This window comes from Enterococcus quebecensis, assembly GCF_001730365.1.
In the GTDB taxonomy this organism is placed as follows: Bacteria; Bacillota; Bacilli; order Lactobacillales; family Enterococcaceae; genus Enterococcus_L; species Enterococcus_L quebecensis.
On record NZ_MIKB01000015.1, the window covers coordinates 1 to 57,671 of the forward strand.

General features: G+C 35.5%; 60 protein-coding genes and 1 pseudogene (1 of these 61 running past the window's edge). 11 read left to right on the forward strand and 50 right to left on the reverse strand.

The window, feature by feature from the left end:
- On the reverse strand, positions 1 to 181 hold a 181-nt coding region (locus tag BCR23_RS09655), incomplete at its 3' end, for a KDGP aldolase (protein WP_141706686.1).
- Positions 182 to 771: 590 nt separating this feature from the next.
- On the opposite strand from BCR23_RS09655, the gene BCR23_RS09660 reads away from it, so the two are divergent.
- A complete protein-coding gene (locus BCR23_RS09660) occupies positions 772 to 1,272 on the forward strand; it encodes a GNAT family N-acetyltransferase (protein ID WP_069635294.1) in 501 nt (166 codons plus the stop codon).
- A gap of 96 nt (positions 1,273 to 1,368) precedes the next feature.
- Here BCR23_RS09660 and BCR23_RS09665 read toward each other — a convergent pair whose 3' ends face one another.
- The 14 genes from BCR23_RS09665 to BCR23_RS09730 form a co-directional block, all read right to left on the reverse strand.
- Positions 1,369 to 1,569, reverse strand: coding sequence for a heavy-metal-associated domain-containing protein (locus BCR23_RS09665; RefSeq protein WP_069635295.1), 201 nt, complete (start codon positions 1,567 to 1,569; stop codon positions 1,369 to 1,371).
- Between the two features lie 38 nt (positions 1,570 to 1,607).
- Positions 1,608 to 2,054 carry a CopY/TcrY family copper transport repressor gene (locus BCR23_RS09670; protein ID WP_069635296.1) on the reverse strand — a complete coding sequence of 149 codons (447 nt, stop codon included), beginning with the start codon at positions 2,052 to 2,054 and terminating at the stop codon, positions 1,608 to 1,610.
- A 188-nt stretch (positions 2,055 to 2,242) separates the two neighbouring features.
- A complete protein-coding gene (locus BCR23_RS09675) occupies positions 2,243 to 2,776 on the reverse strand; it encodes a dihydrofolate reductase family protein (RefSeq protein ID WP_069635297.1) in 534 nt (177 codons plus the stop codon).
- 163 nt (positions 2,777 to 2,939) lie between these two features.
- Positions 2,940 to 3,632, reverse strand: a complete 693-nt coding sequence (locus BCR23_RS09680) for a uroporphyrinogen-III synthase (protein ID WP_069635298.1) — start codon at positions 3,630 to 3,632, stop codon at positions 2,940 to 2,942.
- Positions 3,629 to 4,537 (reverse strand): hydroxymethylbilane synthase, encoded by a 909-nt coding sequence (hemC, locus tag BCR23_RS09685; RefSeq protein ID WP_069635299.1) that lies wholly within the window; start codon positions 4,535 to 4,537, stop codon positions 3,629 to 3,631. Before hemC ends, BCR23_RS09680 begins: the two co-directional genes overlap by 4 nt.
- Before the next feature lie 47 nt (positions 4,538 to 4,584).
- A complete protein-coding gene (locus BCR23_RS09690) occupies positions 4,585 to 5,370 on the reverse strand; it encodes a formate/nitrite transporter family protein (RefSeq protein WP_069635300.1) in 786 nt (261 codons plus the stop codon).
- Positions 5,371 to 5,504: 134 nt separating this feature from the next.
- Positions 5,505 to 6,485: a uroporphyrinogen-III C-methyltransferase gene (gene cobA / locus BCR23_RS09695; protein ID WP_069635301.1), complete on the reverse strand. Its 981-nt coding sequence runs from the start codon at positions 6,483 to 6,485 to the stop codon at positions 5,505 to 5,507.
- 2 nt (positions 6,486 to 6,487) lie between these two features.
- Complete coding sequence (nirD, locus tag BCR23_RS09700) at positions 6,488 to 6,793, reverse strand: nitrite reductase small subunit NirD (RefSeq protein ID WP_069635302.1); 306 nt, start codon at positions 6,791 to 6,793, stop codon at positions 6,488 to 6,490.
- Between the two features lie 2 nt (positions 6,794 to 6,795).
- A complete protein-coding gene (gene nirB / locus BCR23_RS09705) occupies positions 6,796 to 9,198 on the reverse strand; it encodes a nitrite reductase large subunit NirB (RefSeq protein ID WP_069635303.1) in 2,403 nt (800 codons plus the stop codon).
- A gap of 120 nt (positions 9,199 to 9,318) precedes the next feature.
- Positions 9,319 to 9,765 (reverse strand): precorrin-2 dehydrogenase/sirohydrochlorin ferrochelatase family protein, encoded by a 447-nt coding sequence (locus BCR23_RS09710; RefSeq protein ID WP_069635304.1) that lies wholly within the window; start codon positions 9,763 to 9,765, stop codon positions 9,319 to 9,321.
- The gene (locus BCR23_RS09715; RefSeq protein WP_069635305.1) at positions 9,753 to 10,490 is read right to left on the reverse strand and encodes a sirohydrochlorin chelatase; all 738 of its coding nucleotides are present in this window, start codon (positions 10,488 to 10,490) and stop codon (positions 9,753 to 9,755) included. Before BCR23_RS09715 ends, BCR23_RS09710 begins: the two co-directional genes overlap by 13 nt.
- Before the next feature lie 10 nt (positions 10,491 to 10,500).
- Entirely contained in the window at positions 10,501 to 11,148 is a 648-nt protein-coding gene (locus BCR23_RS09720) for a response regulator transcription factor (protein WP_069635306.1), read from the reverse strand.
- Positions 11,145 to 12,161 (reverse strand): sensor histidine kinase, encoded by a 1,017-nt coding sequence (locus tag BCR23_RS09725; protein ID WP_069635307.1) that lies wholly within the window; start codon positions 12,159 to 12,161, stop codon positions 11,145 to 11,147. Before BCR23_RS09725 ends, BCR23_RS09720 begins: the two co-directional genes overlap by 4 nt.
- 8 nt (positions 12,162 to 12,169) lie before the next feature.
- On the reverse strand, positions 12,170 to 12,598 hold the full coding sequence (locus BCR23_RS09730) for a GAF domain-containing protein (RefSeq protein ID WP_069635308.1): 429 nt from the start codon (positions 12,596 to 12,598) through the stop codon (positions 12,170 to 12,172).
- A gap of 100 nt (positions 12,599 to 12,698) precedes the next feature.
- On the opposite strand from BCR23_RS09730, the gene BCR23_RS09735 reads away from it, so the two are divergent.
- The 5 genes from BCR23_RS09735 (at position 12,699) to BCR23_RS09755 (ending at position 18,597) form a co-directional block, all read left to right on the forward strand.
- Positions 12,699 to 14,213 carry an amino acid permease gene (locus BCR23_RS09735; protein ID WP_069635309.1) on the forward strand — a complete coding sequence of 505 codons (1,515 nt, stop codon included), beginning with the start codon at positions 12,699 to 12,701 and terminating at the stop codon, positions 14,211 to 14,213.
- Positions 14,214 to 14,330: 117 nt separating this feature from the next.
- Entirely contained in the window at positions 14,331 to 15,092 is a 762-nt protein-coding gene (locus BCR23_RS09740) for a MurR/RpiR family transcriptional regulator (RefSeq protein WP_069635310.1), read from the forward strand.
- Positions 15,093 to 15,228: 136 nt separating this feature from the next.
- A complete protein-coding gene (locus BCR23_RS09745) occupies positions 15,229 to 15,420 on the forward strand; it encodes a hypothetical protein (protein ID WP_069635311.1) in 192 nt (63 codons plus the stop codon).
- 256 nt (positions 15,421 to 15,676) lie between these two features.
- A complete protein-coding gene (locus BCR23_RS09750) occupies positions 15,677 to 17,008 on the forward strand; it encodes a PTS sugar transporter subunit IIC (protein ID WP_069635312.1) in 1,332 nt (443 codons plus the stop codon).
- A 158-nt stretch (positions 17,009 to 17,166) separates the two neighbouring features.
- Positions 17,167 to 18,597 carry a 6-phospho-beta-glucosidase gene (locus tag BCR23_RS09755; RefSeq protein ID WP_069635313.1) on the forward strand — a complete coding sequence of 477 codons (1,431 nt, stop codon included), beginning with the start codon at positions 17,167 to 17,169 and terminating at the stop codon, positions 18,595 to 18,597.
- A gap of 122 nt (positions 18,598 to 18,719) precedes the next feature.
- Here the strand turns inward: BCR23_RS09755 and BCR23_RS09760 are convergent, their stop codons facing one another.
- The 3 genes from BCR23_RS09760 to BCR23_RS09770 form a co-directional block, all read right to left on the reverse strand.
- Positions 18,720 to 20,213, reverse strand: coding sequence for a C47 family peptidase (locus tag BCR23_RS09760; protein ID WP_141706731.1), 1,494 nt, complete (start codon positions 20,211 to 20,213; stop codon positions 18,720 to 18,722).
- A 48-nt stretch (positions 20,214 to 20,261) separates the two neighbouring features.
- On the reverse strand, positions 20,262 to 20,846 hold the full coding sequence (locus BCR23_RS09765; protein WP_240482547.1) for a hypothetical protein: 585 nt from the start codon (positions 20,844 to 20,846) through the stop codon (positions 20,262 to 20,264).
- Between the two features lie 672 nt (positions 20,847 to 21,518).
- Complete coding sequence (locus BCR23_RS09770; protein WP_069635316.1) at positions 21,519 to 22,220, reverse strand: hypothetical protein; 702 nt, start codon at positions 22,218 to 22,220, stop codon at positions 21,519 to 21,521.
- Between the two features lie 1,086 nt (positions 22,221 to 23,306).
- Between BCR23_RS09770 and BCR23_RS09775 the strand changes: the two genes are divergently transcribed.
- Positions 23,307 to 23,543 carry a hypothetical protein gene (locus tag BCR23_RS09775; protein WP_069635317.1) on the forward strand — a complete coding sequence of 79 codons (237 nt, stop codon included), beginning with the start codon at positions 23,307 to 23,309 and terminating at the stop codon, positions 23,541 to 23,543.
- Between the two features lie 145 nt (positions 23,544 to 23,688).
- On the opposite strand, the gene BCR23_RS09780 is transcribed toward BCR23_RS09775, so the two are convergent.
- The 8 genes from BCR23_RS09780 to BCR23_RS09815 all read right to left on the reverse strand — a co-directional run bounded on the left by BCR23_RS09780 (position 23,689) and on the right by BCR23_RS09815 (position 30,480).
- Positions 23,689 to 23,973 (reverse strand): type II toxin-antitoxin system PemK/MazF family toxin, encoded by a 285-nt coding sequence (locus tag BCR23_RS09780; protein WP_167352168.1) that lies wholly within the window; start codon positions 23,971 to 23,973, stop codon positions 23,689 to 23,691.
- Positions 23,936 to 24,241 carry an AbrB/MazE/SpoVT family DNA-binding domain-containing protein gene (locus BCR23_RS09785; RefSeq protein ID WP_069635318.1) on the reverse strand — a complete coding sequence of 102 codons (306 nt, stop codon included), beginning with the start codon at positions 24,239 to 24,241 and terminating at the stop codon, positions 23,936 to 23,938. The genes BCR23_RS09780 and BCR23_RS09785 overlap by 38 nt, the downstream gene beginning before the upstream one ends.
- Positions 24,242 to 24,304: 63 nt before the next feature.
- Entirely contained in the window at positions 24,305 to 24,838 is a 534-nt protein-coding gene (locus tag BCR23_RS09790) for a DNA-3-methyladenine glycosylase I (protein WP_069635319.1), read from the reverse strand.
- 120 nt (positions 24,839 to 24,958) lie between these two features.
- Positions 24,959 to 25,882, reverse strand: a complete 924-nt coding sequence (locus BCR23_RS09795; protein ID WP_083241936.1) for a transketolase family protein — start codon at positions 25,880 to 25,882, stop codon at positions 24,959 to 24,961.
- Positions 25,882 to 26,712, reverse strand: a complete 831-nt coding sequence (locus BCR23_RS09800) for a transketolase (protein ID WP_069635321.1) — start codon at positions 26,710 to 26,712, stop codon at positions 25,882 to 25,884. Before BCR23_RS09800 ends, BCR23_RS09795 begins: the two co-directional genes overlap by 1 nt.
- Entirely contained in the window at positions 26,712 to 28,079 is a 1,368-nt protein-coding gene (locus BCR23_RS09805; RefSeq protein ID WP_069635322.1) for a PTS ascorbate transporter subunit IIC, read from the reverse strand. The genes BCR23_RS09800 and BCR23_RS09805 overlap by 1 nt, the downstream gene beginning before the upstream one ends.
- Positions 28,080 to 28,150: 71 nt before the next feature.
- Positions 28,151 to 28,432, reverse strand: a complete 282-nt coding sequence (locus BCR23_RS09810; RefSeq protein ID WP_069635323.1) for a PTS sugar transporter subunit IIB — start codon at positions 28,430 to 28,432, stop codon at positions 28,151 to 28,153.
- Entirely contained in the window at positions 28,429 to 30,480 is a 2,052-nt protein-coding gene (locus BCR23_RS09815; RefSeq protein ID WP_069635324.1) for a BglG family transcription antiterminator, read from the reverse strand. Before BCR23_RS09815 ends, BCR23_RS09810 begins: the two co-directional genes overlap by 4 nt.
- A 554-nt stretch (positions 30,481 to 31,034) precedes the next feature.
- On the opposite strand from BCR23_RS09815, the gene BCR23_RS09820 reads away from it, so the two are divergent.
- The 3 genes from BCR23_RS09820 to BCR23_RS09830 all read left to right on the forward strand — a co-directional run bounded on the left by BCR23_RS09820 (position 31,035) and on the right by BCR23_RS09830 (position 33,352).
- A complete protein-coding gene (locus BCR23_RS09820; protein ID WP_069635325.1) occupies positions 31,035 to 31,664 on the forward strand; it encodes a CPBP family intramembrane glutamic endopeptidase in 630 nt (209 codons plus the stop codon).
- A gap of 273 nt (positions 31,665 to 31,937) precedes the next feature.
- Positions 31,938 to 32,537, forward strand: a complete 600-nt coding sequence (locus BCR23_RS09825; protein WP_069635326.1) for a LemA family protein — start codon at positions 31,938 to 31,940, stop codon at positions 32,535 to 32,537.
- Positions 32,538 to 32,542: 5 nt separating this feature from the next.
- Complete coding sequence (locus tag BCR23_RS09830; RefSeq protein WP_069635327.1) at positions 32,543 to 33,352, forward strand: TPM domain-containing protein; 810 nt, start codon at positions 32,543 to 32,545, stop codon at positions 33,350 to 33,352.
- A 51-nt stretch (positions 33,353 to 33,403) separates the two neighbouring features.
- On the opposite strand, the gene BCR23_RS09835 is transcribed toward BCR23_RS09830, so the two are convergent.
- From BCR23_RS09835 to BCR23_RS09910, 15 genes and pseudogenes are all read right to left on the reverse strand, one after another.
- Positions 33,404 to 34,162 carry an ABC transporter permease gene (locus BCR23_RS09835; protein WP_069635328.1) on the reverse strand — a complete coding sequence of 253 codons (759 nt, stop codon included), beginning with the start codon at positions 34,160 to 34,162 and terminating at the stop codon, positions 33,404 to 33,406.
- Positions 34,159 to 34,743 carry an ABC transporter ATP-binding protein gene (locus tag BCR23_RS09840; RefSeq protein WP_083241952.1) on the reverse strand — a complete coding sequence of 195 codons (585 nt, stop codon included), beginning with the start codon at positions 34,741 to 34,743 and terminating at the stop codon, positions 34,159 to 34,161. The genes BCR23_RS09835 and BCR23_RS09840 overlap by 4 nt, the downstream gene beginning before the upstream one ends.
- Before the next feature lie 245 nt (positions 34,744 to 34,988).
- On the reverse strand, positions 34,989 to 35,645 hold the full coding sequence (locus tag BCR23_RS09845) for a hypothetical protein (protein WP_069635330.1): 657 nt from the start codon (positions 35,643 to 35,645) through the stop codon (positions 34,989 to 34,991).
- Between the two features lie 68 nt (positions 35,646 to 35,713).
- Positions 35,714 to 36,133 (reverse strand): hypothetical protein, encoded by a 420-nt coding sequence (locus tag BCR23_RS09850; RefSeq protein WP_069635331.1) that lies wholly within the window; start codon positions 36,131 to 36,133, stop codon positions 35,714 to 35,716.
- A gap of 55 nt (positions 36,134 to 36,188) precedes the next feature.
- On the reverse strand, positions 36,189 to 36,608 hold the full coding sequence (locus BCR23_RS09855) for a PH domain-containing protein (RefSeq protein ID WP_069635332.1): 420 nt from the start codon (positions 36,606 to 36,608) through the stop codon (positions 36,189 to 36,191).
- A 369-nt stretch (positions 36,609 to 36,977) separates the two neighbouring features.
- Entirely contained in the window at positions 36,978 to 37,229 is a 252-nt protein-coding gene (locus BCR23_RS09860; RefSeq protein ID WP_069635333.1) for a hypothetical protein, read from the reverse strand.
- Positions 37,230 to 38,028: 799 nt separating this feature from the next.
- Positions 38,029 to 38,622, reverse strand: coding sequence for a hypothetical protein (locus BCR23_RS09865; RefSeq protein ID WP_069635334.1), 594 nt, complete (start codon positions 38,620 to 38,622; stop codon positions 38,029 to 38,031).
- A gap of 468 nt (positions 38,623 to 39,090) precedes the next feature.
- The gene (locus BCR23_RS09875) at positions 39,091 to 39,213 is read right to left on the reverse strand and encodes a putative holin-like toxin (protein ID WP_069635336.1); all 123 of its coding nucleotides are present in this window, start codon (positions 39,211 to 39,213) and stop codon (positions 39,091 to 39,093) included.
- 218 nt (positions 39,214 to 39,431) lie between these two features.
- A pseudogene (locus BCR23_RS09880) lies at positions 39,432 to 40,031 on the reverse strand (tyrosine-type recombinase/integrase).
- A 397-nt stretch (positions 40,032 to 40,428) separates the two neighbouring features.
- Positions 40,429 to 41,271, reverse strand: coding sequence for a hypothetical protein (locus tag BCR23_RS09885; RefSeq protein WP_069635337.1), 843 nt, complete (start codon positions 41,269 to 41,271; stop codon positions 40,429 to 40,431).
- A gap of 467 nt (positions 41,272 to 41,738) precedes the next feature.
- On the reverse strand, positions 41,739 to 41,918 hold the full coding sequence (locus BCR23_RS09890) for a hypothetical protein (RefSeq protein WP_069635338.1): 180 nt from the start codon (positions 41,916 to 41,918) through the stop codon (positions 41,739 to 41,741).
- 545 nt (positions 41,919 to 42,463) lie between these two features.
- Complete coding sequence (locus BCR23_RS09895) at positions 42,464 to 43,309, reverse strand: VOC family protein (RefSeq protein ID WP_069635339.1); 846 nt, start codon at positions 43,307 to 43,309, stop codon at positions 42,464 to 42,466.
- A gap of 24 nt (positions 43,310 to 43,333) precedes the next feature.
- Positions 43,334 to 43,930: a nitroreductase family protein gene (locus BCR23_RS09900; RefSeq protein WP_069635340.1), complete on the reverse strand. Its 597-nt coding sequence runs from the start codon at positions 43,928 to 43,930 to the stop codon at positions 43,334 to 43,336.
- Between the two features lie 163 nt (positions 43,931 to 44,093).
- Entirely contained in the window at positions 44,094 to 44,459 is a 366-nt protein-coding gene (locus BCR23_RS09905) for a DUF1304 domain-containing protein (protein ID WP_069635341.1), read from the reverse strand.
- 11 nt (positions 44,460 to 44,470) lie between these two features.
- Positions 44,471 to 45,109 (reverse strand): nitroreductase family protein, encoded by a 639-nt coding sequence (locus BCR23_RS09910; protein WP_069635342.1) that lies wholly within the window; start codon positions 45,107 to 45,109, stop codon positions 44,471 to 44,473.
- Positions 45,110 to 45,212: 103 nt separating this feature from the next.
- Between BCR23_RS09910 and BCR23_RS09915 the strand changes: the two genes are divergently transcribed.
- Entirely contained in the window at positions 45,213 to 45,524 is a 312-nt protein-coding gene (locus BCR23_RS09915) for an ArsR/SmtB family transcription factor (RefSeq protein WP_069635343.1), read from the forward strand.
- 42 nt (positions 45,525 to 45,566) lie between these two features.
- On the opposite strand, the gene BCR23_RS09920 is transcribed toward BCR23_RS09915, so the two are convergent.
- From BCR23_RS09920 to kdpA, 9 genes are all read right to left on the reverse strand, one after another.
- Complete coding sequence (locus BCR23_RS09920) at positions 45,567 to 46,508, reverse strand: NADP-dependent oxidoreductase (protein ID WP_069635344.1); 942 nt, start codon at positions 46,506 to 46,508, stop codon at positions 45,567 to 45,569.
- 133 nt (positions 46,509 to 46,641) lie between these two features.
- Positions 46,642 to 47,925 (reverse strand): ABC transporter permease, encoded by a 1,284-nt coding sequence (locus BCR23_RS09925; protein ID WP_069635345.1) that lies wholly within the window; start codon positions 47,923 to 47,925, stop codon positions 46,642 to 46,644.
- Positions 47,926 to 48,606, reverse strand: a complete 681-nt coding sequence (locus tag BCR23_RS09930) for an ABC transporter ATP-binding protein (RefSeq protein ID WP_069635346.1) — start codon at positions 48,604 to 48,606, stop codon at positions 47,926 to 47,928.
- A gap of 237 nt (positions 48,607 to 48,843) precedes the next feature.
- Entirely contained in the window at positions 48,844 to 49,974 is a 1,131-nt protein-coding gene (locus BCR23_RS09935) for a glycerate kinase (RefSeq protein WP_069635347.1), read from the reverse strand.
- A gap of 151 nt (positions 49,975 to 50,125) precedes the next feature.
- Positions 50,126 to 50,812: a response regulator transcription factor gene (locus tag BCR23_RS09940; protein ID WP_069635348.1), complete on the reverse strand. Its 687-nt coding sequence runs from the start codon at positions 50,810 to 50,812 to the stop codon at positions 50,126 to 50,128.
- Entirely contained in the window at positions 50,812 to 53,472 is a 2,661-nt protein-coding gene (locus BCR23_RS09945; protein WP_083241937.1) for a sensor histidine kinase, read from the reverse strand. The genes BCR23_RS09940 and BCR23_RS09945 overlap by 1 nt, the downstream gene beginning before the upstream one ends.
- A gap of 68 nt (positions 53,473 to 53,540) precedes the next feature.
- On the reverse strand, positions 53,541 to 54,071 hold the full coding sequence (locus BCR23_RS09950) for a potassium-transporting ATPase subunit C (RefSeq protein ID WP_069635350.1): 531 nt from the start codon (positions 54,069 to 54,071) through the stop codon (positions 53,541 to 53,543).
- 131 nt (positions 54,072 to 54,202) lie between these two features.
- Positions 54,203 to 56,263: a potassium-transporting ATPase subunit KdpB gene (gene kdpB / locus BCR23_RS09955; RefSeq protein WP_071870066.1), complete on the reverse strand. Its 2,061-nt coding sequence runs from the start codon at positions 56,261 to 56,263 to the stop codon at positions 54,203 to 54,205.
- Between the two features lie 19 nt (positions 56,264 to 56,282).
- Positions 56,283 to 57,671, reverse strand: partial view of a potassium-transporting ATPase subunit KdpA gene (kdpA, locus tag BCR23_RS09960; RefSeq protein ID WP_069635351.1) — the 3' portion only. The gene runs 294 nt beyond the window's last position; the window shows 1,389 of its 1,683 coding nt (coding positions 295-1,683); its start codon lies beyond the right edge, outside the window — the gene reads right to left on this strand; the stop codon is at positions 56,283 to 56,285.

Consider the following 57,671-nt stretch of genomic DNA (forward strand, 5'->3'; position numbering starts at 1 on the left):
TTTCAGCTGCGTATTTTTTCATATCTTCGATTGCGGCTTCATCGGTTGGATAGTTTTTTGAAAGAACGCCTAGTACAATATGGCCTTCTGCGGCTTCATAACAGTCTTTGGCATTTTCTACTGAGTTGGCTAAAACGTTTAAACAAATTCGGTTTTCTAAATAATTTGGTGTTAATGACATGATTGGTTCACTCCTATTTTATAATTTTTTTACTTCATGATCAGAGTTTAAGGTAGATGATTTTATGTTTTGTGATTTATTGTTTGAATATTTAACTCCCTTGTTAAAAAAAATGTTTCTCATCGAATGTTTATGCCGCTAGGACATTTTTTGAACCCTTTGCGATTCCTAAAATCATCATTCTCTCTGAAGCGTTGATACTCCTTTTTAGGCTGACTTTTTCATAACTCTTTACTTTATTTCTCCACCCGAAAACATTATAACATTATTTCAATAGTTGTAAAGTTGAAGAAAAAAGACCTAAAAGTGATTTAACGATAGTAACCACTATGATTATTCCCATAATTCTCTCATCATTCACGCTAATTTTAACCACGTAAAAATACGGATATTAATGCTACTATCTCTCGTATAATCTTTTGATTTTTTCTAGAACACTGAAATAACTTCTTGAAAAATATCATAGCTAACTAATCTTTGCGTAACTCAATGAGAATATTTTTACTTAAAAAACAGTTATCAGCAATTATACTTTGACATATCTCTTCTATGTGATTAAACTATTCTTAATGAATAGGAGTGAACAAATAATGACTGTATTCAATTTAAGAAATTATCAAAAATCTGATGTAGAAGACATCGTTGCTTTATTTAATGGAACGGTACAGGCAATCAATAAAAAGGACTATACACAAGAACAAATTAAACAATGGGTACAGCTAACGCCTGATTATGACAAATGGCATGCAACATTGGAATCCACATACACAATGGTTGCTCAAAACAGAACTAAAATCCTTGGATTCGGTAATATCTCTGATTCAGGAGAACTTGATTATTTATATGTAGATAAAGATTGGATCGGTTATGGCGTTGGGAAAATGCTAGCAAAAAATTTGATTGATCATGCCTTTAAAGCTGGTGCAAAAGAAATCACAGTATACTCATCAATCACAGCTAAGCCGTTTTTTGAGTCGCTTGGATTTGAGCTATTGGAACAAAAAATCAACTATCGCAACGGTGTCCTGCTTATGAACTATTTAATGGTTTATCGTAAAGAGGAAAAGCCAAAAGCTCCGTTCTTTAGATAACAAAAAAGAGGAAGCAACTGAAAATCATTCAGTATGCTCCTCCTTTTTTATTTTTTTCTGATAAGATAAGTGAATTCTCAAAACAAATCATATTATCTAGGCTACAGTGAATTTCGTTTCAGCTAATGATTTTTGCAACTCATCCTTTGATATTTCTCTATCACTAGTTACTGATGCAGATTTGTTTTCTAGATCCACCGTTGCAGTTTGAACACCATCAATTGCTTCAAAGTTTTCTTTGACAATATTTACACATCCATCACATTTCATTCCATTGATTGTTACTGTTTTTTCCATAGATAAACACTCCTTGTAATTGTTTTATTGTTATTGCTTTACCTAACTAAATGACACTGACATTGCCCTGGCGTACAGTTGCAAGGAACGACTTTGACAGCCGTTTTTCGTTTTTCTTTCAACAATGTTTCTAGTTGATCGATATCATCGAAACTTAATTGGCTGTCTTTGATTATTGACGTCACAACTCTTCCGACTTTTTTACTACAGACTTTTTCTAGCATTTCTTCTGAAAGAGATTCAATACTTTTTCTTTCTTCTATTAAAGGAAAGTAGGTAAACTTATTACCATTACGCATTGTTCCAAGCATTTCTTTATCAACTAAACGGCTTAGTAAAGTTTTCACTGTGGTGCTTTTCCACTCTTTTTTTTCATTAAGAATTTCCGTCACTTCTTTGCTCGTTGTTTCTTTGGTTGCCCAAGCAACACGCATGACTTCCCATTCTGCATCAGTGATATTTAATGATTTTTTCTTTTCTGGCATAAAAAGTCTCCTTTTTACTAGTGTTGGCACACTTCTATAAAACTACATACGTAGTCGTTCTATGTATTAATATTAGCTCTTTTATGTCTGTTTGTCAAAGAGAAGAGATACTCTTATAATTTTTGATTATGTTACAACTAAAAAAATGAGCATTGATCTTACAAATCAGATCTACACTCATTTTTTTATTATTTATTTGTATACGTTGTATAGACCATATTGTTTTTCACGTATACTTCTTCAACTTTTAGATTCACTGGTCCGTTGAATTCATTAAATAAACGAATTCCTTTTCCTAAAATCGTTGGTATAGTTGTAAGGATATAGGTGTCGATCAATTTTGCTTCTACAAGTGGAGCGATAATACTAGCACCACCAACTACCCATATTGCTTCTCCGTCTTCTTCTTTTAATTTTTGGATCAATTCCACAGGTTCTTGATTGGTATAAATCACTTTTTCAGAATTTTCGTCTGGGTGACTTGTAATAATATAAGACATTTGTTCTTCATATGGATATTGTTCTGGAGATAATTCATTGACCACTTGATCATATGTTGTGCGTCCCATCACGACGGTATCGATTTTTTCCATCAACATTTGATAACTAGTGTCTTCTTCAACTAATTCAATACCACCGCCTAAAAAATCGATGCTACCATCTGTTTCTGCGATATAACCGTCAACACTTGCGGCGATGTATAAAATAACTTCTCTGCTCATAAAAAAACCTCCTAGATTTAAAAGATGAAACGACTCATAAAACAAGCTAACATTTAAAAATATATACTCTGAACTATTCATTGTACTTGATTTATTTTTCTAGTCAACTAGTTTCTCCCCTATAAAAAAGCATAACTAAAAGAAACTAAATTGCTTCTCTCAGTTATGCTTTTGCTTTGATTCTTACTTCATAACCGTCTTCAATGATTACTTGTTTAGTCGTGTCACCTAAACAATACAAGTCAGGTATATTTTTTAATCCAGTTTCAATAAAAACAGATAAAAAACGTCGCCATAAAGAAGGGCTTGCTAGGTAAACGGCTGCTATTTTTTCATCTAATAAGTATTGCTTTAATCGTTGTCTATTCTTCTCCGAAAAAAAATTGTCGTAAAGAATCGTTGTTAACAAGCACTGACCAGTTTGTACTAATTCAGCTTCTCCATTATTATCAGCCAAGTTACTCTTAGGGTAAAAAATAGTTGTTGGAGGAAACTCACATGCTGTCCAGGATTTAAATAAGCTTGCTTTTGTCGGATTGGGAGAGAGAAAATCGATTTCCACGTTATTTTTCAAAAGAATATTTGCTGTTTTTTCTCCAATCACGGCAAATTTTTTTGATTCCAATGTATGTTGTAGACGATCTGTCAGTATTTGTTGGAAAAAAAATTCTGCTCCATGTTGACTTGTTAAAAATATCCATTCACTTTTTTCTAGCATTGTTTCAAATGTTTGTTCTAACTTGCGTATTTTTAACGAAAGCAACGGAATTTCAATCGTTTCAAACCCCTTTTTCTGAAAATACAAACGATCTTCACAATTATCTTCAATTAAACGTGTCAAAAGAATTTTCTTCATAGCTCATCTTCACTCATTGCGTTCAACAAGTCTTGTGCAACGCTTTTTCCAACATCTTTTAACTCTTTGACAATAACCGTTTTACTATAAGATTGTTGCAGTTCTTTATCTCCTAAAAAGCCAGAAAAATGGTAGCCATCTTGCTTTTGACAAGCAAATGCGCCAATCGGAATGTCACAGTTTCCATTTAACATCGCCAAAAAAGCACGTTCTTCCATCACCAATTTTCTTGTTGTTGAATCATCTATCGGTTTTAAAAAATCGTTCATTTCCTTGTCTTGACTCCGACATTCCACAGCTAAAGCTCCCTGTCCCACGGCAGGTATGCATTGCTCACTTGTCAAAATAGTATAAGGGTGTGTAGGTTCATCAAACCAATTCAACCGCTTTAAACCTGCAACAGCCAAAACAATCCCGTCTAATTTTTGTTCTTCCATTCGCTTCAAACGTGTTCCGACATTGCCACGAATCGATTCAACCTGAAGATCTTCACGTAAATTTTTCATTTGAAATTCCCGACGTAAACTACTCGTTCCAATTCTAGCGCCAATCGGTAGCCCCTCTACAGTAGTCACTTTTCTAAAGATCAAACAATCATTCGGATTACTTCGCTCAGGTATCGCGGTCAATGTCAATCCATCTGCGACTTTGGCAGGCATATCTTTTAAGCTATGTACTGCGAAATCAATCGAATGTTCCAATAAAGCTTGTTCTACTTCATTGATAAACAATCCTTTTCCTCCAATTTTTGATAAGCTTACTGATAGCAGTCGATCTCCTTTAGTGGTCATAGGAACGATTTCCACCGGAAAATCACCATGAACTTCTTTCAGTAAATCCAAAACGATCATTGTTTGTTTCAACGCTAAGGGACTATTTCTGGTACCGACACGAACGGTTTTCATTTTGCTTACTTCCTTTATCATTTCTTATCTTCTAATCATACTAGAGTTTATTTTTTTGACAACTGGCCTGTGCCAACTTTGTAAGCTAAGAAATAAAGTCCCGCTACAAAAAATCCACCACCAATGATATTTCCTAAGTACACACTAATCATATTTTGACCGAAAGCAGACCACGTATTCCCACCTAACAAAATCCCCATTGGAATCAAGAACATATTAGCCACCACATGCTGAAACCCGCAAATAACAAATCCCATGATCGGTAGGAAGATGCCAACGATTTTTCCAATAAAATCTTTTGCTGCAAAATTTAGATATACAGCCGTACTCACTAAAAAATTACACGCAATACCTGAAAGAAATCCTTGTAAAAATGTGTCTTTCGTTCTTCCAAGAGACACTTGAATTGCCCGTTCAGTAAAATCTCCTTGTAAAGCACCGCTCAAATAACCAAAAAAGTATGCTACAAATAATGAACCGATCAAATTAAAAATTGTCACGATCACAATATTTCTAACCCATTCTTTTCCACTAATTTTTCTAGCAAATAACGCCATAGAAACAACCATCATATTGCCCGTAACCAATTCTCCTCCAGCTAATAATAAACAAATTAAGCCGAATGGAAAAACAGCTGCACCAATCACATTGACAAGCGATCCCCATTCTTTTGGCATAGTCCCCATCGCCCGAATCATCGCAATTCCAGCAACAGCAATAAACACACCTGCTAAAAATCCCAATACTGCTAAAGTCAAAAAACTAGCTCGAGCTTTTTGAACACCTTTTTCAATTGTAACATCCACTATTTCCGGTGGTTGAAGTGAACTCATATTTTTCCTCCTTAATTTAAAAGCGTAGCGGGCTCGTTTAGGCTCGTATGAAAAATAGGAAAAATGAACTGTGGCGCTTTTTGACACATTTCAGTTTTATCTTTTTTCCGAGAGTCTAGCCTCCATCACACTAACTAAATAAACTGTCTATTTAAAACATCCCTTTGTTTGTTATATATTGTTGCTAATTCTTTATTTAAATACACAACTTCTTCAAAATAATGATCACTTAAATATCTCTGATGCACATCATCAAAACGCTGATCGCGTTGTTCACCAACTTGTATCCCATAGACATCGGCTCCTTGTTGCGTATAAGAAAGAATTGTTTCAAAATCAATTTTTTCTGTATCAAGTAGTAATATTTTATGTCCAAATAAGGGTAACTGTTCAAACCAATCCTTACCTTTCCGACAAGAAACGACTTCTCCTAAAATAATCAGGGCAGGGTTTTGGACTTGTTGCTCTTTGATTACTTCCACCATCGTTTGAATGGTTGCGGTGAATGTTCGTTGACGACCTAAACTGCCCCATTCGATGATTGCTGCTGGTAATTGTGGCGAAACGCCTTGCTCTAAAAGCTTCTCTTTGGTACTCGCTACTCGCTCCACGCCCATATATAAACACATCGTTCCATTTTCTGTCAGTCCTTTAAAATCGATTGATTCGCCCGATTGACGATGAGCTGTAGCCAACGTTACTTTGCTGCTATGTTCGCGATGCGTTAACGGAATGCCGCTGTAACTACTAGTAGCTGATGCTGCTGTAACACCTGGAACGATTTCATAACGAATCCCTGCACGTTGAAGCGTAACAAGCTCTTCTCCCACACGACCAAAAATGCCAGGATCGCCACCTTTTAATCTGACTACGACTTGATCTTTTTGACCTTCTTCTAACAATAATTGATTGATATTTTTTTGTTTCAATACATGATTTTTTGGGTATTTACCACTGTAAATAAACCGTGCTGAGTCTTTGGCTAAATATAACAACACCGGATGGACTAAACGATCATAGATAATCACATCAGCTGATTCCAATACTCTTTTCCCTTTAAGCGTCAACAGCTCAGGATCACCTGAACCAGCACCCACAAAGTAGACTTTCCCCATCACTACACCATGACATAAACGAGGTCATCTTCGACAATTGTTTCATAGGTTCGGACACAACCTTCATCTGGCTCTTGTACCTGCCCATCGTTTAGATTAATCTTGTAATCATGCAATGGACAAAAAACATATTCACTTGAAACGGTTCCTTCAGCTAATGGACCTTGCTTATGAGGGCAAATATTTTCAATCGCCTTAACGCGATCATCACTCAAACGGAAAACAGCGATTTTTTGTTCCTTGATCAGGACTTCCTTCCCCATTCTAGGTGCTAGTTCATCTAATTGTGCAACAAATATTTTTTCCATCTTTACACTCTCCCAATTGTGTATAGTTCTTGGCGTGTTTTGTCGTCTTCAACCACTTCATCCCATGGATTTCCACGACGGCCAGCCACTGCATCGTCTAAAGCCGCTAATAATTCCTGACGTTTTTCTGGATCTAATAAAATTTCTTTTACAGTCTCGAATCCCATACGTTCAATCCATGGCGCTGTACGCTCTGCATAAATTCCTGTTTCACGGTAATACTGCAGCATTGCGCCACAAATATCGATTACTTCTTGTTCCGTTTCAACTGTTGTTAGTAAAACTGCTTCTTTGACTTCCGTTCCACCATTTCCGCCGATATAAATCTGGAAGCCGTTTTCTACACCAATAATGCCAAAGTCTTTCACACCGCTTTCCACACAGCTTCTTGGACATGCAGAAACGCCCATCTTAAATTTATGAGGTGTATCAATGAATTCGTAGCGTTGTTCTAATTTGATTCCTAGTCCCATTGAATCTTGGGTGCCAAAACGACAGAAATTTGCACCAACACATGTTTTTACAGAACGAACTGCTTTGGCATAAGCACCTGCAGCTTTCATATCTAACTCTTCCCAGATTTTTGGTAAGTCCTCTTTTTTGACACCGTATAACCCAATTCGTTGGCTGCCTGTTACTTTAACCATTGGTACATCATATTTTTCTGCAACTTTAGCAATCAAGAGTAATTGCTGCGGATTGGTTTTCCCGCCACGCATTCTTGGAATTACAGAAAACGTTCCATCATTTTGAATATTGGCGTATAAACGCTCGTTGACATAACGAGATGCTTTTTCATCTTCATGTTCTTTAGGCCACGCTACATTTAAATAAAAATTAATTGCAGGTCTACATTTTGGACAACCTTCTAAATTAGTAAAGTTTAATTCACGATACACTTCTTCAGAAGATGTTAGTTTTTTCGCATAGATTTGTGTGACGATTTGATCTCTCGTTAAATCTGTACAACCACAAATTCCTGTTGGCGCACAGACTACTTCGCCACCTAGTGCATACGCTAAAACATCTCCGATCACTGATTTACATTTCCCACAAGAACCACCGGCTTTAGTGTGTTTCGTTACGTCTGCAACTGAGGCCAAATCTTTTTCACTGATAGCAGTCATGATCGTCCCTTTATCGATTCCATTACAACCGCAAATCACTTCATCATCTGGCCACTCACTCACATCCGCACTGGCTTCTTCGCCAACCATATGGAGTAAAGAAACTGGGGTGTATTCTTCAATGCTTTCATTTTTTTTCAAGATATTGTAATAGCGATTTCCTTCGCTAGTGTCCCCATAAAGAACTACACCGACAACTTGATTGTCTCTAACGAAAATCTTTTTATACGTGTAATTGATGCCGTCAAAGGCTTCAATACTGTTAATTCCTTCTTGTTCTCGAATATTTCCAGCTGAATATAAATCACATCCAGATACTTTTAAAGATGTAAATGTGGTACTGCCTTGATAGGGTTTTGTTTCTTTGTCTGTCAGCACATCAGCTAGAACCTTTCCTTGCTCAAACAATGGTGCGACTAAACCGTAAACATTACCATTATGTTCTGCACATTCCCCTACAGCAAAAACATCTTCAACATTGGTTTCCATGAAGTCATTCACCACGATGCCACGGTTCACTTCGATAGCGGTTGTTCTTGCTAGCGTTGTTTCTGAACGAATCCCGATCGACATAACAACTATATCTGATTCAATTGTGGTGCCATCACTAAATGCTAAGCCTGTCACACGCGTGTCTCCAAGAATTTTTTGAGTAGCTTTTTCCATCAAAAATTTCAACCCTTGTTTTTCTAAATCAGCTTGCAGCATTTTTCCCGCTTTTTCATCTAATTGGGTTTCCATCAGCCATTTTTCTAGGTGGACAACGGTCACATCCATCCCTTGATCCAACAATCCTTTGGCCGCTTCTAAGCCAAGCAAGCCACCACCGATAACCACTGCTTTTTGATATTTCCTTGCAGCTTCAAGCATGTTTTCGGTGTCTTCAATCGTCCTAAAGCCAACAACACCAGTTAATTTAGCACCTTCAATAGGTAATATAAACGCTCTTGAACCTGTCGCTAAGATACATTTATCATAAGTCACTTCTTTACCAGAAGTTGTAATGATTGTTTTATTTTCTGTATCCATTTTTATTGCTGGATCGTGATTGATCAATTCTATTTGATTTTCGTCGTACCATTCCAATGGATTGGTGATGATTTCCGAAACGGTCATTTTCTTTTGCAACACATTAGATAGCATAATGCGATTATAATTGGGGTATTGTTCTTCACCGATGATCGTAATTTGATAGCGATCAGGATCACGGTCTAAAATTTCTTCGATTGTACGAACACCAGCCATACCATTACCAATCAAGACAAGCTTTTGTTTCATTTTATGTACACTCCCTTTGTGATATTATGAGCAATTTAGTTAATACTCTGTCTTTTTTAGAATAGCAAGAATAAGCGGCATTGACTATTAGGGAATTACCTAATAGTCAATGCCGCTTGTTCATTTATTATCTATTTCTTTCTCCAACAAATTCGTCAACTCTCTCTTCTTCTCTTTCACCGAAGCTGGATCTTTCCCATAAGAGGATAACGCAATTAAATAATCTTGTCGCTCAATCGTACTCATATTATAAAAATCACTATTTTCCTTTTTGCTGCAATCGTTGACCCATTGATGTTCTGAAGCTTCTTTGACGATTTGCTGATTGATTGCTTGTGAATCTGTACAGGCAAAAATCAGATGAGCCTCTTGGATATATTCAGCAGTGTATGTTGCTGTAATCAAGTTTATGTTTTTTAGTTCATAGAATTCATCCAGAAAGGTTGGTGCAACAAGCGTTACTTGTCCGTTCGCCTTTAAAATCCCTAACGTTTTCCGCAATGCGATTTTCCCGCCACCGATAATGACAATTTTTTTTTCTGTCAGTTCGAGCATTATTGGATACATGTGACAGCCTCTTGGACAATTTGTTCCAAATCATTTAAGATGCGTGAATCAAATTCTAAGGTCCGAGTGATAATAAATTCCGTTGTGGGAAAAGTTTCACTTAATTTATTTTTCATGATTGTAATTAAATGCCCATCGAATAAAAAGAATGGTACAATGACTAGTTTTTGCTCTTTTGATCGTTGCTTTTTGATATCGGCTAGATAATCTTCTTTTCCTTTTAGACTTGTCGGAATAATTGAAAAACCAACTTGTTGCTGGATTTCGTTGGCGATTTCAATTAGTGTTTGTTGCGGTTGATCTGTTTTTTTCGTTCCATGCGCTACTAAAATACCGATTAGTTGTTCTTGTGGATGATTAACAGCGACTTCTTGGAATCGTTCCAGTAAAACTTGCCGGCTACCTTTTTTGCTGCCAAACGTTTCTGTTTGTACAAACTCGATTTCTGGATGTTTACTTTTTACCTGTTCCAATTCAGCTGGGATATCCTCTAGAGCATGCTTGGCTGCAAATAATAAAACAGGAACAATCACTATTTTCGTCACACCTTGTTTGATCATTTTTTCAGCAACTCTTGAAATCGTCTCTGGATGATTTTCCAAAAAAGCAGTTGCTTGCTCATAATTTGAATCAAATTTTCCCTCTAGTTGTTGAATAAAATCCATAGCTGCTTGGTTTTTTTCAGCTTTTTGGCTGCCGTGAAATACATAAAGAATTCCGATCATCTTTCTCACCTCATAAGTCGATTAATTGATGTTTCATACTATATTGCAATAATTCGCTGAATGTTTCAAATTCTAATTTTTTCATTAAATGGGATTTATGCACTTCGACTGTTTTGACAGAAATAAACAGGCGTTCTGCGATTTCCTTGTTACTATACCCTAGCGCAACTAAAGGTAATACTTCCCGTTCTCTTTTGGATAGACGTTCATACTTTGCATCTTTTTCTACCATGTTCTTTTTGTTTTCCCACTGTTCTTGATCGTACACTCCAAAAAATGGATCAATCACTATTTCACCTGCTATTACTTGTCGAATCGCTTCCAATAATACAGTATCTTTTGAACTTTTGAGAATATAGCCTTTTGCGCCATAGTCTAATGCGGTTCGAACGTATTCTTCTGAGTCATGCATACTTAAAATAATCGTCTTTACTTTTGGAAAATGTTCTTTGATACGACGCGTTGTCTGTAAGCCATTTTCCCCTGGAGGCATCCGCATATCCATCAAGATCACATCTACTTGGTATTTTTCTAATAATAAAAACGCTTCAGTGCCATCTGCAGCATCTCCTACAACCGTAATATCTTTTTGGTTTTCCAGTAATAAACGTAAACCGCTTCTAACTACTGCATGATCATCTGCTATTATGATGTTCATTTTATTACCTCCCATTGACTCGGTATGCGTAATGTAACTGTAGTTCCTTCAGCCTTTTGTGACTGGATCGCCAAATGACCACCGATTGATTCTGCTCTTTCTTGCATATGTAAAAGACCTAATCCCCGACTCCGACCATTCACATCTTCAAAATCAAAACCTCTACCGTGATCTCGAACGTTAAGAAGCAGTTGAGATTCTTGTTCGCTCAATGTTACCCACAATTCATCCACATCAGCATGTTTTACACTGTTCATCACACTTTCCTGCAGTACACGATAAGTGATCGTTTCTACACTTTCAGGAAAACGTTTCGTTTCCAGTATCGGAATAAAATGTACAACTACGCCTGTTGTCTCTGTTAGTCGGTGCAATAATGCTTCAATCGCTGGGATCAATCCTAAATCATCCAAAGCTGTCGGCCGCAAATCAACAGCAAGTTGCTTTACTTCACCAAGTAATGCAACAAAATCTTCATCGATTTTTTGTAATTTAGCTTCTAGACCTTCTGCTTGTTCATCCCACTTTAACTGTCTCGTTTCCAACATCAAACTATAAATACTTTGCGCTAATCCATCATGAAGTTCTTGAGATAACGCCTTGCGTTCATTTTCATGGGCTTGATTGACATATTCAATCAAGCGTTTGTTTTGAATCACCTGTTGTAGACGATCTTGCACAGCTACACGTCGAATACTTAATAACGCTTGTTGACCTACTTCAGTATAGCTGCCGCTGAATTGTTCTTGCTGCCCTTGTGCGCTCTGTAAAATAAGAGGAAAGGCAGCTTGATCCCAGTCCGCTTTGACCTCACAATCTAAACATTTTTCCATAGTGGAATGCAACCTACAGCCTTCTCCTCTAGCAATCTCCAATACTTTCTCTAAAGAAAAAGGGTACACTTTTGTGAGTGTTATAGCCATTTTATTTTGTTTGATACATTTATTTTCTTCAATCAAAAATAGTGCATCTTTTGCTTCTTCAAATAGTTTTTCTATAATACTTATTCCCATTTTTTCACCTATAAATAAACAACGAGTTCATTTGCTTTGTCTTTTGCAACAGCCAAAAATGCTTCTGTGACGTCCGTTTCACTTCTGTATCCCAATAAAAACACGCCTTTCACTTCACCAGTTTCAACTACTGGAAAAGCTACGATCGTTTCCAGCTTTTCCATTCTTGTGATTGGCAGTTCCACTAATTTTTCTGGTTGTTTTTGTAATTTTGTTGCTTGAAAAGCTCTACCTGTCCGCCAAACGATCCCGCCAATCCCTTTTCCAACTTGTAATCGAATACGCTTATAATTTTGATTGGTATTCCCAGCCACATATTGCCAACGAATCACCCGTACTTTTGTCCTTTCATCGACTGTAGATAAAGCTAGAGCAATAAAATCGACTTGGAGTTCTTCTTTTATTTGATCGATCTTTTGTTGCAATTGATCCGTCATTTAACTACTCCTATTCCCTAATTTTTAATAAAAAGCTTGTTTTCCACTAAAAGTTCTCTTATCCTTAAGCCAACATCATCTTAAGTTAGAAGGATTTTTTATGAAAACAACAACAACTTTTAGCCCTAAACGTTTAGTTATGATCATTACTATGACTGTTTTTTCTTTTTCCAGTATGACAACTGCCTTTTTCTTAATGGGTATCAAAGCTTTTCCTTATTTTATTGTGGCGGCGTTATTCTACTTTATACCCTACGCTATTATTATAGCAGAATTTACTAGTGTTTATAAAAACCATATTGGTGGATTGTATCAATGGCTAGCAGGTCACCTTTCAGAAAAGATTGCCTTTATAGCTGCTTTTTTATGGTACTGTAGTTATTTTATCTGGATGACCAGCTTGTTTATGAAGCTTTGGATTCCGTCCTCTGTTTTGCTTTTTGGTGAAGACTTAACAAAAAAAAACACTTTGATTCCCCATATTTCAACTTCTGTTTTTATTGGTTTATTATCTATTACAGCTGTAGCTGTAATGTCATTTTTTGTCAGTAAAGGATTTAAAGGTATTGCTTCTATGTTATATTTTAGTGGCATTATGATGACTATTTTGATTATCCTTAGTCTTGGTGGAAATTTACTACTATGGCTTAACAATCAGTCTGATGTTCTGCCAAATCTTGCAGCTAGTTTCAAAGGAGTTCAAGAAGGGGATTCATCAGGACAAACAATCACTGAACAGCTGTCTTTTCTAATTTTTGCGATTACGGCGTTTGGCGGTTTAGATACAATTGCCAGTTTAGTCGATAAAACGGGGAAACAAAAAAAGCTGTTTCCAAAATTGTTGATTTTCAGTAGTATCTTAGTCGTTAGTTGCTACTTTTTCGGTATTCTTTTATGGAGTGGCGGAATAGATTTAGCTCATTTAAAAGCAAATAATTCACTTCATTTAGGAAATTTAATGTATGAGTTGATGGAAAATCTTGGCCATAACCTCGGTCATGCGTTATCGTTAACTTCTGTACAATCTCATTTTTTAGCTCAACTATTTACTCGTTTTACTGCATTAACGCTTTTGCTTTCCTACATCAGTTTATTATCGACGATTTTTTATTTACCGATTCGAACGTTGGTGGAAGGTACACCAGAACATTATTGGCATCCCCTTTTTAGGCAAAAAAATAAACACGATATGCCGATTTATGCTTTGCTGGCACAAGGTGGATTGATCAGCTTATTTATTTTAGGTATTAGCTTGGGGAGTCAGTATGTTGTCTTTTTATATAATCAGTTGACTTTGATGACTAATATTTCAAGAGCAATTCCTTATTTATTAGTAGCTTTGGCTTACCCAGCATTTAAGAAAAAACAATTAGCAGCTGATCCATTCTCTGTTTTAGTTCAATCAAAAATCAGTGCTACGCTAATTAGCAACAGCGTGATCATGAGTATCGCTTTGGCTATCGCATTTCAAATTTATCAACCTCTTTCCAAGGGAAATTTTTTGCAAAGTTTAACGTTATTGCTTGGTCCGTTGTTATTTGCATTCATGGCGCATTTACTTTATCAGCATTTTCATAGAAAAAAAGAACTCACACAGAACAGTTGGGAAAGTTAAGCTTTCCAACTGTTTTTTTCATACTGGTAAAATTATAGTAATAACAAGCGTAATGAAGTTCTTTCCTGTACAATAAAAAATAAGGGAACAGCAATCATTTATCCAGGAGGGATCCTTTTGTTCGATTTAGAAAAAGTTCAATCGTTAAATGAGTTGGAAATGCTTGTTTATCATTATATTTTAGAACACATGGACACTATTCCAAAGTTAACGATTCGTCAGCTTTCTACGAATTGTCACGTGTCCACCTCAACAATTTTACGTTTTTGTTCAAAAATGGGATTCGATGGTTTTTCAGAATTAAAATATGCGATAAAAAAAGAGGAAGAACAGCAGCAGCATTCTTTTGAACAATACTATGCAGCTACGATTCATGTGGATTCTTTTTTAAAGCGACTTAACCAACAAACGTATTATGAAACATTAAAACCTGCAATCACGATGATCATTTCTGCCCGGCATATCGTTTTTTCCGGCATTGGTACAAGTGGGATTTTAGGAGCATACGGTAGCCGTTACTTTGCCAATATGGGGATCAATGCATATAGTATCGGTGATCCATTTACTCCCATTCCTCAAAGAGGGTTTGAAAACACATTAGCAATCATTCTATCCGTTTCAGGCGAAACCTCCGAAGTAATCAAACAAGTGACTGATTTCAAAAGATCTGGCGCTAAAATTCTAAGTATTACCAATGATGAACATTCCACAATCGCTCGTTTAGCTGATTACAATATTTCTTATTACATGCCCGATGAACGATCGATTTATACTGACCCATATATCAATATCACTACACAAATCCCGGTTGTCGCTTTGATCGAACTACTTGCTCATCAAGCAAGTAAGGAACTGGCTGAAAAAGCAGAGTTATCATAGCGTTTGAATGAATCAACTATTTTGACAAAGATTTTCTTGGTTTCTATTGTTTTAAAAAAACTGCCGCTAGAGAGAGACCTCTCCATGTACTGTTAATCATTTATAAACAGAAGCAATCACTGAAAAGCAATAAATAATGAAAAGCCCAAAATCCCCAGAAAATTCCGCTGAAGTCAATCGCCAAAAACAAGAACGATTACCTAAAAATCAAGATAGCATACGTGCACTAATCATCAATGATCCAACTGTTGAAGGGAGTGCTAGATACTTTGCGGAAAAAGAATATGGTGAGGACACGGATACATTACGGCATTGGTGGGACATATAATATATAATTAACCGATTTTAAAAATGGGAAAGTCACCTTACAATTGTCAACAATGAAAAAATAAAAAACACTCGATTGTTTTTTTATGCGGTACATGTTCCTTAACTAGGAGAATCTATTTAAATCGAAACAAAATTCTTTTATAGTATAAATGTAAACGTATTCAGTAGATTTAAATCAGAGCGGCCGCTCTATTGAAATACTACTACACGCACTTATTTTCCGTTACTTTAGTTAACCAAAGGAGAGGTTTAGAATGAATGAATGGATCAATGAAAAAGTTCTACCGCCCGTTTTAAAATTCGTCAATACTAAAGCGATTACAGCATTAAGAAATGGGATGTTGTATACCATGCCATTTACGATCGTGGGTTCGATTTTTCTATTATTAGCCAATTTACCGATCGAATCCGTGGCAAAATGGATCACAGATAGTGGTTTGGTCGTTTACTTTAATCAGGCTTATGGGGCATCTTTTGCCATCATGTCAGTCTTTGCAGTAATCGGGATCGCTTATTCCTACGTAAAAACAGAAGGCTTTGAAGGTCTACCTGCTGGAATGATTTCACTTGTTGTCTTTATTTTATTTATGTCTCCAGATGTGACTGATTTAGACAGCGGTGTGACGATTGGCAATGTCATCAATAAAGATTGGACTGCTGGTAAGGGAATGATCACAGCAATCATCGTTGGTCTTATCGTTGGTTGGGTTTACAGCTGGTTCTTACGTCATGACATTCGGATCAAATTACCTGAAGCTGTTCCTGAAAATGTTGCAAACTCATTTACTGCCTTGATTCCAGCTGCAGCTTTAATCACTGGTGCGATGTTTGCGTATATTTTCTTTGATAAAGTCTTTAAAACAACATTCTTTGATTTCATTTACGATGTTTTACAATCTCCACTTCAAGGTGTGACTGATTCCTTGGGCGGCGCTTTAGTTCTTGGTTTCTTGGTTCCTTTATTCTGGTTCTTCGGCGTTCATGGTTCAACAATCGTTGGTGGTATCATGGGACCGATTTTACAAGCTAACTCTTTAGAAAATACTGATATTTTAAAAGCTGGTAAAGAATTAACTGTTGCAAATGGCGGTCATATCGTAACACAACAATTTTTAGATCAATTTTTAACGGTAACTGGTGCCGGTATGACTCTTGGCTTAGTTGTTTATATGGTGTTCTTCGCTAAATCAGCTCAATTCAAACAACTTGGTCGTCTGTCAATCGGTCCTGCCGTTTTCAATATTAATGAACCAATTACTTTTGCCACACCGATCGTAATGAACCCAATCATGGCCATTCCATTTATCTTAACACCAGTTGTTTCATCAGTTATTACTTACTTTGCTTTATATACTGGTTTGGTACCATTATTTACAGCGGTTCAAGTCCCTTGGACGACACCTCCGATCATTTCAGGTTTATTAGTTGGCGGTTGGCAAGCAGCGTTACTACAAGCATTTGTCTTAACATTAGGTTTCTTTATCTACCTACCATTTGCTAGAAAAATGGATGCCATCAACTATGCAGAAGAAACAAATCAACCGATCACTGAAGAAGTATTAGAAGAAATTGAATCAGAAAGTTAACAAACCCGTTCACTATCGCTCTAAAATTCACTGCACAACTGATCCGTTCAACTTATTCCTCCCAGATGTGTAGTGATTTTGGTGGCGAAATAGTACTAGAATAAAAAAGTGTCTGCTATCTGTAAAAAATAGAGCAGACGCTATAAGGAGTAGAGTTCATGTCAATTTTAAGAGAAAATTTCCTTTGGGGCGGCGCAGTTGCGGCTCATCAATTAGAAGGTGGTTGGGACCAAGGTGGTAAAGGTGTTAGTGTAGCTGATGTTATGACCGTTGGTGCTCATGGTGTACCTCGAAGAATTACGGATGGTGTGTTGCAGGGTGAAAACTACCCTAATCATGAAGCCATTAATTTTTACCATCACTATAAAGAAGATGTGAAACTGTTTGCGGATCTTGGCTTAAACTGTTTCCGAACATCCATTGCTTGGACAAGAATTTTCCCAAATGGTGATGAAACAGAACCCAATGAGGAAGGCTTACAGTTTTATGATGACTTATTTGATGAATGTTTAAGCTATGGAATCGAACCAGTTATAACACTATCTCATTTTGAAATGCCTTATCATTTAGTCACTGAATATGGCGGCTGGCGTAATCGTAAAATGATCGATTTCTTTGCGAAATTTGCCCGTGTTTGTTTTGAACGTTATAAAGATAAAGTGACTTATTGGATGACCTTTAATGAAATCAATAATCAAGCGAATTATGTGGAAGACTTTGCTCCATTTACCAACTCTGGGATTAAATACCAAGAAGGGGAAGATCGGGAAAAAATTATGTATCAAGCGGCTCACTATGAATTAGTAGCCAGTGCCCAAGCCGTTAAAATCGGGCATGAGATCAATCCTGATTTCCAAATTGGTTGTATGATTGCCATGTGCCCTATTTATCCGTATTCATGTGATCCAAAAGATATGATGATGTCAGTCAGTGCTATGCAAAAACGTTACTGGTTTACCGATGTTCATGTGAGAGGTCATTATCCAAGTTTTATGGAAAACTATTTGGCTCGTAAAGGGTTTGATTTAGATATTACAGAACAGGATTTGACTGATTTAACGCATGGCTGTGTGGATTATATCGGCTTTAGTTACTATATGTCGTTTGCCATTAAAGATCATGATAAGGGTCCTGCTTTTGATTATGATGAGTCAAAAGATTTAGTGAAAAATCCTTATGTAGAAGCATCTGATTGGGGTTGGCAAATCGATCCACTTGGTTTGCGTTATGCGATGAACTGGTTTAATGAACGGTATGAATTGCCTTTGTTTATTGTGGAAAATGGCTTTGGTGCGATTGATGAAATCGAACCAGATGGCACGATCAATGATCAATATCGCATCGATTACTTGAAAGCCCATATTGAAATGATGAAAGAAGCTGTTGAATTTGATGGCATTCCGTTGATTGGGTATACACCTTGGGGCTTTATTGATTTGGTTTCTGCGGGGACTGGTGAGATGAAGAAACGGTATGGTTTTATCTATGTAGATAAGGATAATGAAGGACAAGGGACGTTGGAACGTTCTAAGAAGAAATCATTTGATTGGTATCAGCAAGTGATTAAGAGTAATGGTGAAGAGTTGTAAGAGGTTAGATGAGTACCTTCATAATAATCAATTTACTTCTTTGGATTTTCTTTACCAATATTAGTTGATAAAGAGCCAAAATAAAAAACGGGCAGATAAGAATCGTTCTGCTCGTTTTTTTATTATTGAGAAAGATCTTGTTCTAAAATCCATCTGTTTAACCCATTTAAATAATAAGCCAATTTTGAATTAGATTGTCTCACTGGTTTAACTTGTATTGCCGAGTATCTTTTATTCCTTAAAGAAGAATCAAGAAATTCTCCCGTTTGAGCATGTGTAGCTTTGGATAACAATAATACATTTTTATTCAATAAAGGAGTCGCATACTGTTTTACATCTTGTTCTAGTACCCATTTGTTTAAACCATCAAGATAATAAGCTAATTTTGAATTGGATTGTTTAACTTCTTTCACATCTTTAATACTATACTCTTTGTTTCTTAAGTTTGTAGGAATATTTTCTCCTGTTTGGTATTGAGATGCAAATGATTGTAAAGTAACAACTGTACCAATTTTATCTTGGTACTTTCCTCTTCTAAAATTATATAACGTTCGATACCACTCGTATTTTGTTTGTCCTAGTGTCATATATTTCGAATTACTCGACACAATAAAGGTATCTTCCCACCATGGATTCCAATAAAAATAATAAGGAAGATACGAAGTTATATCTCCATTTTTGGGCGCAGTATAGCCCATAAGAACTATAGAATGACCATACGTAGTACTCGAATTTAAATCAGTAATAACTGGCGCATTATTCGCAATCTCATTTTTTATCATCGAGAACGGGAGTTTGTTCCCCTCGAACTTAATCGAATAGTTATAGGCTTTATTTACATAGTTAGTAATATCATTTAGGCTTTGTTTAGTAACCCAATTTATATCCATGAGCTGTGATTCAGTTGCTCTAGGATATGATTTATGAATAATATCGCTAGCAGACGTAACTTGTTTTCCAACTTGATAATTAATAACTGAAGCCATAGTAAACTCTTGGCACCAAGGTTGGTCTGTTTGAGTTTCATATACTGGCCAAGGCAGTATGTTCGTTTCAAATTCTACTGAAGCTCTCTCCATCCGTAAATTAGGCTGCGCAGTTGGTTCAGTTATATCAATATTAATAGATATTTGCGAATCTGAAGAGACATCTGGAACATCTATATCATTAGTAGTTAGCAGTGGCTGTTGCGTTCCTTGATACTCATAAAAAATATTTTGATTAAGTCCATCTAATGTGATTGCTTGATTGCCATCAAATGGAATCATCAAACTTAATTCTTCGAGTTTCTTTGCTAACGCCTTTGATAAAATAAAACTATCTGGATTTTTACTATCTGAAGAATCAATTTGTAAAAGATAAGCTATTTGCTTGTTTTCTTTCGCTATAATTGGATAATTATAGGTCGTACTTTCAGGATAACTAATTGTAAAAGGTTGACCTAGATAGTAGTCTGTACTCCTTCCATTATCTGCCAGCATCATTTTATTTAGATAGTCTTGCCAATTTTGCGTAGCTAGTACAGTCGTTTCATTTGGAACATCTGTTGATTTCACGTACAAAGAAGCCGCATCTACTTTAGTTACTCCTACATTCAACATAAAACCAACAGTCAAAAACAATCCAAGCCCAAAACACTTTACATTTTCCGTCTGTATTCCTCCCTATTTGTTAAACCCATATAATGTGGAGACCCACTTAAAGGTAATATTTGCAGAAGGGTCTGTTTGACTTTCTTTAAGTAATAATGGTATTGAACTCTCACCACCACTATATATAGCACCATTTCCATGGTTCACACTTTGATACATGTACACAACTTGAGGAGGTCTACCAGGAAAAGTAATTTTTTGATAACCGTATATGATTATTGACGTTTCTTGTTCTATCCAATAATCACCATTTGCTGATAAATATGCAATAACTGGTCTCCGATTTGACAGTTCTTCCTTTAATAAAGACAGGTTCAACTGATCAGCACTAATTTTCGTTTTATAGCCTTGATTGTTCAAAAATTTATTTGACTGTTCCAAATTAGCGGTTACAGATTTTAATTGTGCATCGCTATATTTTGGATAAACATATTTAAGTAACTGATTTATTTGTCTATTAGTTGATCCTTCAACAAAATTTAATACATTAACCACTGATAAAGGGGTCGGCTGCATAGTAAAAACTGGTTTGAAAGGTTTATTATATTCTGGTATTACAGCTGTCTCTACTTCTGGTGGAACAAAATCAGCATGCACATTTCCACCACGAATAACAAATAAACAACAAATTATAAAAAATGAGTTTAATATAAATAACTTGCTTAGACACTTCTGAATTTTCATTTCCTTGACTCCCTTTTTATAAAATAAAAGCATAGAAATTTCCTCAATGCTAAAGTAAACACACTAAAGGTTCTATGCTTTTATTTAAATTTTTCCCCTATGATCGATTAATTTATTATAATGCAGATATAAATTAGTTTTATTTCTTCCATCAAACAATACTACTGATAATGTTATAAACTTTAGAAATCAAACTATTTTTATGGTATATATAGTAAGAATATTAGAGCAACTAAAAAGAAACAGTCCCAATAACTTTATTCAATTTCATAATTTTTTAGAGTAAACATCATAAGCAGATTGGAACAAGGGAAATACTGATATAAGCTGCGCTTCTGGAGTCAGTCCTATTGCACCTGAAACAGTCAACTCTACCAATGCTGTATTAAGAAGTAGAACTATTTGCGATATCTTTTTATCAAACGATAGAAGCATACTAATATAAGAAAAATTGCAGCTACTAGAGTTTGAGTTGCATGATTAATATATAAATATGAGTATAGGACAAATATAGCAATACTAAAAAAAAATAATGTTAACCAGTTATTCATTGGATTCATAATTTTTTATCCCACCCTATACTTTTTAGTTTGCATAAACAGAAAAATGTGGTACCCAATTGTTTGTATCAACTTGGATTCCTTTTTTGTCTTGTTCTTTTTCTATAAGTGCAGTTATTGCATTTAACACTAGCGTGTCGTATCCTACTCCTAGAGCAGGTATAATTCCAAAAACTGCAGCGGGCGAACACGCCAATACTCCTGCGGCTGCAATCTGTAATCCAATAGAATCAGAAAATAGCCTTTTTAAATCGATTGTTCCATTATGCCCAAAAGATTGAAACTTCAATCCCCACCAATGAGAAGTTAATCTATATGGCATTTCAGGTTTCGCTTGACGTGTTAAAGGAATATTTTTTTCAATTCCATTATCGACTGTTGTATGATAATTTCCCTCTGCTAATTTAGCATTCATTTTTTCAATATTTTTTAAAATATACTCAAAATATTTTGCACCTGAAAATTCTGTATTCGTTTCCGAACTGACTTGACATTCATTTTGAATTAAAAATGATTCAATCTCAGCTGGATCATTAAGAATATAACGACTTCCATCAAAACTAATTTCACTATCCACAAAGCTCTTAATTTTTTCAAAAGTATTTGTTGAGCTACTTACTTCAGAAACTTCCGTAGTCTGGGACTGTTCGTCTGCAAAGACTACTGATGGTGCTACAAAACCTACTGTAATTATGGTACACAATACTAAACTTAACATTTTCTTCAATTTAAATAACCTCCATCCGTTCAATTAGTAAACGCTTCATAAAACCTAACATAACATTAATTATATTCTATGTAAATATTAATTAACAAAAAATGCTAATAAGCATAATATATTTTCGAATATGTATTTTTAATCATGTAATTTATTGTATCCAATTTTATTAGGCGATTAGGACAGAATGTCCTATTCCCAATGTTTATTCTAGTTTTCTAGCACAGATATAACTTAAAGCGTTATACCCTTATCACGCTTTTTTTGTGATTGATACCCCAAAAAAAAGATGCTGGCAATTCATAGCCGACACTAATTCCCAGTGAAATAGCACTAGCAGCTTTCACCATATAAATCATTGATTTACTGAAATTCGATGTAATTGGGGAATTCTAACAATTTATTCCCTTGTTCGTATTGACCATTCATGTTAAGTTCTTTATACTTATTGATATAGGATAGTAACGAAAAAAAGCTTTACGAACTAACTAGAAAAAGTTCATAAAGCTACATCATATATAAATAACCATTGGCACCTCAAGTATCTGGCGGGAACCTCATACTTGAAGTCCTTGTAAAGTCAGCAATATCTGCCAATACAAGTCGCCAATAGTCGCTAGCACTGCAACTAGCTTCTTTCATTGTACAAAAATCAAGTGTATTTGACCGCTTCTTTTTTGTCGTGTTTTATTTGATGAGAAGTGAAATAGTAAGGTTAGTTCATACTATTGATGAACAGGTATTGGGATATTTTCCCGGTATCTTTTTTTGTTTCTATCCTATTATGTAACAACGACCTGATAGAAAATAAAAAACGGCACCTCACATTTTGGCGGGAACCAAAATCATGAGGCCCTGTAAAGACAGCAATACCTGCCAATACAAGTTGCCGATAGCCAATACCGAAGTACTAGCTTGTTTTATTGTACCCAATTTCAGTGTGGATTTCTACCTTATGTGAGAAATTCTTTTGAATTGTGTCGACAAGTTTGTTGTGGTTGTGTCTATTGAAAACGATGAGGCGCGGGTCTGATCGTTTTTTGTTTGCTTATCTAGTTGGGCTTCAGACTAAATTTAAGCTAGGAGAATGTAGACATGGGAAAATCACAGGAATCAAAAACAATTGCTTATCAGGATATTTTGAAGGCAAAATCTTATTTACTTGAGTTGAAAGAATGGCATGAAGCACTTCATTTTATGACTCACTTTCTTGAAGGGAAAGTAAGAAGAAATCCGCAAGAAATGAACGCTTGTGCTGAAATGTTTGAAGTAGTTTATCAAAATTTTGACGTCTTGTTGTTTGATATTGGGGAAATTTTGAATACTGAATAGTCCCTAGAAAATAAAAAACAACTTGTGTACGTCGTATATAACCTACACAAGTTGTTTTTCGTTCTTAATAGTGTCCTTAGAAAAACTGTTGAACAACTTTTTTCAGTCTATCCAGTGACTTTTCACTTATCCGTGATATAGCTGATTAGTTGATTCTAACATTAGAATCGATACTTCTTAAATGCTGTAATAAAATCGTTCCATTTATTTTCTCACCATCGGGTAAATCGATAAACAATGATGACTCTCTGTATTTAGTATTTTCCTGATACTTCGGAGAACTGCTAATAGGGGCCACAATGAGTGTATTTAGCAAGTCGTTGTATTGGTTATTGCTAACAACTGCATAAGGTCTTTTCTTGCTTGTTTCCACACCTTTTGTTGGATTTAGATCAACAAAGACAATATCTCCTTGTCGTAATTTTTTCATTCTGAAATACCCCGTCACCAACCTCTTCGCCCCAATCGAATTCTGTTTCTTCATCTTTACCATATTTCTTTTGTTGTTGAGCAACTAATTGCCAGATATTTTCTGTTTCTTCATTTTTTCTCACAAGGATATCCCCGTTATCTTGAACCTCGAAAGCTAATTCATCATGGGAATGAATGTCTAGGCGCTGACGAATTGGTTTTGGTATTGTCACTTGGTTCTTTATTATCATTTTAGCAACAATAGCCGTCTGCTTTTTCGTTTTCATCAGACATCCCCCTCTTTATCTTTAACCAAATATAAGGACAATACTTTTTTACACGTTACAAAACTATTTTAATTCAAGATTCAACACTTCATCTTGAATCATCCCACTGGCTTTCATAAACATATAAGTGACCACTGGACCAACAAAGGTAAAACCATGTTTTTTCATATCTTTCGCCACCTGTTTAGATAACGGCGTGACATTTGGCACTTCATACGATTCTTCATAGACATTCAAACGTGGAACACCACCAACAAAATCCCACATATACTCAGCGAAACTTCCGTATTCTTGTTGCACGGCTAAAATCGCTTGTGCATTTTGGATGGTTGCGTTGATTTTTCTTGGATTACGGATCATTTCAGGATCTTCCATGATTTTCTCCACATCATCTGGCATCATCCCAGCAACTTTTTGGATCTCCATATTATGGAAGTTTCTTAAAAAAGCATCTAACTTACCAGCAGCTGCTTTCCAACTTAAGCCTGCTTGAAAAGTTCCTACAGTTAGTAAAATAAAAAGTAAACGATCATCATGTGTGGGTTTGCCCCATTGGTTGTGGTACCAGTCGAATTTTGACGGCTGCTTTTCTTTCATCTTTTTCTCCTATAAATAGTTATTTCTTTTATAATAGCACAAAAGAAATAACGGGATGCGTTCGCTATTTCTCAACTTAAAAAAGAGTTTGGAAGACCTCCAAACTCTACATCTGTTTACCTAATTTAACAACTCTACCATCGCCTTTGAAATATCAACAGCTTTTAATCCATAAACTTCTTTTAAATACTCCATTTTACCAACTTGACCGAATTGTTCTTTGACACCGATTCGCTTCATTTTCACAGGATGATTTTCAGCTACTATTTCCGCTACAGAACTACCCAATCCACCGATTACATTATGGTTTTCTGCGGTTACAATTGGTCCTAGTTTAGCCGCTTCGATTACGATGTCTTCATTCATTGGTTTAATTCTAAACAGATCAATTACCTGAACAGAGATTCCTTGTTTCTCTAAGCCTTCTGCTGCTTGAAGGGCTTCTTCTACCATAATTCCACTGGCAAAAATCGTGCCTTCCGTGCCATATTTCAACTTGTGGTAACCTTTGGAAAAGTCTTCATTTCCACTATAAAGCGGCTTAGCTTGCTTACGAATCGTCCGAATATAGAATAACCCTTGTGCTGTATGGGCATATTCTAAAACAGCTTTAAACTGATAGGGATCTGACACTTCATATATATTATTCTTTGGAATAACCCGCATCAAGGCAATATCTTCAAATGGCATATGCGTCCCACCATTCATTTCAGCTGTAACACCTGGGTCAGTTCCCACAATTACCGCATGATTTTGAGCGTAACCAAGCGAAAGAAAGACTTGATCAAAGGAACGCCTCGTTGCAAATGGCGCAAAGGTATGGATAAATGGGACAAAACCAGTGACAGCCAAACCAGCAGCTGCTCCCATTTCTTCTGCTTCCATGATCCCTACATTGATATAACGTTTACCTAGCTGCTCTTTTAATTTACTAGTCCCCATTGAACTGGCTAGATCTGCTTCTAAAGCTAAGACATTCGGATCTTTTTCTGCTAATTCTAGGATTATTTTTGTATAGACTTGCCGCATCTCTAAGTCTTTCATTATTGATTCACCTCGATCTTTTCAGCTAATACTTCAATGGCTTCCTTGATAGCTTTCTTACCATGTTCATCTGGACGGATATGATGATTATCTAGCAAATCTTCAAAGTAAGGAACCCCTTGTCCTTTTACTGTATCTAAAACAATAGCTGTTGGTTTACCTATCATTTGTTTGGCTTGAACCAAAGCCTTCTCAATCGCCTCAACATCTCCACCATTCACACGCCAACTATTAAACCCAAAAGCTTGCATTTTTTCGACAAAATCAAACGGATCGCAAATATCTGTTGTATAACCATCTAATTGTTTCTTGTTATCATCAATCAATACAATCAAGTGATCCAACTTCTGATGTGCCGCAAACTGAAAGGCTTCCCAACATTGTCCTTCATTTAATTCGCCATCCCCCACGATCGCATACGTATAATTCTCTTTTCCTAACAACTGATTGCCTTTCGCAATCCCTGTAGCAGCCGAAATCCCTTGACCTAGAGACCCCGTTGTCATATCTACTCCAGGCGTTTTCATTCGGTCTGGATGTGAAGGGAGATTCGTTCCATTTTGATTTAGGCTATAAAGAAATGCTTCATCAAAATACCCTTTTAAAAACAATGTAGCATACAGCGCAGGCCCAGCATGTCCTTTTGATAAGACAAAATAATCACGGTCTGGATCGTCTTTTCTTTCTGGTGAACTATTCAACACCTTGCCATACAATACAGCGAGCGTTTCAACAATCGACAAGCTACCACCAAAATGCCCAAATCCTAAATTATCTAACTCTTTCATCGTATAATAACGAATCTGATCGGCAAATTTCTGTATTTCCATTATGCAGCCTCCTTCGTTTCAGAAGTTTTCTTCTTACCGAAAATAGTTAATCCAATCAATAATGCCAATACCGCTAAAACACCTAGAATCACTGACATTTGACCGCCCATATCTGCTAATTTACCAAGGAAAATCCCTGTCACCCCATAATCTGTATCGGAGAAAGTCGATCCTTGGAACCCTAAATCCCCCATAACTGGCATCAATAAAATCGGCATAAAGCTGATGATCACACCATGAATGAACGACCCTACCACAGCCCCTCGAACGCCACCCGTTGCATTGCCGAAAACGCCAGCCGTCGCCCCACAGAAGAAATGAGGTACCACACCTGGAATAATCACAGTCGTACCTGTTGCGATCATGATAAACAAACTAACAATTCCACCTGCAAAACTAGTTAAAAAGCCAATCAACACAGCATTTGGCGCATAAGGAAAAACGATTGGACAATCCAGCGCTGGAATTGAATTAGGCACTAATTTTTCAGAAATCCCTTTAAACGCTGGCACAATTTCAGCTAAAATCAAACGAACACCTGCTAAGATCACAAAAACGCCTGCAGCGAACATTCCTGCTTGTTGTAACGCATAGATAATATAATTTGTCCCATTACTAAGGTTCTTAGAAATAAACTCATTTCCTGCAAATAACGCCACGATTGTATACACAATTCCCATCGTTAACGTAATACTAACCGTCGAATCCCGTAAAAATGACAAGCCTTTCGGAAAATTAATATCTTCCGTTGATTTTTCTTTATTTCCCACATATTTTCCGATAAATCCACTAAGAGCGTAGCCAAAATTTCCAGTATGTCCTAAAGCCACAGAATCATTTTTCGTTATTTGTTTGGTAAATGGTTGTGCAATAGCCGGGAAAATTGTATTTGCTAAGCCTAAGGCTAAACCGCCAACTAAGACTAACGGCACAGCACTCATCTTTGTCACACTCATGATTACCGCAATCATACACGCCATATAAAGTGTGGCATGACCTGTTAAGTAAATATATTTAAATTTCGTAATGCGTGCAATCAGAATATTAAATGCCATTCCTGCTAACATAATAAGTGCTGTATACGTTCCATATTTCGTCAAAGCCAATGCAACGATTGCTTCATTATTCGGTACTACACCTTGCATATTAAAAGCATGTTGGAACATTTCTCCAAAGGGTGCCAGTGATCCCTCGATTACACCAGCTCCTGCTGTCACCACTAAAAACCCAACAAAGGTTTTGATTCCCCCACGTACAACATCTGAAATCGGCTTTTTTTGTAACCCTAATCCAAGAACTGCGATCAGTGCAACCAAAATCGCCGGAGTACTCGCAATATCGATCAATATATTTAAAACACCATTCATGTTTTTCTCCTACTTTCTTTTTAAAAGTTAAACAAGCTAGATTATTTCAAAAATTTAATGAATTCATTGTTCTATAGCAATCCTTCTTTTACACAAACCGCTCTCACTTTTTCTCTCAACTCATCCATATCGATAATGCTGTCTAAAACCACAACATTTCCTAAATGTTGCGCACTATCCGCCAAATCACCACCAACAAAAAACACATCTGCCAAATCCGGTGTTGCACTGCCCATATCGTAATGGGCTACCTCAATTCCTGTTACCCCCAATTCATTCAACACACTATTGATATTCATTTCCACCATAAAGCTAGACCCTAATCCAGATCCACAAACTGCTGCCATTTTCATAATGATTCTCCTTCCATTAATAACTGAATAATTGTTTCTTGGTCTTTTGCTGCTAATAGTTTTTCTAAATTCTCTTTGTTGGATAAGATTTTCGTTAAACTTGCCAACGCTTTTAAATGCATCTCATTATCCACCGCTGCTAAACAGATAAAAATTGTAATATCATGCTTAGGATCATCTAAAAGTAAAACAGGTTCTTCTACTTTTAAAAGGGACATCCCTAGTTCCTTGACTCCATCTTCTGGTCTGGCGTGAGGCAGTGCGATTCCCTTGCCAATGTGAATAAAGGCGCCATAATCTTTGACCTTTTGGATCATTGCTTCAATATAAGGTTCAGTGATTTTCCTTTGTTGTTTTAAAGGTTGGGCCGCATAAGTAATTGCTTCTTCCCAATTTAATTTTTCATCCGTCAACTGGATCATATCCGTCGTTAGTAACTCAGATAACATTGGCTTACCATCTTCTTTCTCTTTTAATTTGTTGATCATTTTCCGATTTAAAATGCGGTAGATTTTTTCTTTCGTAACATCCTTTTTCAGCTCAATATAAGGTAGTAAGGTGTCGATAATTTCATCTATAGAAGGGACAACAATACCTGGGATTAACAAATCTTCTTGAACTTTTCGAATTAACCCATTCTTTTCCAATTGCGACATGATTGGATTAACGAGATATGTTTTCTTGTGTGTGTTTAACGAAACGCTAGAGAAAATCACATCATAGTCAGATTCTGAGATACTTTCCAATTGATCCACAGTCGTCGTCAAACTAAAATCGATCGTTGGAAATAATTCCTTTAATTCCGACTGCATGATCAATGACGAACTGATGCCGCTTGGACATAAGACTAACGCTTTATATCGGACCACTCGATTTAATTCTCGCTGATTACCAATCTCACCACCGAATAAAATCGTGAAAAAGCCAATTTCTTCATCAGGAATTGATTTATCTACTAATATTTCTAAAGGATGTAGTGCTTTTTTCGTTAAGGTGAACATTTCGCCATACTGTTCCTTGATTTCTCCAATCAGCACATTAGATAACGAAAAATGATAATTGATCCTAAAAAAAGCTGGCACCAAATGATAAAAAAGATCCAATAACAATTTCCGATAAGATTTAAACTCAATCGCAGCCAATCGTTCCATTTCATGAATAATTTGACTGGCACATTCTAACAAAAATTCTAACGCTGTATCCCTGATTTCTCCTTGCGTGATTGTCATAAAAATCAGCGTAAAATATAATTGCTCATTTTCAAGATCTAAGATTTCCGGAAATTCAGCTAAAAACATCTGACTTCCATAAAAAGCATTCAACTCTTTTAAAGCAATGTCTGTTTGATAATCCAGTCTAAAAGAATATCTTTTAGCTCGCCACAAGATGTATGCCATAAAATAAATTGTCTCTTCGATTCGACTTGGAACGATCACTAATTCACTTGATTTGATCGCTTTAAAAAAATAAGAGCGAACGCTAGCTTCAAACGTTTTTGAATACTTTCTTAACCCTTTTTTTAATCCCCATTTTCCTGAAACTGATAGAACTGTTTTAGCAATCATCTGATGTGCCTGAATTCGAATTTGCTCTTCACACCCAGACAAGTAAAAACCATCCTTACGAGAATAATCCAATGTAATTCGCTTCTTTGACAATTCTTGGCGTAATTTTTTGATATCAGCTAAAATTGTATTTTTACTGACTTGCAGAAAATCCTGATAATGATAGACAGATAAATCTTCCTCAGAAATCATTGTTAACAAATAAAGCAAGGCTTGTCTTTCATGTTCTGAATAATAGATTTCCGTTTCCTTCTTGCCAAATTGAATCTCTAGCCATTTATCAGCTAATTGTTTTGAAAAGTAGATTTTATCCTGTTCCCAATAAATTTGTTGATAAGAGAATTTCATTAACCATTCGTTTATCATCCCAAGCTGATCAATAATCCTATCTGAATTCAGCCCTGTAATCTCTTTGATTTCTTGAATTGAGTAACCCACTTCTGCTGGCAGGTCGATAAAATAGCTCATTCGATCATCAATCATTTTGTTCCTCCTGTACTCAATATATAATGTAAACGCTACAAAAAAAAGAAACATTGGGTCTAATCTAGTTTTGTTTTTTCAAAATGATTGGACTCAATTAGAAAATAACAAAATAGCTATGGAAGTCAATTAATTACTGACTCCATAACTATTTTGCTATTCCTATCTAAAAATGCTATTTTAAAAGGATCAATTTTTAGTTTTATCATCTTTTCTATAATCAATAACTTTTGATTCTTTGTTCTTAAAAATTCCCTTCGCTCTTTTCATAACTTACCTTTTAACATCAAATGAATCAACTGCTTTTTCAGTAATTGTTATTCATCCCCGTACTCAATAAAATCAGTTATGCAATGATTTCTCTTCTAGCCTAAGAAAAAAATTGACCCATATGAATCATATTTTTTTGCTTACTACTTAAAATTCTTTATAATCAGACTAAGTAAATCTGTTAGATTTCAACGTGTTAAAAACACCTCACAGTCTTTTGCTGAGGTTAAACAATACTGCTGTAATATCTAGCTCTTTCTGCTTTTAAACTAGGAGGTATTTTTATGTCAGAGAAAAAACAAGGATTTTCTTTAGCTTTCGGAATTATTTTGGTTGGTATTCTTTATCAGCTATTACCAATTCTCTTTACCGTAACCCCTGTGTTAGATTTCTTTTCTATATTCTTTAATGCTGTTTTAGCAGGAAGCCTTTCCTACCTTATATTAAAAAATGAATTCATCGATTGGTTCAAACATTTTAGTTTTAAATGGATTCTGATTGGTATTCCTACTCTCTTTCTTACTTCTTTACTCTTTGGAAATTTGTGGCAACTGATTGCTGGAACGCCGCCATCAGCGAATTCTGTAAACGATAGCTTAACTTGGAGTTATGTTGTGACGCATATACCGATTATGATTTTAGGAGAGGAATTATTAAGCATTCCTTTACTTTATAGCACTTGGAAAAAATGGAATTGGAAATTTTGGCAAGCATCTTTATTCTGTTCAATACTATTTGCAGTGTGGCATCTTACAGCTTATGATTTCAATTTACTTCAAATTTTGGTAACAATCATTCCCAGTCGCTTAGTGTTAAATTATTTATTTAAAAAGAGTCATTCGATTTGGGTGACTTGGCTCGTTCACGTAGCTTTTGATACACTCAGCTTTTTACCAATTCTATTACTTCGCTAAAAATAAAAGACATGTTCGAGGACAAATTCAGACTTATTTTCGTTTTGATTTGTTCTCTTTTCATTTCTTCTAGACCTTGGATAAGTTTCTTCCTTTGGCTTATATCGTAAAAGTCCTTATAATTAAGAAACAAGAGATATTTACCCTACTTTACATCTTATTTTATAAAAAATAGGTCTTAAGATGGATGCCTAGATATTTCATAAGCATTACAATATCATTACAGTTACTTTAAGAAACCCATTGAGGTTTTATATTTAGGAGGAGAAAGTTATGAAAAAAAATACAACAAAAGTTGGTTTGATTGCTTTGATCGTCATTGTTTTATTCGGCGTATTTGGAGTCAGTCAATACAACGGATTAGCGAAGAAAGAACAGTCCGTTGAATCCCAATGGAGTCAAGTTGAAAACGTAATGCAACGTAGAGCGGATTTAATTCCAAACTTAGTTAATACAGTTAAAGGTAGTATGCAACAGGAACAAAAGGTCTTTGGTGATATTGCCAAAGCTCGTGAAGCATACGGTTCTGCCAATAATGATTCAGAAAAAATCAAAGCTAGCCAAGAATTAGATCAATCAGTTGGTACATTAATCAACGTTATCAACGAAAATTATCCAGATCTGAAATCAAGTAATAATGTACAAACGTTGATGACTCAATTAGAAGGTACTGAAAACCGCATTTCTGTTGAACGTAAACGTTACAATGAAGTTGTAAAAGAATACAATGAACAGGTGGTTTCATTCCCTAAAAATATCTTTGCAAATATGATGGGATTAGGTAAAAAGGACTACTTTAAAGCTGATCCAACGGCTACTACTGTTCCTTCTGTGAATTTTGATAATTCAACTAATTCATCTGGCGGGAAGTGATTACAATGAAAATGTTTAGACGAGGGTTATTAGCTAGTAGTTTATTTTTCCTTGTCGCCTTTTTCATCGGCTTCCATACAACAGTATTTGCTGAGCAGTTACCCGCAGCTCCCGATCATTTTTATTTAGATCAACCAGGCATTCTTGATGAGACGACTAAACAGTTAGTTGATAAAAAAGGGGAGATCTATAAAGGGAAACCAGAAGCTCCACAAGTTGTTTTAGGTGTAATTGATTCAACAGACGGTGACAGTGTCGACAGTTATGCTCCCGACCTTTTTAAACAATGGAAGATTGGAAATCAAAAAGAAAATAACGGTGTTTTGATTCTATACGCAGTAAATGACGGTGAACGAAATGTTCGGATCGAAGTTGGTTACGGCTTGGAAGATGTCATCACTGATAGTATTGCAGGTAATATTTTGCAACAAGCGAAAGACGACTTGAAATCAAGTAATGAAGGTTCAATCAATAACGGTCTACAATACACATTTAATGCAGTCACCACCTTGATTGATAAACATTACGACTACCCAGCAGATAAAAACGCTTTGTCAGATAATGAATTGGAAGATGTTTCTTCTGGAGGTAGTTCAGGCGTTGAAGATATCTTTGGCATCTTCGTTGTGATTTTCGTTGTTCTTCCTTTTATACTATTTAGAGGGGGCGGTCGTGGTGGCCGCGGCAGTGGCCCTTGGTATTGGGGAGGCGGCGGTTTTGGCGGTGGCTCTTCAAGAGGGGGCGGCGGCTTCGGTGGAGGCGGTGGTTTCTCTGGAGGCGGCGGCTCTTCCGGAGGAGGCGGCGCTAGTATTTAAAAAAACGATTGGATTTTTCTCTAGAAGAGAAGTCCAATCGTTTTTTCTTATTTATATAATCAATTGTTTCTGCTCATTATAATAACTTTTATAAGCAAGATATGTCGCAAGTACTGAACCAATACTCGTAGCAGACAATAACATGAAAGTCACCATAATTTGATACTTAATCGCATGTACTGGATCAACTCCAGCGAAAATCAGCCCTGACATCATTCCAGGTAAACTTACAATCCCCACTGTTTTAGCAGAGTCAATTGTTGGCGCCATTCCTGTTCGGATACTTGCTCTAACAATTGACCTTGAGGCTAACTTGATATCAGCACCTAATGCCAATTTTTCAAGAACAGCCTGTCTTTGATCGTGAAATAAACTATCCATGTTTCGATAACACAATCCAATCGCTACCATGGAATTACTAGCGATCATCCCGCTGATAGGGATGATTTGGGAAGGAATAAACCGAATCGCTCCCGAGAGAACTAACACACCAATCGTCACACCTGTACTACAAGCAATTGCAATGAAAGAAATCAAAAAGCCGTTTTTTAAATGATTATTGCGCTTTTTAGCATTTAACGCAGCATTAACAACAATAATTCCAGCAATTACAACTGTCAAAATTTTATTATCGACTTGAAAGATATACTTCAGTAAATAACCAACTAAAATCAATTGAATAATAGCACGGCACACGCTAATAATAATATCTTTGGTAAAGCCTAACTTTTCTTTATAACTAATTCCTAATGCAACAACAACAAGCATTCCAGCAAATAATAGCGAAAGATCGTTCACCGCTAAGTTCATTTTTCTTCCTCCAATCGACCTGCCACAATCCTTTTAACAATTGTAGATTGAGCGATTTCTTCTGTATCATGGGTCACACGAATCAATGTAACATTTTTTTCCTGATTCAATTGCAACAGCCACTGATTGACGATTTGTTTACTTTCTTCATCTAAACCAGCTGTCACTTCGTCTAAAAGTAATACTTCTGGCAGGAATATCACATTGCGAATCAAGGCAATACGCTGTTTTTCTCCACCTGACAATTCGGTGATTTTTTTATTGAGATATCTTTCAGGTAGTTTTACTTCTTTTAGTAATTCTAGTACGTGACTTTCTTGAAAGTCCTTTTTGCGTACTTCATATGGGAACATGAAATTATCGCGTACTGTTTCACCAAATAAAGATGGTTGTTGAAAGCAGTATGATACTTGCATACGGTAATTTTCAGGTCTTAATCCTGCAATATCTTGGTCATTAAAAAGAATTTTGCCTGTTGTTGGTGTTAGTAAAGAAGCCAACAACTTAAGTACCGTACTTTTCCCACTGCCTGAAGGTCCGGTGATGGTGGTGTGACTGCCTTTTTCAAAAGATATTGTCATATCGGTTATGATTGATTGTTCGTTATGTTTAAAAGATACAGATTCGGTTTTTAACAAGATTTTACTCAGTCCTTTAACTATTTTTTGGGGAAGTGTTTTTTCAGCTAATAATAAATAATAGCTGAAAATGTTTTGATTATACTCTCTATTATATACTAGTCTTTTCTTTTTCTATCGTTTTTTGGGAAGCTGAGTATTTTCATCTGATATTTCTTGAGTTAGTTAGTTACTTGTTTATTATTTAATCAATGCGAATACTCAGATGGATCATTTACCGAAAATAGTGGACGTTGTTCTTCATAGTTCACAAAATAAGTATCCTTAAACTTTTGAGCAAATATTTTTTCATCTAGATATTGAACAACTTTTGTTTCAGTATTGAATAAGATATATGTTTCTTTTTCTTTATTCTTGAAGTAACCAAACCAGAATTGTCTCTTTCTCCAATTATCAGAGGAATACAATTTGATAACCGCTTTCTCTTTCTCTGATTCATCTTTTAAAACAACATTCATCATCTCTTCAGTAACTTGGAAATCTGTTTCATCAAAAACATTATCTATTTTTTCAAACATCTCTTCTATCTTTTCGTGCTTTTCTCCATTTAGTTCGCGATCTTTTCTAAAATTGGCTAAGGCAAACTGATAATTATCCAAATAGAAAAAGCAAACTCCTCGCTTATAATAAATATCATTATCTTCTTTTTTAGTTTTCTTACTTAATATGTTTAACGCTTTACCATATTCTTCTTGTTGCACCAATTCTTCAAATTCATTATCCACAGATTGACTTTTTGTACTTGATTCTTCAGCTTGCTGTTGGGTTTCTTGTTTAGTACCAGTGCCACAGCCAGAAAAAAGTAGCAGACAGCTTACGCCTAGAATCAAATTAGGTTTTATCATTTTCATTCCTCCTCTCAATTGTATGAGGATTTAATTTCTATCTTTTTTTGGAAATTTTTAGTTTTGGATTACCGCAAATTGACTGGTTCAATAATTGATATTTTTTTTACGTCATTCAATATCTTTAATGGTACTCTGCCGCTACTCCTACCTCCTAGTTTTTCCCATGAACTAGCTGAAATAAATATCTTTACAAGCTTATCGTGTGGCACTATCATCCAATTTTCCAATGGCTTCCTATCATTTATTGGGAAAGCCATATAGATATCTTTACCAAAGTATTTTCGTTCCACTGAAACTCTTCCTTTTAACTGAATTTTTAAAACATGGTTTGTTTTGCAATGAACCGCAATAAAATCTGCACCTTGATCATCTACTGGTAACCAAGAACACATATATCCATAATCTACTAAGACTGAAGAAAGCTTTAAAAAATTTCTATGTTCCTTAAATCTAGGTGACATTTCAGTAAAATTTAGTTTTTCCACTACAACACCTCTTTAATAGTCAGTCTGTATAACTATCGATTCTTTTTTGGAATTCTTATTGTATAAAAAAATTCTTTTCTTTTAGATACTGCAGATTGGTCATTTGCCACTTAGAGGTCAAGACTACTTGAGGTGTCTTGATTATTACTTTAGCATCATTGTACTTAAAAATAATTTTTGTTTGTATTAGTCCTTTTTTGTATTTAAAATCAATAATATCTTTATGATCCAGATAAGAAATATTCTCTGTAAAATTTCCTGACAAACTTAACCCTACAAGAATAATTTGTTCTTCTGTAAAGAACACAAGTAAGTTTTTCATATCCGCTACAGCTACAGCTCCCGCCTGAAATACCATGTACTTCCAGAACTTTGGCTCAACATAGCCAAAAATAAAATTTTTCTCCTCGATAGATTCTATATTCGTTCTTTTAAAAAACTCCCTAATATTGTCTAACTTCCTAGCTTCGTTCATTCTTTTTCCTCCTATTGAATGCACTTTTCCTTTTTTTGAGTGCATATTTAACAATTTCAAAATATAATTTGAGCTTTACTGATTCTTTTTGGAAATAAGACTATCAAATGCACTCCAATAACTCTGTACTGCTTTTTCAGCTTCAGATATAGAAGAAAAGTTAGTAAGTGTTAAATAATTATCTCCATTATAGTTTTAGACCATTCGATTTCTATATTTCTCTAACTCTTTTTCTGATTGAAGTTGCCTATACAAATTGATCAAATTAGCATCAACTATTTATAACAACTAATTTGGAGCAACTATTTCTGTATTTTTAGCAGGATAGTTCATTTCTTGAATTTTACCGTAACATCTTATCTCCTTCTTTTAATCTTTTTCAGTAAATTTATACTTATACCACGTGTATACTACGATCATTATGATTGACAAAGAAATAGTTACAAACAATCCTGCAAATCCATATATCATAAAAAGTAACGGATAAACTCCAAGTCCATTTTCGGTTGAGTCTAAATTGGGGAATAGTTGAAAAGCAATTAGAAAAGCAGACGTTGGAACAATGAGTATAAATAAATTGATCGCTAATAAAACTTGGCTTACAACAAAGATTTTCTTCATCTGTTAACCTTTCTGATCGATTTTGGAAATCAAGTCTTCTTTTAGTATAGTTAACTTTGATTTAACAACTCCAATTTTTTCATATGCTGAATAATCAAAATATTGGCTACCATACTTTTCAGCAAATTCTTTATCACTTAAATTTAAAACCTCTTCTATTCTTTTAGTAATTTCTTTACTTTTAACAACTATTTAATCCTTATAGTTATGAACATATTTACTTCTATTCCTTTTTATGAGACACTAAAAATAGTAACAAGGAGGTGATAAATAATGAAAATTTTGCTTATAATATGTATTACAGTAGCAATATGCGCTGCCTTATACTCAACAAGAAAGAACGCTAAAAAGTAACATTGGTCTTTTTGTCTTAAATGCCAAACAACATAGTTATATTGTTTTCATCCTCTATCATTTTTGGCATAATATCTTAATTTCTTTTCTAACTCATGCCTAGCATTAGAAAACTGACTTGTTGTGTCTTCAAATTCGCTTCTTATCCCTAGAGTTTGTGCGGTAGGGGAGAGTCTCCCAAAGAACCCATACAACCAAATATTTGAGTTTTTGCTATTACTTATTTTGCTTTTTCTTGATCGTTTAAATCTGAATCTAAAATTTCTAAAGCTATCTCAAACATCTTTGCAAAACCAGTATAATTTAATTTTTTTGATAAATATTTGAGTTCTAATAGCGGTAATCAAAAATCTCTTAGCGATTGTTTTAATTGCTCCCTTTTAATTTTCAAAAACATAAACAATCTCACAAATATTTCACTCCGTTCAATCCTTTTTGAGAACCTCTATTCTTCTATTTCAATAGCATAACTTACCCACGATCCATTACCTAAATATCTTGCAGCGTACCATGAACCATCATCATTTTGAGTTGGGTCACAAAATATTCTTGAAGGAGCATCTAGAACTAAATGCAACGCTGCAAGTATTTCAAAAAGATAGTACAAAGTTCCATAATACGGTATAGATTTTATAAACTCATGTCTCAAACTCTGATAAGCGTTATTCCATGAAAATTGATTATTGCCAGATTTAGATACATTACTAAACATTTTATTTACTCTTTCTTCATTCCTTTTAAACGAATAAAATGATTTTTTTTGGAATTGAAAAAGTTTCCAGTGTACATACGTAAACTTTTTCTCTAACCCCAATTCTTCAATTAGTCGATCGTCATCATATTTTAAGCGTTCTTGTGTATCTTTTTTATCTTTGTATTGATATTTTAAAGCAGACTCCAATAAACTTGCTGACCGCAATACTAAATCTGCTATTTTAGGAGAGTACACGTGTTTTTGTTCCTCACTAAATGTAATTGAATAAGATAGTTCCATCACTTCAGCCTCTAATGCATTATAAATCTGTTCATACTCTTCCATCTAATTCCTCCTAATTAATCCTTTTTGGGAAACTAGACTACTTTTTTCTAGCCTATAAAATAAATATGAATATAAAGGAAAGAACATTAAAAATGAAAGTACTCCCATTATAAAAGAGAGAAGATCATCAACATTTTCCAATAGTATCTTTTTTATTAAAAGTGCTGTTATAAATGTAGCAACATTTATTGTTATCTTAATTTTATACGAACTTTCATTATATAATTTGTCAGTGACCCTATAATAGTTCAACAACTTTTTCATTGTACTCTCCTTTCTGATCCTTTTTTGTACTTAAACCTGAAAATCTTCGTGTTAAACTACAATTTTTTAGTGTTTTGTAGTATAATAAAACAGAAAAGAGAGAGATGCGCTAACATACCTCTCTTATGTAGAACCGTTTAAGACGGTAGCATTGGTTAATTAATCATTAGAAATGATCGCTAACTTGCCAAAGTTAATGAGCGGTCATTTCTTTTTGTCGTTTTTTTGCAAGTCCACAATCAATTTAATCAAAGCAATGGTAAACATACCAAAACTTAGAATCAATTGAATTGCTTCTAATGCGGACAAAAGGCTTTCTCCTTTCATAGATTTCAGCACTTATTCTCATAAGCACCACACCCCTTCGGAAGTTGCCACCGTCATAACTTTTCTGCATTGATTAGTATATCATACATGAGATTTTCAAATTCATTTTTTTCTGAAGGATAATTGCCTAGCTTTGTCTTTCAAAATCATCTTAGAATTGCTCTGTCAGTATCGTAGTTTTGTGATATTTTGATTTTCTTGTAACTTTTGGACCATTTTTATAAATCTAAGCTGATTACTACAGTAACTTTGTCTTCCTGAGTAATCCCAATATAACGCAAGGTTTCACGCTGTGAAGAAGGAGTAAGTAATTCCTGAATAATCTCGATTGACGTTCCGTTTTTGTATAGAAAGTAAACAAACGTTTTTCGCATCGAATGGCTGACAATAGTTTTTAAGCCCATACTCATGGCCGCATTACTCAAAATCTCCCACAAGGTTTGTCGTTTCATTGGTTCATTTTCTCCTTTTTGACTTGGAAACAAGTAATAATCAAAATCTCGATTGGCTACTTCATAGGAAAATAATTCATTGCAGTATTCCATACCCAACTTTCTAAGCTTATTCGAAATAATAATCGAATTATGCATACCCGTCTTTTGCTCTTTCATTTCCAATCGATATTTGGCAATCACTCGATCACGAGAGATCGTTAAGACGTCCGATAATTTTAACCGGCGCAGATGTGAAATCCGATAGGCCGTATTTATTCCAATCGAAAACAGCAACTCGTTTCGTTGACCCATTTTTCAAGAGGATAAAATAGCTTTCATCGTATCGATCTGTTTTTTGTCACGAATTGGTTCAACAATTTTCAAAAAAATCCCTTTTTTTCTAAATCTGACTTAACACCATTAAAGCATGGTTTAAGTCAGATTTATTCTTATCCAAGTTTTCATATTTTCTAGTTTTCTGATTTTCGACAGCCTAATTTCTTTATTTTCAATATTAAAGTTTTGATAGTCATTTGAAAAAAATCAGTGATTATTTTCAAATTAATAAAAAGACCTAGAGGAAACTCCCTCTAGGATTCATGACAATCGTTTTAATTCTTTGTTTTTTTCATCGACATTAGTTGGCAAAGAACCTTTTTAGCAATGCTGATTTTTTGAGTTTTTAAACTTTGGGATCTTCATTTAAACATAGGTTCTCTGAAATGATTCTTAGCTACATATGTTTGCCTACTAGTAAAACAATTTTTTGCCGATAAAACTTTTAATCAATCCAGTTTATTGGAATTTTAGTATCTCCTGAAAAATGGTAGTTTTCACCTACAGAAGTATCCCAAGTTAACAATAAAAATTCAGTATCATTGTCTATATTTTCCCACCTCAAAAGACTATCTTTTTCTGTAAATGTCACTTCTTCGTCATCTCCGTAATATTTTACTACACTATCTTTAAACTGCGATGATTTTATGACTGGGCTATACATTTCATAAGTTTTTGTTCCCTTTTTTAACGTAATTGTTTGTAAAAGTCCTGCAGTATCGATTTTTATTCTCTTCAAATTAGTCAATTCTGATAGGTCTGACAAATCATATAGTGCTAACATGTCCATTTTCTCAGGCCAACTTTCTCTATCAGACACTCCCCGACTACCTATCGTAAGCTTTTCTAAATTCTCTAAATTTCTAAGATCTTTCAGATTAGTGTTATTACCATACGTAACAAGAATTTCCTTAAGTTTACGAGAATTTTTTATAGGAGTAAAATCTTGTAATTCATCTATAAATTCGCCCATTAAACGTTCTAAGTTTTCTGCATGCTCCAAACCATTTAGATAAGGTTCTACCCAATCAGAACCAACATATGTAACCTTGTCCATATATTCCAAAGGAATCACGCCGTATCTATTATAAACATATTCAAGATCCTTAGCTAGATTGCTCTCGCCATCCTCACTCAATTTAGTTTTAATACCTTCGAATAAATTACTTCGCACATCTATTGAGGGCACTTGAATAAAACCATTCCCCCCCGTTGCTTTCGCTACCAAAGGAAAAACTAACGTTCCTAACATTAATGTCCCAACAATTGTAATTAATTTTTTTTTCATAATTTTATCCTCCCCTACAAAAGATTATATCAATATGTTTGAAAGCGTTCAACATATAATTGTATTTTGGATAAAAAGTATCATTCTATCTTTTACCTAAAACGAAGGTATCCAGGAGCTGAAAAGAATAACCAGGAGAAATGGCTATATTCTTTGTAAGTGACAGGATGAAGTACATGGTTGTAAACAGAAATGGTCACACATTGAAATTCATGATTTAGCACTCAAACTAGGTTTATCCCCTAAAGAGTTATTTATCCTGGTAAATCAAAAAACGCCCAAAATTAATAATAAACAGCAGCATGCTAGAAAAAACCATAGTTATCTTTGAGTATTTCAAGTTAAATGATTATGTAAAATTTGAGTATAGCAAAAGTGATCTTGTGCAAGTGTAATAGGATCACTTTGTTCCAGTAAATTTTAAATGTAAATAAAGGTCAGAGCTATTTTACTCTGACCTAAAATACTTATAATTTATTTGCTTTTTTCTCTTTTTTATCAATAACTGATGTTTTTTCAGGAAATATTACTTCAAGATCATTACTCTTATCTACAAAAACAAAATCATTTTTTTCTTTTAGAATTTGAACGGTAGTAGCATTGTTATCTACTGGTTCTGGTGTTGGGGAGCTGTAGTCGTTATTCATATTATGACCTCCTATTTTCTTTATATAAATTTATACCACAAATAACGTGATACATTCTGACAAATATAACGATAAAGAAAGCGCATACACACTTTTGCTTGTCTGGTATCATAAACATATGAAATAAATTATTAAAGGAAAATCAATGAAACTATACGTTGTAACGAAGTATGAAAATAAAGACGGGTACACTGCTTACTACAAACAATGTTAGTTTTTTTGGGAATTAGGTGTTGTCTTAAATAGCTCTCTAGATCCATTCAAGCTAATTAAGAATTTCAATGAAAAGATACCTATTAAGATAAAAATGTTCAGTAGAGTATCAGTAATTGACCGTTTTATAAACGCTACTCTGACAAGACTATTCAGTGTTCAATAGAGTTGCTCAAAATAAAAATTTAGGATAGAGAATTTCTCTATCCTATTTTGTTCATTAATGTTGCTATGCCAAAAACAGTCGTTTTCCATCTCCATCTCAAAACCAATTAACCATGTAAACCCCAACAAAAAAAGCCAACTTCAAAGTAGAAGTTGGCCTCTTTTACTTAATACCCAAATTTGATTTCCATCCCATTCGGATCTTTAATAGTGACTTGTTCGTTTTCACTTACATAATCAAGATTCGTTTCGGCGAGTTGTTTCATAAACAGCTCAAACGCTTCTCTAGACGGCAACTGAAAAGTATACCAAACCAAGCCTAACTGATTCTCACCAATTAGCGGTACATGTTCACCATTCCAAGTATTCGTCCCGATATGATGATGATACTCGCCTGCAGCCAAGAATTTTGCGCGTCTGCCAAAAGTTGATTTTAGAGAAAAACCAAGTTGTTCATAAAACGCCTCTGTTTCATCTAAATCTGCAACCTGCAAATGAACGTGCCCAATTCGTGAGCCTGGCGCCATGCCCAACCATTGTCTATCAGCTTCTGCAACCACTCCGTCACCATCTAATTCTTCGGTAACACCAATGATTTGTCCATCGGCACGAATATCCCACTCGCTCTTTGGTTTATCACGATAGATTTCGATTCCATTACCTTCTGGATCCGTCAGATAAATTGCTTCGCTGTAACCATGATCAGCTGCTCCAATGTCAACATTGTTTTGCATTAACCAAAGTAAACTATTGCCTAAATCCTTACGAGAAGGTAGGAGAAAAGCAGTGTGATACAAGCCTGTCGTATTATTTTTCACCACAGGATCAACAAGTTCTTCTAAAATCAAAATAGGTTCAGAAGATTCTTGTACACCTAAGAAAGTTGTATTTCCTTCTTTTTTTAGTAAGACAAGTCCAATCATCTTCGTATAAAAATCTGTCATCATTTCCAGATTTTGCACGTTCAATTTCACTTGTTTTACAATTGTTTCTGGCGGTAATTTAGTCACCATACTTTTCCCCTCCTACACGTTTAATTAGTTAAATTCTAAGAAACGCGCACTATCTTCCATGTATTCTTTTTCGCCAGCTGGTGCTTCGATTGAACCAAATACCAGTTGTGCTCTTAATTTCCATTGACTTGGAATTGACCATTCTTTTGCTACTGCTTCATCGATTATTGGATTGTAATGTTGTAAGTTTGCACCAATATTTTCTTGTGCTAATGCAGTCCAAACGTTTGCTTGTGTTAAACCACTTGCTTGTTCTGACCAAATTGGGAAATTATCTGCATATAATTCAAATTGCTCTTGTAGATTTTTTACAATGTCCATATCTTCAAAGAAAAGTAATGTTCCAGTTCCAGCTGCAAAACTTTGTAATTTTGCTTGTGTATTAGGAAATGCTTCTGCTGGCGTTAAAGGTTTTAATGCTTCTTCTGTCATTGACCAGAATTTTTTATGTGCATCACCAAATAAGAAAACTACACGTTGTGTTTGTGAGTTAAATGATGAAGGACTTTCTCTAACAACTTCTTTAACTAAAGCTGTGATTTCTTCTTTTGATTGTGTTAAATTATCTCCTAAAGCGTAGATTGAACGGCGTTTTTTTAATGCTTGAATAAATTCTGTCATGATAATTGCTCCTTTTCGATTTCAAATAGTTTTTAGATTACTTTTACAGTATAACCCCTTACTAAAAGTAAGTAAAGAGATTTGACTTACTTTTTATAAGTTTTTTTCTAAACAAAAGAAAAAGCCTGAGACAACAGGTTTCTTGCCTCAAACTTTTCTATAATTATCTAAATATCAAAAGAGTTACTAATGTAATAATTGCTGGAAGTCCTTGTTTTAATAGAATTGATTTTGAAGAAGTCAATCCACCATAAACCGCAGCAACAGTCACACATAGGATGAAGAAAGTCACCACACTCCAACTATTAGAAGCAAAAAATGCTCCCCATAAAATACCTGTAGCTAAAAAGCCATTATACAATCCTTGATTTTTAAATAAGGTTTGAACTCGTTGATCTTCTAAAAATTCTTTATCCAATCCGAATGAACGTTGGGCTGTAGAAGATGTGGTCTGAAACATTTCTAAATATAAAATATAGTAGTGTTCCAGCGCAACAATAACAGCTAAAACTAAGGGAATGATGTGCATGACTGGTCCTCCTATCTCCAAGTTGTAATATCTTCAGCTGGTAAACGATATGAAGGGTAACCTTCTTCATTTGCTTTACCGATTGAAACAATCATTACTGGGTAATAACGTGCTTCATCCATATCTAATGCTTTAGCGATTTTTTCTCGGTCAAAACCACCGATCGGATTTGTATCGTAGCCATACGCACGAGCAACCAGCATCAAATTCATCGCTGCTAAGGCTCCGTCGATAATCGCCATTTCTTTTTTCTCTTCTGTAGACATTTGTTCAAATAGTGGACTTAACATCTCTAACTGACGTTCTTTGACTTCTTGAGGCATTAGGTTTTGTTCAACTGCTGTGCCATAGATTTTTTCTGCATGTTCAAAACTATTTAGATCTCCAAAAATTACGATCATTGCAGCAGATGTCTCATTTTGCACCTTATTAAAACGCACAAGAGGTGCGATTGCTTCTTTTCCTTCATCACTTGCAACAACTGCAAAACGCCATGGCTGCATGTTCACAGAAGAAGGTGCTTTAACAGTATCGTTAATGATTTGCTCCATTTCTTCAGGGCTGATTTTAACAGTTGGATCATAATTACGAATCGATCTTCTACCGTTCATAATCGTATCGAAATTATTTTCTTTATATGTGTTTTTCATAATATCCTCCATTTTCTTCTTTCGTTCGATTATTTTCGAACATTAAGAATATATCACTCTCAAAGCGATATGTAAAGTAGAATGTTTATGTTATAATCTGTTTATGAAAAATAAATCAACCGATACCAACAATGATCCTGTTCTACAAGCGCTTCAAGCAGTCAGTGATCCGATTCGTTTAAACATCCTTACTTGCTTGCTACTAGATGGTGAAAAGCGGATTACCTCAGAAAAGTATAATATTGTAAAATCTACTTTATCTCACCATATAAAATTGCTTAAGGATGCTAAACTCATTCAAGAAATAAAAATAGGTACAACTAAAACGTACATTTTAAACAAAGACTACATCCAGCAAGAATTACCCGGATTATTAGAACTGATTCTCTTTCGAGCGCAACGAACAAATAAATAACCCATCATCAACACTTTAAACTGTTGATGATGGGTTATTTATTTACTCTGCCATTGCTATAACAATTTTTCCTACTGCATGATGAGTTTCACTTAGTGCATGTGCATCGTAGATTCCTTGTCTAGAAAATGGAAATACTTCGCCAATTACTGAAACTACTTTACCAGAGGCCATTAGATCTGCAATTTCTTGTAATTGTTTTCCATTGGTTTGAAGCCAGATACTTTCTGCTTTGATATTTTTTTCTTTTGCTAATGATTCATCTGCAATCCCCACAATTGAAATCAAACACCCTGTATTTGGTTTTAGTACAGAAAAGCTTGATTTTTGAACCTCTCCGCCCATCGTATCAAATACTAAGTCAATGTCAGTCAGTACCTCAGCAAAATTCGTTGTGTGGTAGTCAATCACTTCATCAGCTCCAAGTTTTTCTAACAACGCATGATTTTTTTCACTAGCCGTTGTGATAACATAAGCGCCTGCTTGCTTCGCTAATTGGATTGCATAGGTTCCCACACCACCTGCTCCAGCATGAATCAATACTTTCTCTCCTTTTTGAAGTTTGCCATGGTCAAAAAGTGCTTGCAAAGCAGTTAAACCAGCTAATGGAACAGCTGCAGCTTGCTCAAATGTTACATTTTCAGGAATTCTCGCTAATAAGTTTTCATCAACAATCGTTTCCTGTGCATAGGTTCCAAAACGTGTTGTTTCTGGACGAGCAAATACTTTGTCTCCCACTTTCCAATCAGTCACCTTGCTACCAACTTCTAGGATGATCCCTGCAACGTCCCATCCTAAAATGATTGGAAACGGCCAATCAAACATTTGTTTTAGATAACCTTCTCTTAATTTCCAGTCAATTGGATTGATTGATGTTGCGTATTCTTTTACTAGCACTTGGTTTTCTTTTAATTCAGGTAAGGTTACGTCTTGCTCGGTTAATTCTTCTTTACCACCGTATTGATTGATTACTACTGCTTTCATAATTTATTACTCCTCCGTTTGTTTTACAAAATGTGAATTCAGTATACTCCTTCTTCTTTATTTAAGTAAAAAATATGCTTATAAAAAATAAGGACAAAGCAATAAATACTTTGTCCTAAACGATTTTCAACTCTTATTCATATCGCAATGACTCAATTGGATCTAACTTCGCTGCTCTTCGTGCTGGTAGAGTTCCTGCAAGGAATGCGATTCCCATGATTACAAGAATGATCATAGCAGATGACGAAAGTGAGAATTGAATCAAGGTAAAACCTGTCAATGATTTCAAGAAGGAATCAGCGGCTATTTGATTAATCAAAGCGCCAGCCCCGACTGCTCCCAAAATCCCTAGAAGAGAACCTAAAAATCCAATCAACGCCGCCTCTACACTAAAAATCGTAAAGACTTTACCACTGCTAAGTCCCATCGCTTTCATCAAACCAATTTCTCTCGTACGTTCTTGAACTGACATGTACAAGGTGTTGATAATTCCGAAACTTGCCGCTAGTAACGCAATTGCACCAAACATCGTTAAAACACCTGTTACAGCATTGATTACATTACGGATCATGCCGATTTGATCTTCAACTGTTTGACCCATATATCCTGCTTTATCCAAACGCTCTTTCACATCTGCGATTTCAGTTTTTGTTACATCTTTACTCATTTCACCCATGATCAATCCATACTGTCCAGTCATCGCTTCTGGTAACCCTTCTTCGTTGATTTTTGAAATTTCATCAACAAGAGAACGATTCAATAGCGACATCCCGCCTTGGATCAAACTAGTATTTCGTACACCAGCGATCGTCGCTTCAATGATTTTTTCTTCACCTGTAGCAGAAGACGTTGCGCCTATTTTCACTGTTTTACCAATCGCTTCTTCACTAGATTTGTAACCTAGAGATTTCACATATTCTGGTGCTAGATTAATTTGAAATTCCGAACTATTCTGATCGGCTGCTTTGCCAGCTTCAAGATCGACATTTAAGTCTTCTAACATAGGCATTGCAGAGAATACATATTTTTCATTGTTCTTGCCTGAAATGTAAGTTGTTGAAACAGACTTCATTGCTTCGGCATTTTTGATTCCTTTGATTTTTTTGATCTTATCAAGATCTTTGCTGTCCAATGTTTCTTGTTGCTGCATTGAACTTGTTTTCTTCGCCGCATCGTATTTAGCTGGTTCGCCGTCTTCACCAACACTACCACTAACTTTTAGTTGGATCATCATTTGATTTTGACCACCAACACTACCAACCTGCTTATCGATATAATCATTGACACCGATGTTTACACCCGTAGTTAAAGAGATCGTAAATGCGCCGATAAAGATCGCAACGATTGTCAACATCGTCCGCCCTTTGTTACGCAGCAAATTTGAACTAGCTGATTTTAAAATATCACTGAATTTCATCTACTCATCTCCTCCAACAATTAGTCCATCACGAACATGAATTTGTCGATCACAACGTGCAGCAAGTTCTGGATCATGGGTTACAATGATCAATGTGATCCCTTTTTCTTTATTTAAATCAAATAACAGCTGTTCGATCTTATCTCCTGTTGTTGAATCCAAATTTCCTGTTGGCTCATCTGCAAAAATGATTTTTGGATTATTCACTAACGCACGAGCAATACAAACCCGTTGCTTTTGACCGCCGGATAAATTATTGGCTTTATTATTGACTTTGTCATCTAATTCAACAGCTTTAAGTGCTTCAAGTGCCATTTGTTTACGTTTGCTATTTGAGATACCGCCAATTTTTAGCGGTAACATCACATTATTTAAAACCGTATCTTTAGGATTCATAAAAAATTGTTGAAACACAAATCCAAATTGTTTATTTCTTGTTTTATCTAGTTCTTTTTTACTAATGCTCGTTACATTTTGATCGTTTAGTAAAATCTCTCCTGAAGTTGGTTGATCCAACAAAGCCAAAATATGCATGAATGTTGATTTTCCAGATCCGCTTTTCCCAATAATTGCTACGGATTCTCCTTCTTCGATTTTTAAATCTATCCCTTTTAATGCATCAAATTTTGATTCATTACGACCGTAACTTTTTTTTATATTTCTTGCTTCGATTACAGACATGTTACCCCTCCATTGATTTGCTAATATTAAGAAAATATTTTCAAGATTTACTCACCCTATTTTCACCTTTACTCCTTTCTGCTTCTCTTATTATTTTGAAGTAATTTACAGTCATTGTCATGGTACTTAGGACCTATATTTCACGGACTTAAGTTGGATAAAAAAAACAACACCTACTAGCCGCTAGTACTAATAAGCATTGTTTGCTCTCTTTTTTGATAACACTATCTAAATACTCTATTTCCCGTATCTCTTCATCAAAGTCAACAAATTTAATGAACGATCTACCGCTTTCTCTAAGTTTATATTTGCCTCTTTAAGAGCTTCATCTAAGCTTGTTATCCGATCAACAATTGGAATGATGACAGATACTCCCTCCTCATGAAAAAGTATGGAATTTCCTTTAAAACTACCCACAAAAGCGACAACTGGCACGTTATATTTTTTGGCAATACGTCCAATTCCAACTGGAACTTTCCCTTGAAGGCTTTGATTATCCATTTGCCCCTCACCAGTGATCACTAAATCAGCTTGCCTGATCAACGCTTCTAAATCTGTTTGTTCTGAGATAAACTCAAATCCAGACTGAACCATTCCTTTCAAAAAAAATCTAATAGCAAATCCCATGCCGCCAGCTGCACCATCTCCTTTGGATGGTTTATCATCTCCACTAGCTATTTTCTGATAGTTACGCATGCCCTCTTCGTATCTAGCCAGCTCATTTTTTTCTAAGCCTTTTTGTTGCCCAAACATATAAACTGCACCTGTTTCACCTAATAAAGGACTGTCAACATCGGAAGCAATATAAAATGCAACATCAGCTAATCTTTCATCTAATTTCTTAACAGATATACGCGCAACTTTTGCTAAACTACTTCCTTTGGCAGGTAATAATTGATCTTCTTGATCAAAAAATTCTACTCCCAAAGCATTCAGCACTCCAATGCCACCATCTATTGTACCTGTTCCGCCTAACCCTACAACAATTCTTTTAGCGCCTTTTTCAACTGCTGCTTGAATCAACTCTCCTGTACCATAGGAGGAAGTATTTAAAGGATGAGTCTGTTTAATGGCATCTAAATACTGGATGCCAGAAGCCGCAGCTGACTCGATCACTGCTAATTTTTCAGATTTAAACCAGCCATAATCAACAGTAACTAATTGACCATTTAAAGCTTGGACTTGCTGAGTTATTTTCTGTCCACCTTTATTTTTCATAACGGCTTCAACTGTCCCTTCACCACCATCAGCAATCGCTATTGCTGTGACAGAATGACCTTTTTCAGCAAAAATCTTGGCAATGATTTGATTTGCTTCAACGCTAGTTAATGATCCTTTCATAGAATCAATAGCCGTAACAATATTCATTTTCAGTCCCCTTTCATATGCTAATGGAACTAGCTTATCCTCTTTATTTTACCATCCTTTTGGCTTTTAAGAGCTTATATATATCTTCTTCTAAAAAAGCAGGCTAAGATAAGAAAACTTAAAAGTTTTTTATCTTAGCCTGCTTTTTTATCTATTTCTCCAACATTCGATAACCAATGCCAATCTCAGTCAAAATATATTCTGGTTCAACTGGATTATCTTCAATTTTTTTGCGAATGTTTGACATATTTACTCTAAGGGTTTGGCTTTCATTACTATAAGGTCCCCAGACTTTCTGGGAAATATAGGTATGAGTCAGTACCTTCCCAATATTTTCGCCTAGGACTTGAATAATTTTATATTCATTTGGCGTTAAATGGATCACTTTTCCTTGTTTACTAACAGTGTGATGTTCAATATCAATGCATAAATCACCATTAATAATTTTCTTCACTTCTGTTTTCGAGTCAGTACCATTTGTTGCATGTCTTAATGCCGTTCTAATTCTAGCAAGTAACTCAGGTGTACCAAAAGGCTTCGTAATGTAGTCGTCTGCCCCTAAATCCAGTGCTTCCACTTTATTATTTTCATGATCACGGGCTGAAATAATAATGATCGGTACAGGAGATGTTTCACGAATTTTTTTTAACACTTCGATTCCGTCTTGATCTGGTAATCCTAAATCAAGCAAAATCAAATCCACAGGCCACATGCGAAATGTGGATAAACCTTCTAAAGCTGAATGAGCTAAATGAATCGTATGCTTTTCTTTTTCTAATACAGCACCCATAAATTCTGCAATCACATCATCATCTTCAATAATCAAAATCGTTGCCATCACTTTTGCTCCTTTCTTTCCAGCGGTAAGGTAAAAGTAAAAATCGCTCCGCCTTGTGGTCTATTCCCTGCATTAAGCGTGCCATCATGTGCCATGATAATCGTTTTTACAATAGATAAACCGATGCCCATGCCGCTCTTAGAGTCCACAGGTGTATTTTGTTTGGTCATCCCACTAAATAAAAGCTTAAGCTGTTCAGCAGTCAATCCCTTACCTTGGTCAGCAACTTCAACGGTGACTTCTTTAGCCGTTGCAAAAACCATTACAGAAATCGGTGTCTGACTATTCGAATGGCGAATCGCATTTTCCATTAAGTTGAATAAAACTTGTTCAATTAAAATTGAGTCCATCGGTACCATGATAAATTCATCAGGCAACGTGACATTGATTTCACTGTCAGGATAGCTTTTTTTAATGCGCTGAATGGCTGTCGAAACTACTTCTTCAACCGCTTCTTTACTCTTCGCAACTTTCATCGTTTCTTCATTAATCCGAGTAATGGATAATAAATTTTCTACCATACGAATCAACCAGTCTGCGTCTTCTTTAATCCCCACAAGTAACTTCCGTTTGGTTTCTTCTGGTAGTTTAACTGTTTCATGATCTGCTAAAATAGTTTCAACAGAACCTGAAATTCCAGTTAGCGGCGTACGCAAGTCATGGGAAATAGCCCGTAGTAAATTGCCCCGCATCCGTTCTTTCTCATTTTCAAATAAAATCTGTTGCCGTTCAGACGTTAGATTATTTTGCTCAATTGCTAAAGCCAGTTGTGTTGAAATCAGTTCTAAAAAGCTAATGATTTCATCTGTAATTGGATTTTCTTTACTTTTTTCAATACCGATCACAGCTAATGTTGTCCCGTTTGATAGAACTGGTAGGTATAGGGCTTTGGCCCCCATTAACGTATCTGTTCCAAAACCTGCTTCTTTTTGATTCACAAAAACCCAGTTGGCAACAGCTAGCTCTTCTAAACTTCTTAGAGGACCTTTGATTGGCGCTCCAGATGGATTTTTTAATTCTTCTTCGCCATAAAGTACAACTTCTCGGTCTAACATATTCGATAAATATTCAGCGGTTGTTGCTAAAATTTCTTTTTGATCATGAGTAACTAAATATTTTTTGTTTAGTTCATATAGGATTTCCAACTGATGTTCTCGTTTCATCGCATAAAATGCTTGTTTTTTGATCTGCATCATCAAGTTACTGACCAATAATGCTACTAACAACATAAAAATCAAGGTTACTGGATACCCCTGTTTATACACCGTCAAGGAATAAAGAGGTTCCACAAAGAACCAGTTAAACATCAAGACACTTGCAACTGATGCCAGTGCTGCCCACAGGTATCCTGTTGTCACCCGGGCAACCAATAAGACGAAAAGAATAAATATCAAAATCAAATTTTGATCACCAATATGAAAATAAGAGCCTAATTCAGAAAATAGTGTGGCCATTCCAAGTAGGCCAATGGTCATATAAAAATCTTTCCAAGTAAAAATACTTCGTAGATTTTTTTTCTTTGTTGCATAATTGTTCAGCAAATATTTGGTGGATTGATAAGGAACTAAATGAATATCCACATCAGGAATAAATGCAACTAATTCATCTTCCAAATCTGGACGATAGAGACGAATAAAACGGGAGCGATTAATGATTTTCCCCATCACCAAATCGGTGACACCACGCATTTTTACATACTGAACGATTGTTTCTCGTTGATTGTCACTTTCTAAAGTGACTACTTCACCTCCTAGTTTAGCAGCTAACTTGGAGTTTTCAGATTCAGCGTGTTCAGATGTATCTTCTAAAATTTCTAAAGCAATCCACTCAGTTCCCAGTGCTTGTGCTAAACGAGCAGTCCAACGTAAGCATTTTTTAGTCATATCTGGATTTTTTTCATCAATAACTGTTAATAGTTTTGAGTGAATTCCTGTGCTTTTTTGCGTTTCTTGTTGATTCGTTGTATTAATATGATCCGAAGCTTTACGAATCGCTAGTCCTCTCAATAACGTTAAATTGTCAGAGGTAAAAAAGTTAGCCATCGCTTTTCTAGCATTTTCTGAGTGGTAAATTTTTCCTTGTTTTAGCCGATCTAGCAATTCTTCTGTCTCAATATCTACCACTTTTAATGCGCTAGTTTCAAAAAATGTATCTGGAACTGTCTCTGAGATATGCACCCCTGTGACTTGCTCCACCACATCATTCAAACTTTCGATATGCTGAACATTAACAGTTGTATAAACATCGATACCAGCCTTGAGCAGTTCTTCAATATCTTGGTATCTTTTTCTATTTCTAGCTCCAATAGCATTAGTATGAGCCAATTCATCCACTAAGATAATATCTGGTTTTTCTTGTAAGGCAGCATCTACATCGAATTCATTAATCTGAATTCCTTTATATTCGTATTTTTTTGTAGGTAACGCAGGTAACCCACTCACTAATGCCTGTGTTTCTGGGCGTGCATGAGGTTCCACATAACCGATTAACACATTTTTTCCTTCTTCTTGTTGTTCATGGGCTTCTTTTAACATGGCATAGGTTTTTCCTACACCTGCCGCATAACCGAAGAAAACCTTCAGTCTACCAGACCTCAGGCTTTGTTCGTTCTTCTTCCATTTTGCTAAAAGTTGTTCTGGATCTAAACGTTCCTCTTCCACTTTTTTGCCATCCTTTATTGATAGGTCAGATAGAAGTTTTTAAGTACTGTTTCTTCTTATCCAACCATTTATTCAGACTCATCTAACATTCGATTAACACCTAAAACATTCACATGTTGTGAGTTAAGTGTACCGATTTTAATGCCAGTGATGTTTTGTTTGATTATAGCATGGACATCGTCTTTTTTCATATTTCTAGCTGTAGCGATTCGTTCACTTTGAAAAAGAGCAGATTCAACTGAAATTTCAGGGTCGACACCACTAGCTGAAGCTGTTACTAAATCAATAGGGATATCCGTCCCATCGATTTTTTCTACTCGTTGTTTTACACGTTTTTCCTGTTCTTTTGAAACAGGTGATAATTGACTCACTTCATTCGGACGTCCATGAAGATATTTTTCTCCTTCAAAATTCTGACCGATCAATTTAGACCCAACTACTACAGTCTTCCCACCTTCTTGTTTCTTAACCAAGCTACCGTTTGCTTGTGCTGAGAAGGCGATTTGTCCAACAGCTGTTACAACAACTGTGTAAACCACACCGCACAGGATAGTAAATATCAAAATACTTTTTAATGAGGCAATCATTATTTTTTTCACTGTTTTTTTCTCCTATCTTAAAAGTGTAATGGGCTCATTTAGGCTCGAATGACCAACAGTTTTTTCGAAAACTCTTATTTGTACTTTTCAGCAGCCAACTTCGTTGTATTTCTTAAGAGGTTTCATTGCAATTAATACAAAATAAGTGTTAAGAAAATATCGATCAACTTGATAGCGATAAACGGTGCCACTACACCGCCTAAACCATAGACCAACAAATTATGTCGTAAAATCTGGCTAGCTGGTTTTTCTTTATACGAAACACCTTTTAAAGCTAGAGGAATCAACGCTACAATAATAAATGCATTATAGATAATCGCTGATAAAATAGCTGTGGTTGGGCTAGTTAATTTCATAATATTCAATGCATCTAACGCAGGATAGATACTGAAAAAGAGCACTGGGATAATCGCAAAGTATTTTGCAATATCATTCGCAATACTAAAGGTTGTTAACGCACCACGTGTCATCAATAATTGCTTACCGATTTTAACAATGCTGATTAATTTTGTCGGACTAGAATCTAAATCAATCATATTCCCAGCTTCTTTTGCTGCTTGAGTTCCTGTATTCATCGCTACTGCCACATCTGCCTGTGCTAATGCTGGTGCATCATTCGTTCCATCACCAGTCATTGCAACCAAGTGTCCTTTTTCTTGATATTCACGAATCAAGCTCATTTTGTTTTCGGGTGTTGCTTCTGCTAAGAAATCATCTACTCCTGCTTCTGCTGCGATTGCTGCTGCAGTCATTGGGTTATCGCCAGTAATCATAATGGTTTTAATTCCCATTTTACGCATATCGTCAAATTTTTCTTTAACGCCATTTTTTACGATATCTTTTAAGTAGATCACACCTAAAACTTGATTATTTTTAACTACTACAAGTGGGGTTCCACCTTCATTGGCTACTCGTTGCACGATCGTGTCACACTCTTCTGGATAGACACTGCCATTTTCTTCCACGTACGTCTTCATAGTGTCAGCAGCACCTTTGCGGATTTCATCCCCTTGGTAATTGATACCACTCATCCGTGTCTTAGCTGTAAATTCAATAAATTCTACTTCAACATCATTTAATTCACGGCCGCGAATATCAAATTTTTCTTTTGCTAAAATAACGATACTACGCCCTTCTGCTGTTTCATCTGCTAATGAAGAAAGTTGAGCCGCATCTGCTAGGTCGTATTCTTTAACACCTGTGACTGGAATAAATTCACTGGCACGACGATTTCCTAATGTTATGGTTCCTGTTTTATCCAATAACAAAATATCAACGTCACCAGCTGCCTCAATCGCACGACCACTCATAGCAATAACATTTTCTTTATTCAAACGGCTCATTCCAGCAATCCCAATAGATGAAACTAACGCCCCAATCGTAGTGGGTGCTAAACAAACCAATAAAGCAACGATAACTGTTAAAGATAACGCAGAACCTGTTCCTACTAATTCACTTGAAAATTTAGTAAATGGTAATAATGTTGCAGAAACGACCAAGAAAATGATTGTTAACATGATCAGAATAATTTGTAGGCCAATTTCATTTGGTGTTTTCTTACGTTCCGTTCCTTCTACCATTGAAATCATTTTATCTAAGAAAGATTCACCATTTTCAGCAGTAACTTTGATGACTAGGTAGTCTGAAACAACTGTCGTCCCACCAGTTACAGCACTACGGTCACCACCAGATTCACGAATCACCGGAGCTGATTCACCTGTGATGGCACTTTCATCCACTGATGCAGCTCCGTCAACGACATCACCATCCATTGGAATTTGTTCGTTGACTGCGACATAGACAAGGTCACCTTTTTTTAATTCAGAAGATTTAATTTGAGTAAATTGTTTATTTTTTACATCGTCCAATGAATTGACTTTATGAGCTGTGACATCTTTTTTCGCTTGTTTCAAACTTTCTGCCTGTGCTTTACCACGACCTTCAGCAATGGCTTCAGCAAAATTAGCAAATAAAATAGTCAGCCATAAGATAATGGCGATTGCCAAGATAAAGAATGGGTTAGCATCTGCGTAACCAAAAAATGTTAAAGCATAAAGGACCGTTGTTAAGATCGCTCCTAAATAAACCACCAGCATCACTGGATTTTTAATTTGAATGTTTGGCGCAAGTTTTTTAAAAGAAGATTTAAATGCATCCATATAAACACTGCGCTTGTTTTGTGTATTTTTCAAAAGAATCCCCTTCTTTTTCTTATTTTGTAATGAAATGCTCTGCAATTGGTCCTAATGCCATTGCTGGTAAGAAGCTCAATGCTCCAATCACTAAAATAACAATGATTAGCATTGTAACAAATGTCGCATTCGTTGTTGATAGTGTGCCTGATCCTGTTGCAACGATTTTCTTTTTCCCTAAGTTAGAGGCAAGATAAATGATTGCAAACATCGGAATAAAGCGAGAGAGAATCATGATCATACCACCTAAAATATTTAAAAATGTAGTATCTGCTGTCAAACCTGCAAAAGCACTACCATTATTGTTGGCTAAAGATGAGAACCCATAAAGGACTTCAGAAAAAGCATGTGGTCCTGTATTGGTTAACCAACTCATTGCCTGTGGATTTAAAATAAAGAGCATCGTCCCAAGTAAGGTTAAAAGAAGCGGCGTTAAAATAACTAAACACACCATTTTCATATCGAAAGGTTCGATTTTTTTCCCTAGATATTCTGGTGTGCGTCCAACGAGTAAACCAGCAATAAAAATCGCTAGTAAGATGAATGCGATCATCCCATATAAGCCACTGCCTGTCCCACCAAAAATAATTTCACCTAATTGCATCAAGAACATTGGAATCAATCCGCCAAGTGGCATAAAGCTGTCTAGCATCGCATTAATGGAACCATTAGATGCAGCCGTGGTACTCACTGCCCAAAGACTTGACCAACCAATCCCAAAACGCGTTTCTTTTCCTTCTAAGTTCATTTGACCAAGCACATGATTAAACTCAGGTCCATAATATTCACTTAGTGTCACACCAATCATTGTGGCAATTAAAAAACCAAGTGAAACAATCATGATCGTTCTGCCTTGTTTCCAGTCTTTAACGAACAACCCGAATGCAACAATCAGAGCTGCTGGAATCAATAGAATCGAAATATTCTCAACAAAGTTGCTGATCAAATTAGGGTTTTCAAATGGATACGTGGAGTTTCCTCCATAAAAACCGCCGCCATTTGTTCCTAATTGCTTGATCGCTACTTGACTAGCAACGGTTCCCAAAGGTAAAAATATTTTTTCCCCTAATTCTAAACTTGTGGTTTCAATTGAGCCTGCAAACGTTTGAACAACACCTTGAGAAATCAAGATCAATGAAACGATAAATGAAAGAGGCAATAAGATATATAACGTGATTTTCGTTAAATCTTGCCAGAAATTACCAATATACTTTGTTGTACGATTCGTAAATCCTCTTAATAGAACAAAAAGCACGGCAATTCCCACCGCTGCCGATACAAAGTTCTGCACAGTCAAACCGAAAGCTTGAGTAAAGATTGATAATGTATTTTCTCCAGCATAGGCTTGCCAGTTAGTATTCGTCACAAAACTTGCAGCCGTATTAAAGGCAAGTGAAAAACTAGTTCC

What these genes read in the sequence shown, in the direction of transcription:
- BCR23_RS09660 (WP_069635294.1), top strand. Translation starts at nt 772, where the DNA reads ATGACTGTATTCAATTTAAGAAATTATCAAAAATCTGATGTAGAAGAC.
- BCR23_RS09665 (WP_069635295.1), bottom strand. Translation starts at nt 1,569, where the DNA reads ATGGAAAAAACAGTAACAATCAATGGAATGAAATGTGATGGATGTGTA.
- BCR23_RS09670 (WP_069635296.1), bottom strand. Translation starts at nt 2,054, where the DNA reads ATGCCAGAAAAGAAAAAATCATTAAATATCACTGATGCAGAATGGGAA.
- BCR23_RS09675 (WP_069635297.1), bottom strand. Translation starts at nt 2,776, where the DNA reads ATGAGCAGAGAAGTTATTTTATACATCGCCGCAAGTGTTGACGGTTAT.
- BCR23_RS09680 (WP_069635298.1), bottom strand. Translation starts at nt 3,632, where the DNA reads ATGAAGAAAATTCTTTTGACACGTTTAATTGAAGATAATTGTGAAGAT.
- hemC (WP_069635299.1), bottom strand. Translation starts at nt 4,537, where the DNA reads ATGAAAACCGTTCGTGTCGGTACCAGAAATAGTCCCTTAGCGTTGAAA.
- BCR23_RS09690 (WP_069635300.1), bottom strand. Translation starts at nt 5,370, where the DNA reads ATGAGTTCACTTCAACCACCGGAAATAGTGGATGTTACAATTGAAAAA.
- cobA (WP_069635301.1), bottom strand. Translation starts at nt 6,485, where the DNA reads ATGGGGAAAGTCTACTTTGTGGGTGCTGGTTCAGGTGATCCTGAGCTG.
- nirD (WP_069635302.1), bottom strand. Translation starts at nt 6,793, where the DNA reads ATGGAAAAAATATTTGTTGCACAATTAGATGAACTAGCACCTAGAATG.
- nirB (WP_069635303.1), bottom strand. Translation starts at nt 9,198, where the DNA reads ATGAAACAAAAGCTTGTCTTGATTGGTAATGGTATGGCTGGTGTTCGT.
- BCR23_RS09710 (WP_069635304.1), bottom strand. Translation starts at nt 9,765, where the DNA reads ATGTATCCAATAATGCTCGAACTGACAGAAAAAAAAATTGTCATTATC.
- BCR23_RS09715 (WP_069635305.1), bottom strand. Translation starts at nt 10,490, where the DNA reads ATGATCGGAATTCTTTATGTATTTCACGGCAGCCAAAAAGCTGAAAAA.
- BCR23_RS09720 (WP_069635306.1), bottom strand. Translation starts at nt 11,148, where the DNA reads ATGAACATCATAATAGCAGATGATCATGCAGTAGTTAGAAGCGGTTTA.
- BCR23_RS09725 (WP_069635307.1), bottom strand. Translation starts at nt 12,161, where the DNA reads ATGGGAATAAGTATTATAGAAAAACTATTTGAAGAAGCAAAAGATGCA.
- BCR23_RS09730 (WP_069635308.1), bottom strand. Translation starts at nt 12,598, where the DNA reads ATGACGGATCAATTGCAACAAAAGATCGATCAAATAAAAGAAGAACTC.
- BCR23_RS09735 (WP_069635309.1), top strand. Translation starts at nt 12,699, where the DNA reads ATGAAAACAACAACAACTTTTAGCCCTAAACGTTTAGTTATGATCATT.
- BCR23_RS09745 (WP_069635311.1), top strand. Translation starts at nt 15,229, where the DNA reads ATGAAAAGCCCAAAATCCCCAGAAAATTCCGCTGAAGTCAATCGCCAA.
- BCR23_RS09750 (WP_069635312.1), top strand. Translation starts at nt 15,677, where the DNA reads ATGAATGAATGGATCAATGAAAAAGTTCTACCGCCCGTTTTAAAATTC.
- BCR23_RS09755 (WP_069635313.1), top strand. Translation starts at nt 17,167, where the DNA reads ATGTCAATTTTAAGAGAAAATTTCCTTTGGGGCGGCGCAGTTGCGGCT.
- BCR23_RS09775 (WP_069635317.1), top strand. Translation starts at nt 23,307, where the DNA reads ATGGGAAAATCACAGGAATCAAAAACAATTGCTTATCAGGATATTTTG.
- BCR23_RS09780 (WP_167352168.1), bottom strand. Translation starts at nt 23,973, where the DNA reads ATGAAAAAATTACGACAAGGAGATATTGTCTTTGTTGATCTAAATCCA.
- BCR23_RS09785 (WP_069635318.1), bottom strand. Translation starts at nt 24,241, where the DNA reads ATGAAAACGAAAAAGCAGACGGCTATTGTTGCTAAAATGATAATAAAG.
- BCR23_RS09790 (WP_069635319.1), bottom strand. Translation starts at nt 24,838, where the DNA reads ATGAAAGAAAAGCAGCCGTCAAAATTCGACTGGTACCACAACCAATGG.
- BCR23_RS09795 (WP_083241936.1), bottom strand. Translation starts at nt 25,882, where the DNA reads ATGAAAGACTTAGAGATGCGGCAAGTCTATACAAAAATAATCCTAGAA.
- BCR23_RS09800 (WP_069635321.1), bottom strand. Translation starts at nt 26,712, where the DNA reads ATGGAAATACAGAAATTTGCCGATCAGATTCGTTATTATACGATGAAA.
- BCR23_RS09805 (WP_069635322.1), bottom strand. Translation starts at nt 28,079, where the DNA reads ATGAATGGTGTTTTAAATATATTGATCGATATTGCGAGTACTCCGGCG.
- BCR23_RS09810 (WP_069635323.1), bottom strand. Translation starts at nt 28,432, where the DNA reads ATGAAAATGGCAGCAGTTTGTGGATCTGGATTAGGGTCTAGCTTTATG.
- BCR23_RS09815 (WP_069635324.1), bottom strand. Translation starts at nt 30,480, where the DNA reads ATGATTGATGATCGAATGAGCTATTTTATCGACCTGCCAGCAGAAGTG.
- BCR23_RS09820 (WP_069635325.1), top strand. Translation starts at nt 31,035, where the DNA reads ATGTCAGAGAAAAAACAAGGATTTTCTTTAGCTTTCGGAATTATTTTG.
- BCR23_RS09825 (WP_069635326.1), top strand. Translation starts at nt 31,938, where the DNA reads ATGAAAAAAAATACAACAAAAGTTGGTTTGATTGCTTTGATCGTCATT.
- BCR23_RS09830 (WP_069635327.1), top strand. Translation starts at nt 32,543, where the DNA reads ATGAAAATGTTTAGACGAGGGTTATTAGCTAGTAGTTTATTTTTCCTT.
- BCR23_RS09835 (WP_069635328.1), bottom strand. Translation starts at nt 34,162, where the DNA reads ATGAACTTAGCGGTGAACGATCTTTCGCTATTATTTGCTGGAATGCTT.
- BCR23_RS09840 (WP_083241952.1), bottom strand. Translation starts at nt 34,743, where the DNA reads ATGACAATATCTTTTGAAAAAGGCAGTCACACCACCATCACCGGACCT.
- BCR23_RS09845 (WP_069635330.1), bottom strand. Translation starts at nt 35,645, where the DNA reads ATGATAAAACCTAATTTGATTCTAGGCGTAAGCTGTCTGCTACTTTTT.
- BCR23_RS09855 (WP_069635332.1), bottom strand. Translation starts at nt 36,608, where the DNA reads ATGAACGAAGCTAGGAAGTTAGACAATATTAGGGAGTTTTTTAAAAGA.
- BCR23_RS09860 (WP_069635333.1), bottom strand. Translation starts at nt 37,229, where the DNA reads ATGAAGAAAATCTTTGTTGTAAGCCAAGTTTTATTAGCGATCAATTTA.
- BCR23_RS09865 (WP_069635334.1), bottom strand. Translation starts at nt 38,622, where the DNA reads ATGGAAGAGTATGAACAGATTTATAATGCATTAGAGGCTGAAGTGATG.
- BCR23_RS09875 (WP_069635336.1), bottom strand. Translation starts at nt 39,213, where the DNA reads ATGAAAGGAGAAAGCCTTTTGTCCGCATTAGAAGCAATTCAATTGATT.
- BCR23_RS09885 (WP_069635337.1), bottom strand. Translation starts at nt 41,271, where the DNA reads ATGAAAAAAAAATTAATTACAATTGTTGGGACATTAATGTTAGGAACG.
- BCR23_RS09890 (WP_069635338.1), bottom strand. Translation starts at nt 41,918, where the DNA reads ATGAATAACGACTACAGCTCCCCAACACCAGAACCAGTAGATAACAAT.
- BCR23_RS09895 (WP_069635339.1), bottom strand. Translation starts at nt 43,309, where the DNA reads ATGGTGACTAAATTACCGCCAGAAACAATTGTAAAACAAGTGAAATTG.
- BCR23_RS09900 (WP_069635340.1), bottom strand. Translation starts at nt 43,930, where the DNA reads ATGACAGAATTTATTCAAGCATTAAAAAAACGCCGTTCAATCTACGCT.
- BCR23_RS09905 (WP_069635341.1), bottom strand. Translation starts at nt 44,459, where the DNA reads ATGCACATCATTCCCTTAGTTTTAGCTGTTATTGTTGCGCTGGAACAC.
- BCR23_RS09910 (WP_069635342.1), bottom strand. Translation starts at nt 45,109, where the DNA reads ATGAAAAACACATATAAAGAAAATAATTTCGATACGATTATGAACGGT.
- BCR23_RS09915 (WP_069635343.1), top strand. Translation starts at nt 45,213, where the DNA reads ATGAAAAATAAATCAACCGATACCAACAATGATCCTGTTCTACAAGCG.
- BCR23_RS09920 (WP_069635344.1), bottom strand. Translation starts at nt 46,508, where the DNA reads ATGAAAGCAGTAGTAATCAATCAATACGGTGGTAAAGAAGAATTAACC.
- BCR23_RS09925 (WP_069635345.1), bottom strand. Translation starts at nt 47,925, where the DNA reads ATGAAATTCAGTGATATTTTAAAATCAGCTAGTTCAAATTTGCTGCGT.
- BCR23_RS09930 (WP_069635346.1), bottom strand. Translation starts at nt 48,606, where the DNA reads ATGTCTGTAATCGAAGCAAGAAATATAAAAAAAAGTTACGGTCGTAAT.
- BCR23_RS09935 (WP_069635347.1), bottom strand. Translation starts at nt 49,974, where the DNA reads ATGAATATTGTTACGGCTATTGATTCTATGAAAGGATCATTAACTAGC.
- BCR23_RS09940 (WP_069635348.1), bottom strand. Translation starts at nt 50,812, where the DNA reads ATGGCAACGATTTTGATTATTGAAGATGATGATGTGATTGCAGAATTT.